This window comes from Akkermansiaceae bacterium (genome assembly GCA_017798145.1).
In the GTDB taxonomy this organism is placed as follows: Bacteria; Verrucomicrobiota; Verrucomicrobiia; order Verrucomicrobiales; family Akkermansiaceae; genus Luteolibacter.
Map to the genome: position 1 here is coordinate 1,094,558 of CP059069.1, position 57,286 is coordinate 1,151,843.

The following is a 57,286-nucleotide window of genomic DNA, read 5'->3' on the forward strand; positions in this document are numbered from 1 at the left end:
GGAAACGCCTTGAGGGTGAGATCGCATAAAAATTCTCGTGGATTTCGGAGAATCGGTGCAGTTCGACGAGCTGGCCCCGCTTCAGCTCTCCGGTGACGACCACAGGCGGAACCAGCGCGACCCCGCCGCCCTCCCGCGCAAGGAGACGCAACATCGCCATGTCATCCACCTCCGCAGCGATGACAGGGCGTATGCCATGCCTTTCCATAACCAGATCGAAGGCCGCACGCAGGTGGCTGTCCAGGGACGGCAGGAGCAGCGGGGTTTTCCCAAGATCGTCGGGAAACTTGAAGCGCTTTCCCCGCCCGGGCTTCTTCCCGACAAGAGAGACGGGCTGCTGCTCCAACAGATGGCTGTGCCAATCGTTCTCCGCGTCGCGGCGCACCGGCAGGTTGGACAGCACGATGTCGAGGGTATGGGATTTCAGCTGCGACAAAAGCTCTGCGAGACTACCGGACCGAAGCACCAGCTCCACATTCGCACGGGCGATGAAAGGCTGAAGGCAGGCAAGCTGGAAGTTTCGCGAAAGCGTCGAGACGCTGCCGACACGCAGCACCTGCCGTTTCTCGGTGGGCCTTCCGCCGAGGACGCTCACCATCTCCTCGCCGTTTCGGAAAATGGTCTCCGCATACTCCAGGGCGATGCGCCCCGCCTCGGTCAGAACAAGGGATTTCTTCTCCCGCAGGAACAAATCCTGACCCAGGCTGTCCTCCAGCTGCCGCAGCTGCACGCTCACGGCGGATTGGGAAACGCCGAGACCCTGCGCCGCACCGGTGAGCGTGCCGTCGTGCGCAATGGCCCGGAAATACCGGAGGTGGTGATAGTTCAGGAAATTCATACTACGTTCGCTTTTTAAGAACGATACGGATTGAAACATCTATTGGAAAGAATTTTCGCGCATCCCTAGCCTGACCGCGTTTCCAGGAAGAAACGCAACAACCAACACAACACAAGACACCATGGACATACTCACCGCCATCCTGAACCCCGGGGTTCTCTTTTTCATCCTCGGCTTCATCGCCGTCATGCTGAAAAGCAACCTCCACATCCCCGATCCCATCGTGAAATTCGTCAGCCTCTACCTGATGCTCTCCATCGGGTTCAAGGGCGGGGTGAGCCTCTACCACTCCAGCATGTTCGGGGACGGGGTCATCATCATCGCCATCATCCTGGGGATGAGCGCGTTGGTTCCGGTGTATTCGTATTACCTGCTGAAGAAAAAACTCGGCATCGCGGATGCCGCCGCGATCGGCGCGACCTACGGCTCCAACAGCACGCTGACCTACATCACGGCGGCCGGTTTCCTCACCTCCCTCGGGGTGGGCTACGAAGGCTACATGACCGTGGCGCTCGTCGTCATGGAAACCCCCGCGATCATCCTCTCGGTAGTCATGGCGCAGATCGCCATGAAAGGGAAAGCCACGAAATCGACCAGGATCGTGCTCAGGGATGCGCTGACCGACGGCACCCTTCTGGTGCTTGTCGGCAGCATGGTGATCGGCTACACGCTGACGGTTCTCGGCACCGAGAAATCGCCGCTCTCCAGCTTCATCGGCGGCGACATGTTCACCGGGATGCTGGTGTTTTTCCTCCTCTACATGGGCACCCTGGTCGGGAAAAAATTCAGGGAAATGGAATCCTTCCCGCCCGTCCTGGCCGCCTTCGCGATCATCGCCCCCATCGTCAACGGCGGCATCGCCCTGCTGCTCTGCAAGATCTTCGGCCTCGGGCATGGCGACTCGCTCCTGCTGGTGATCCTCTGCGCCTCCTCCTCCTACATCGTCGCCCCAGCCATCCTGAAAGACATACTCCCGGAGGCGAACCCCGCGAAATACCTGACCATGAGCATGGGCATCACCTTCCCGCTCAACATCGTACTGGGCATCCCGGTTTACTGGTGGATCATCCAGAACTGGGTCTGAGAACCCCGTGAAAATAGCCCCCGGAAGCACACGCCGCTTCCGGGGGCTTCGCGTTTCTTCCTTGGCGGTCGTGGCCTCTTGGCGGTTCAATGCCCCCCATGCTCACCCTCGCGCTCACCGGCGGCATCGCCACGGGAAAATCCACCGCCATCCGGATTTTCCGGGAGTGCATGCCGGACATCGTGGTTTTCGATTGCGATGAATCTGTCCAAGCGCTGCTCGACTCCCCGGAAGTGGTCTCAGAAATCACCGGGCACTTCGGTGAAGGCGTCCTCGATCCGAAGACCGGGAAAGTCCTCCGGGGAAAACTCCGCGAGGCGGTCTTCACGGATGTAGCGAAACGCAAGCTGCTTGAGGGCATCCTGCACCCCCGCGTGCGGCAGGAATGTCTTGCCCTGAAGGAAAAAGCGGCTACACAGGGGGCGCGGTGCTTCCTTGCGGACGTGCCGCTGCTCTTCGAAAACGGCTTCGATTTCGGCCAGTCGCAGGCGATCAGCGTCTCCACCACCCGCGCCACGCAGGTCGCAAGGCTCAAGGCCCGCAACGGCTGGGACGACGAGCTGATCGAATCCGTCATCGCCGCCCAGCTCCCCATCGAAGAAAAATCCGTCCGCGCGGACATCGTATTCTGGAACGACGGCGAGCCCGCCGTCCTCGAAGCCCAGATCCAGCGCTTCTGCAAAATTTTCCCACCACTCTCCATGTCAGAACAAACCGAACAAGAACCCGAATCCGCCGCTGAGGTGGTCGCCGTTGCCGAAGCTCCCGCAAAAGAGGAGCCCGCGCCGTTTCCCGTGCCCGAGGCAGTCGATCTCAACGAATTCCGCCTGAAAACGCTTTCCGAGCTGCAGAAGATCGCCGCCGAGATCCCGGCAAAGATCCAGGGTGGCATCCCGAAAGCGCAGCTCGTTTACGAAATCATCTGCTTTTACACCGCCAACGGCACCAACGTGACCTGCGAGGGCGTGATCGAATTCGGCAAGGAGCACTTCGCCATGATCCGCGATCCGCACCGCTCTTTCCGCCCCTCGCAGGACGACATCCACATCGGCGGCCCCGTCCTCAACGACGCGAAGCTGCGCAACGGCCAGCTGCTGAAAGTGAAAGTCCGCCAACCCGTCCAGCGCGACAAATACCTCACCACCGCGGAGATCCTCGAAATCGAGGGGAACCCGGCCGCCGATTGGGTGGAGCCGCAGGATTTCGACAAGCTCACCCCGATGTTCCCGGACAGCCGCATCCACCTCGAGGGAGAGGGGACGGAATACCTCGGCGTTCGCGTCATCGACCTCATCGCGCCGCTCGGGAAAGGCCAGCGCGGCCTCATCGTCGCCCCCCCGCGCGGCGGGAAAACCATTTTGCTCAAGCAGATCGCGAAATCCATCAAGGCAAACAACCCGAACATCGAGCTCGTCATCCTGCTGCTCGACGAGCGCCCGGAGGAAGTCACCGATTTCGAGGAAACCGTCGAGCTACCCGTGTTCGCATCCACCTTCGATGAAACCCCCAAGCGCCACGCACAGGTTGCGGATCTTGTCATCGCCCGCGCCCAGCGGATGGTGGAGCTCGGGAAACATGTGGTGCTCCTTCTCGACTCGCTCACCCGCCTCGCCCGCGGCCACAACTCCGCCATGCAGGGCGGCCCCATCGGCTCCGGCGGTGTCTCCCCGGCGGCTCTCCAGAAATCCCGCAAGTTTTTCGGAACCGCCCGCAACATAGAGAACGGCGGCTCCCTCACCATTTTGGCCACCGCCCTCATCGAAACCGAATCCCGCCTCGACGACGTGGTGTTCGAGGAATTCAAGGGCACCGGAAACATGGAGGTCCGCCTCGACCGCGAGCTCGCCGAGCGCCGCGTCTATCCCGCGATCCACATCCCCCAGTCCGGCACACGGAACGACGACCGCCTCTACCACCCGGACGAGTTCCGGAAAGTCATCGACGTCCGCAAACAGCTCGCCGGCCTTCCCATTGGAGACGCCCTGGTAACGCTCCTCGACAACCTGAAGCCGACCAAGACCAACGCGGAGTTCCTCCTGCGCGGCCTGCGCTGAGACAGCTTTCGTTTCGGAACAAGCCCAGGCCATCGGATTCGGGAAATCCCAGCACATCAGGGAACCATTCCGGCCAGCAATCACTCACCGTGGGGCTAGGTTCCGCGGATCACTCCCGGTTCAAATGAAAACCGCTCCAACTCGGCAGCGGCTGTCGGTTGGGGGATCCTTTGATATCAAAAGCCCAGGCGGCCGGCGACGGAACAGAAGACCCGCCGAGGCCAAGCCCAGCAGACCGTACAACGATTGCTCCGGAACCGGACTCACGTCGGCGTAGGACGCGCCAAAGCGGATTTCGTCGGCAACAAACGAATCCGCCGAAGGAGGCGGGCTGGCTTTGGAAAACCAGGTATCGCGGGTATCCGCGCCTATTTCCCGGGAAATTCCATTCAGGAGGGGAAATCCAGAATGGGCGACTCGTTCCCCGCGTGGTCTTGCCGCAGGGCTGGGGCGCCCGCTCATGGATTGAGGAAAATGGGATTGTCATGCGATCCCGGAATCTGTATCTTGCGGCCTTTCACGGAAAACCACCATGCATTTGCGAAACGAAGGCTACCTTGGCACACCGATCATCGGCGTCCTCTGTTTCCTTGTCGCCCTCTCCGCACCACTCAGGCTGACATCTGCGGAGACGACCAACAACGGCTGGAAGATGGTCAAGGTTGGCGGACGCGACTACGTTTCCGTGGAAAGCCTCAAAAGCTTCTACAATTTCAGCAAGCTGACCCGCACCGGCAACAACATCACCCTTGAGAACGAAAAGGTGGAGATGAAGCTCAAGGTTGGCGGCAACGAGTGCCTGATGAACAACGTGAAGTTCGTCTTCTCGAACTCGGTCATCACCTCGGGCAACGGCGTTTATGTTTCACGCATGGATCTCGCCAAACTCATCGATCCCGTCCTGCGCCCCAACTTCATCAAAAACGCCGGCGATTTCCGCACGGTCATCCTCGACGCAGGCCACGGCGGCAAGGATCCCGGCACCACCAACCCCATAGGCACGGAGGCGAACTACAACATCAGGATGGCCCTGCGCCTCAAACCCCTCCTCGAGGCCAAGGGCTTCAAGGTGAAGCTGATCCGCGAAACCGACCGATTCTATTCCCTGCAGGAGCGCGTGAACATCGCCAACACCGTAAAGGAAAACGCGATTTTCATCAGCATCCACCACAATTCCGGCAGCCCCGGCAGCCGCACGGCTCGCGGGATCGAGACGTTCACGCTTTCGCCTCCCGGCGTCTCCCACTACGGCTCCGCACTCAAGGCCAGCGATGCCGTGGAGCGCACCGGCAACGAGCACGACTCGGCAAACATCGCGCTCGCCACCGCCCTGCATGGCTCAGTCCTGCGCCGTCTCGGCAACAACACCCTCGATCGCGGCATCAAGCGCGCCCGCTTCAGCGTCCTTTCCGGCGTGAAGCACCCTGCCGTACTTTTCGAGGGCGGCTTCATGAGCCACCCCTTCGAAGCCCGGCTCATCGCCAACGAATCCTACCAGGCGGCCGTCGCAGCGGGCATCGTGGATGCCATCGTCCGCTACCGCTATGCGGTCGGGCGCAGCTCCGCCCCCGCGCCGAAGCAATGACCGGCACCCGTCGCTTTGCGTTGAAATCCCCAGCGGCCCCTGCGCACAATGCGCAGCGAACACCGCCCCATGCTCACCCTACTCAAGATCCGAAACCTCGCCCTCGTTGACGAACTCGCATGGGAACTCGGCTCCGGCCTGATTTCCGTCACCGGGGAAACAGGTGCAGGGAAATCCGTCATCGTCGGCGCCCTGAAAATGATACTCGGCGAACGCGCCGACAAAGGCCTCATTCGCACCGGCGAAGACACCTGCACCATTGAATCGGTCTTCGATATGAAAGACCCCTCCGAGATCAACGCGATCCTCGAAGAGGGCGGCCTGGAACCCTGCGAGGACACCCAGATCATCATCCGCCGCTCCATCGGAGCCACCGCGAACCGCCAGTTCATCAACGACTCCCCCGTCACCCTCACCCTCCTGAAAAAGATCGGCGAACGGCTCGTCGATCTCCACGGCCCGCACGACCACCAATCGCTGCTCTCCCAGGAACGCCAGCTCGCCATGCTGGATGCCTTCACAGGCAACGACCCCCTCCTGACCGATTACCGCAACGCCTACCGCTCGTGGCGGGAGAAATCCCAGGAGCTTGAGGAAATCCAGAACGCTTCCGACGCATCCGAACAAGAACTCGAACTCCTCCGCTATCAGCTCGGGGAAATTTCCTCCGCCAAACTAACGGAAGCCGATGGCGACGAGCTTCAGGATCGCTACCACCGCTCGTCCAACAGCACCCGCCTCGTCGAACTCGCCGCCCAGGCGGTCTCCGCCCTGTCGGATGACGATGGCATCCTCTCCCGCGTTTCCGATCTCCAGCGCCTCGTCCGCGACCTCGAACGTTACGATCCCTCCGTTTCCGAGAAATTCGCAGCCCTGGAAACGGCATCCATCGAGCTCCAGGATCTCGAGGCCACCCTGACCGAATACGCGGAGGAACTCGATATCGACCCCTCGGAAGCCGCCTCCATCGAGGAACGCGTCAACCTCGTCGAGTCCCTGAAACGCAAATACGGCCCAGGCATCGCGGACGTGATTTCCCGCGAAGCCAGCATCGCCGAACGCCTCGACAACATCGACAACCGCTCCGAGAAAATCGAAGCACTGACCGCCGCGCTGGTAGAGTCCCGCAAGGAACTCGAAGCGATTGCCAAAAAACTCACCGCCGCCCGCAAGAAGGCCGCGCCGAAACTCGCCAAGGACATCGCCTCCCAGCTCAAGGAACTCGGGTTCAAGCAATCCTCCTTCGAGGTCGAGCTGACCGCACTCAAGGAGCCCACCCTACACGGCCTGGAGTCCTGCAACTTCCTCTTCGGCCCCAATCCCGGTGAGCCGCTCCACCCGCTACGCCAGATCGCCTCCTCGGGGGAAATCTCCCGTGTCATGCTCGCGGTGAAATCCTCCCTCGCCGAGCAGGACGCCACCCCGCTCATGGTCTTCGACGAGATCGACGCCAACGTCGGCGGTGAGATCGCCCGCGCCGTCGGAAAGAAAATGGCGCTTCTCGGCCAGCTCCACCAGGTCATCGCCATCACCCACTTCCCGCAGGTCGCAGCCATCGCCGCCCACCACTTCGTCGTCGAGAAGGAAGTCGCCTCCGGCCGGACCCGCTCCAAGCTCTACCCGGTCGATGGCGAGAAACGCATCGACGAACTCGTCCGCATGCTGGGCGGCGGAGGAAAGCAGGCACGCGACATGGCGGCCTCGCTCCTGGAATATGGGGAAGAGGTTTGAAACCCCTTTCACAAGCAAGACCCCATCCCGCGCAAAGGGCTTACGAACCCCTTCTCCATATCATGAAAATCGCCTTCATCGCCACCGGAGACATCGCGCTCCCGACCTTTCGCCACCTCATCGAAAGCGGGCGCAAGCCCTGCGTCCTCATCACCCAGCCGGACAAGCCGGTCGGGCGCAGCCAGAGCAGCACGGTGCCGCCGGCGGTCAAGACGCTTGCCCTGGAACACGGCATCCCCGTCTGGCAGCCGGAAAAGATCGGGGAGATCGCCGCTGAACTCGCAGAGCTTTCGCCTGACATCGCGGTTGTCATGGCATACGGGCAAATCATCGGGAAAGCTGTCCGCCAGGCCCCTGCGAAGGCGATCATCAACCTCCACGCCTCCATCCTTCCGAAATATCGCGGAGCCTCCTGCATCCAGTCCGCAATCGCGAACGGCGATGCGGAAACCGGCATCACCATCATGCACGTCATCCGCGGGCTGGATGCGGGCGATATCATCACCGCAAAAAGAATCCCCATCGGGGAAAACGAAACCGGCGGCGAACTCCACGACCGCCTCGCCGCCCTCGGCCCCGCCGCCCTCTCGGAAGCATTGGGGATCCTTGGCGAAAACCCAAAGGCAGGCATTCCCCAGAATCCCGATCAAGTCAGCCACGCGCCAAAGCTCCTCCGCGAGGACGGACGCCTGGATTTCTCCCGGGAGGCGGAAGCCATCGAGCGGACAATACGCGCCTACGACCCCTGGCCGGGAACCTATGCGGAAGTTTCCCTGAAAGGAAAAAACAAGCGGCTGAAAATCTTCCCGCCTGTTCGAATCCGCGATCACCGCCTGGCTGCCGGAGAGCTGCTCAGGCACGAGGGCGAGCTGCTCATCGGCTGCGGGGGGAAATCCCTGGCCCTTTCCGATGTCCAGCCGGAGGGATCCAGGCGGATGCCCGCAGCCGCTTTCGCTAACAGCCTCTGACCGGAAACCAACAGCCATGTGCCGCTTGCCCATCCTGCTCCTGACCGCTTCCAGCCTCTGGGCGGAGCCATCTTTCAGGCTCCAGCCGGGCGTTGCGAAGCTGTCCTGCCCCGCCATCACGGAGGCCAGCGGGCTTGCCGTTTCCCCCACCGACCCGCGCTTCCTCTGGATCATCAATGACAGCGGCGGCGGCACCGAGATCCACCTTACGGAAACCGATGGCACAGCCCGGGGCTCCGTCACCATGAGGGATGCGGAAAACAGGGATTGGGAGGATCTCGCCAGCTTCACTCTGGGTGGGAAACCATATCTCCTCATCGCGGATACCGGGGATAACGAATCCAAACGGGAATCCTGCATGCTCTACATCATCCCGGAGCCGCAGCTCCCGCCCGATGGCGGAAACATTTCCGGAAAAACCGGCCCTGCGCGCGAAATCCGCTTCACGTATGAGGACGGCCCGCGGGATTGCGAGGCGGTGGCCGTCGATCCGGAGGGCGGGAAAATCATCCTCGTCAGCAAGCGCACCGACCCGCCGGGTGTCTATGAACTACCGCTGGCGCCGGCGAAACATCCCATCGCCCGGAAAGTCGGGACGACCGGACCCAAGGCCGGAGGCCTCGTGCTACCCATCGCATTCCGCAACCAGCCGACCGGGATGGACATCTCTGCGGACGGCGGCATGGCCGCCATCGTCACCTATCACGGGGTCTTCGTTTTCCGCCGCGCAAAGGGAGCGACATGGGCCGATGCCATTTCGGTAGAACCGCTTCAGCCCGGAGCCCACGGCCTGGCGCAGGCGGAGGCCGTCGCCATCTCACGCGATGGGAAAACGATCTTCGCGGTCTCCGAGAAAGCGAACTCGCCCATCGTCCGTTACTGCTTGGCAGAGTGATCACTCCGGCATTTCCACCTTCTCGCCGAGATGGGTGGGCTTGGTATCGAGGAAATGGATGTCCAGCCACATCTTCACTCGCGCACCGACCTCGCGGACTTTCGTTCTGAAACCCGCCCTGAAGCCCAGGTCGCGCGCATTGAATCCATAAGCCTCCATCCCATAGGCCTGCGCCAGGTAGATCGCCCGCTCGTTCTGGAATCCCTGGCTGATGACCAGTATCGTGTCCGCACCGAAAATCTCCTTCGCCCGCACCACCGAATCGAAGGTGCGCAGCCCCGCGTAATCGCAGACGATGCGATCCCCCGGCACGCCCTCCGCAATCAGCGCGGCCTTCATTTTCTCGGGCTCGTTGTAGTACTTGCTGCGGTTGTCCCCGGAGACGATGAGCGTACCCACCTTGCCCGCGTTCCAGACTTTCACGGCGGCATCGATGCGGTAGCGGAAATACAGGTTCTCCCGGCCGTTGATGCTATCGGTCGTCCCGAAAACCAGCCCCACCTTCGCCGCCGGGAGCGTGGCGGCATCCTCGAAAAGCCTGCCCCGCGATGCCCAGGCCGGGAGCAGGTTGGTGTAGGCGATCAGCGCCACCCCAAGCAAAAACAACACACCGCCGAGCAGGATGATGCGCCTGAACCATGTGAACAGCCTTGATCTCCGCCTCGCCATCAAGGTGTCTGGGGCAAGGGTTTCTCCAAGGGCTTTGACGGCCATTGCAAAATGGATCTCATGGTGTCCATGAACGGCGTTCCGCAGGCTACTTCCGGAGCCAGCACCCGCAGACGCGAGTCGGTTTCCCGGAACTCCACCTGCCTGTATCGGCCCAGCCATTCGCCGTCGATCTCCACGGGCACCTCGCGATCCGATGTCACCGTGATTCCGGATGACTGGAAATACGCGGTCGAATCCGCGAGATCGATCCCGCCGCGGGCAATGCCCGCCAGGGAATCCAGGACGAACCGGTAACCGGCCTCCTTGAAAACGATTACATCGAGCATTGAGTCGGTGTTGTCCGCTTTGCGGAACAGCCGGAACTGACCGCCATAGAGCGAGCCGTTCCCGCACAGCACAGCCACCCCGGTCTCCCGCCTGCCCTCCGCCGTGGTGACCTCCACCTTCGGCGGCTTTTCCCCGAGCACTTTCACGGCTGCCAGCAGATAGGCCAGCGGTCCGAGCATTTTCTTGCTCTCCCAGGTGGTCTCCTCGATCACCTTCGCATCGAAGCCGACCCCGGCCATCTGCACGAAAGGCGCTCCGTTCGCGGAGAAAAGGTCCACTTCCCGGATGAGGCCTTTCTCGATGACCTCAAAGGCTTTCGGAAGACTGTTGGAAGGGATGCCAAGCTCGCGGGCGAAGACGTTCATCGTCCCGGCGGGCATCACGCCCAGCGCCGTGCGGCTCCCGGCCAACCCCGAGACGACCGCGTTGAGCGTGCCGTCGCCACCTGCGGCGATCACCACCGGCTCGCCGTCATCCGCAAATTTCCTCGCCAGATCCACCGCCTCCTGCCCGGTGTTCGTCGCGTAGAGGGCGAAGCGGTTCGCGTGTTCCATGAGGAATTGCCGTGCCTTCCCGCCCTTCTGGCTGCGGGCGCGGGGATTGAAGATCAGCGGATATCGCCGTGGCAGGGACATGTCCGATTCTTCGCCTATCCCGGAGGGATGGGCAACCCCATTTCCCGAAGCGCATGGATCACCTCCTCCACCGGCAGCCCCATCACATTGTCATAGGGGCCGGCGATCCGCTTCACGATCATATCCCCGTGATCCTGGATCCCATAGGCTCCCGCCTTGTCCAGGGGGCTGGTCTTCGAGAGGTATCCGCGGATCGTTTCCTCATCCAAGACCCGGAAATGGACTTCCGTCACAGCATGCAGCCGTCTCACCTCGCCACCCGGCCCGCAGATGCACACGCCGGTGCAGACATGATGGGCTCGGCCCGAAAGCCTGCGGAGCATGTCAGCGGCCTCCGTGGTGTGCTTGGGTTTTCCGAGCGGTTCGCCTTCGAGGAATACCAGCGTGTCCGCACCGATCACGATCGCCTCCGGATGATGGACTGCCACCGCTGCCGCCTTGAGCCGGGCATTTTCCTCGCATAGCCCGGCCATTCCGAGCGAGGCGTCATGGATTTCCTCGGCTGGCGAGGGGATCACCTCGAAATGCAGGCCGGCCTTTTCCAGCAGCTCCCGCCTCCTCGGCGAGCCGGATGCAAGGATCAGCCTCATCCCTTGAAAGCGTTTGCGGACAGGCCTTGCACACCCAGCCCGCGGATGCGGAACAATCGACCCGCATGCTCCTCCACCCGGATCTTGTGGATCCCGGTCGTCACGTAGAGATCGCCGAGATCCGGGCCACCGAAGGCGCAAGACGTCGTCTCAAGGCATGGCAGGCTGACCCTGCGCAACTCCTCCCCGCTCTCCGGGCTGAAACAGCAGACACAGGCACCATGGCAGAACGCGATCCAGAGGTTCCCGTCCGCATCGATCGCCATCCCGTCCGGCGAGGCCTCGTGATGCTCCGTGGAAACCACGGCCCGGGGGTTTTTCAGGTTTCCATCCGCATACTCGAAGGCCAGCACCTCCTTGCGAGGGGTGTCGATGTAGTAGCAGGTCTTCCCGTCGGCAGACCACACGATCCCGTTCGAGTTCGTCACCGGGCCATAGGCTTCGTGGAGGCTCAAATCGGGATCGAGGCGGTAGAGCTTCGCATCGCCCTCCTTTTTTACGAGGCTGATCGTCCCGGCGAAAAACCGACCGTCCGGAGAACATTTCCCGTCGTTGAAACGGTTGTCCGCCTTGTCCGGCTCCGGATCGCCAATCGGGGCGATGTCTCCCGTTTTCTCATCGAGGAAAAACAGCCCTTCGTCCCCCGCGAAGACGAATCCCCCACCCTCGCGCGGCACCACCGTTCCGACCCGCTGTCCGGTTTCCCAGGATTGCTCCAGCCCGGTATCCGGGGTGAAGCGATGTATCATTTTCCCCTCGATGTCCACATACAGCAGCGCGTTGCCCCACCAAACCGCACCCTCGCCCCACTGGCATTTCCTTGTCCCAACCACTTCGATATCCGTCATGCCCCGATTCTTTCCCTGCGAACCAAGCTGACAATTGAAAAAAACCGGGAGTGGCAGGCGCTCATTCACGATTGCCCATTCCCTAAGCTGTGCTAAGCATCACGACCACATGTTCGAAGTCAGGCAGAAACCGGAAATGGTCGAGCGCGCCCTCCTGGTGCGCTTCTATTTCAACGACCACGAGGCGGACGAATCCGCCTCCCTCCTCATCGAACTCGGCGAACTCGTCTCCACCCTCGGCATCGAGGTGGTGGATTCAGTCCTATCAAAACCCCGTGAGATGAAGAAAAAATTCCTCTGCGGCACCGGCAAGGCGGCGGAGATCGTAGCGCTCGCAAAGGCGCACGAATGCGATGTCATCGTCTTCGACAACAGCTTCGCCCCTTCCCAGCAGCGCGAGTGGGAAAAGCTCGCAGATCTCTGTGTGATCGACCGCGAGGAGGTCATCCTCGACATTTTCGCGAAGCGCGCCCAGACCCGCGAAGCCCGCCTTCAGGTGGAGCTCGCGCGAATGCAATACGCCCTCCCACGCCTTGCCAGGATGTGGGGTCACCTTGACCGCGAGGGCGGCGGTGGCGGCTCCGGCGGCGGTGGCGGTGCGGAGCGCGGCATGGGTGAGAAACAGATCGAGATCGACCGCCGCCTCGCACACCTCAGCATCGACCGCTGCAAGCGCGAGCTGGAAATCGTCCGCAAGCAGCGCAAGACCCAGCGCAAGGAGCGCGAAAAAACGGACACCCCCCACGGCTCCATCGTCGGCTATACGAACGCTGGGAAATCCACCCTGCTCAACATACTGTCCGGCTCCGATGTGATGGCCAAGGACATGCTCTTCGCCACCCTCGACACCACCACCCGCCGTATCGAGCTACCCGACGGCCAGCCGCTGCTCATCACCGATACGGTCGGATTCGTCCGCAACCTCCCCCATCGCCTCGTCGAGGCTTTTAAAGCCACCCTGGAGGAATCCGTCCTCTCCGACTTCCTCATCCACGTCCTCGATGCCACCGCCCCCGAAATCGAAACATTCCAAACGACAACAATGAAAGTCCTCGAGGAGCTCGGAGCGGTTGACAAACCCACCATCACCGTCCTCAACAAGATCGACGCAGTCAGCGATCCCGAAAGGATCGCCTTCCTCGACCGCACCTTTCCGGATGCGATCCGCGCCTCCTCGCTCAACGGAGAGGGGCTTCCTGCACTGCTCAAGGCCTGTTCCCACATCCTCGCAGACCGCGTCTCCCGCTGCCACTACCGCATCCCCCAGGTGCGCGGAGATCTTCTCAACCTCCTCCACAGGGACGCGAAAGTCCTCTCGACCGACTACGAGCAGAACGACATCCTCATCAGCGCCGTCGTCCCCGCTGACATCGCCGGACGCCTGGAAAGTTTCCTCGTGCCAGCCTGAATCACAACCACAGCCGAACCGTCCCAAGCATGACCATGCGTTTCCTGACCACCGTTCTCCTCGTCCTCCCGTTCGCTGCCTTTTCCCAGACGGAAAACACCGACCGCCCCGTGCTCAAGGCGCTGCCCTTGGATTTCGAGGATCAGCCACCGCAACCCGCCATCACAGTTCGACCAGCGCTTCCCCCACAAGCGCCTGAAGCCGCTGCGCTGCCAATCCCCACACCGGCTCCCATGCCGATCCCAGCCACCGCGGCTGATCCCACCGCCAGCATCGATGAAAAACCGACAGGCGACGATGCCGTCCGGCTCCAGATCTTTCTCGACCAATCAAACTTCGGCCCGGGAGTGATCGATGGGAAAATCGGGCGTTTCTCCGAGCTCGCCGTCCGGTCGTGGAACGAAAACCAGGGTCATCCCATCGAAAGCTGGCGCGCCGCAAACATCGCGGCACGGGCCGCCGTTCCAAATCCCTATGCGGTCGCGATCGTGCCGGAGGCCGCGGAGAAATGGGTGAACCCCGGCCTCTCCCACAAAAGGCCGGAGCAGGCCAAGGCCAAGCAGATGTCCTACCGCAGCATCGGCGAATTCATGTCCGAGCGCTACCACACCGATGTCCCATACCTCATCTCGCTCAACTCCGCCTCCAAGATCAACAATCTCAAACCCCGCGACACAATCATCGTTCCAAACGTCAAAGCCTTTGAGGTGGAGCTCCTCACCGACCGCTCCTATTCCGAACTCGAAGACCTCGGCGAGCGCTATGCGGTGGTGGATACGAAAAACAACCAGGTGCGGATCTTTGCCGCCGCCCCACGCCCCAACATCATCTCCGATCCCGGCCTGTCATCCGCCCCGCTTCCGAACAAAGCCCTCCTCGCATCCTTCCCGATCACCCCCGGCAAGCCCCAGTTCGTCGAACTCGGCAGTTGGAAGCTCAAGAACATGGTCGAACTGCCCTGGTGGCGCTACGACCAGCAACTGCTCGACACCGGCAAGCGCTCTGAAAACGCCCTGATGATCCCCCCCGGCCCCAACTCACCCGTTGGCATCATCTGGAACGGCACCACCCGCCCGGGCATAGGCCTCCACGGCACCTCGGATCCCGAAACCATAGGCCGCTCCCAATCCGCCGGCTGCATCCGCCTCGCCAACTGGGATGCAATCCGCCTCCCCACCCTCATCCGGCCCGGCGCAACCATCGAGATACGGTAGGGAATAAAATCTGAAATCCTCTGAAGCTGAAATGAAGAAGGGAAAATTTTCAGTCTTCCAGCGTTTCAGTTTTCAGCTTTCACCATGAACTCCTTCACCAAATTCTCCCTCCGCTTCGGCGCCTACCTGCTTGTGCTCGGCTACCTTGCCGGGGATCTCTATATCTTCAACGGCCCGCTGAACAGGCGCATCCAGGCTTCCAATCCCAATAGCCCGGAATCCATCGCAATGGCCAAGGCGAACGGGGTGGTGGCACGGGTTTTCAACCACCAGATCACCCGCACCCAGCTCGATTACGCAATCCATGAACGTCTCTGGCTTGAGGGCAAGGAACTTGCCGACCTATCCCCCGATGCGAAAAAACTCATCACCTACGCCGCCCTCGGCGAACTCATCGACCACGAACTGATCCGCGTTAAGGCCAAGGTCAACACCAAGGAACTCCCCGTCTCCGATCAGGAAACCGATGAGCGGATCAAACGCTTCGCCTCAAGGTTCGAGACCAAAGGCCACCTCGAGGCCGCCATGAAGTCCATGGGCATCGCCGATGAGACCGCCCTCCGCAACCGCATCGCCGCGCGGATCCAGCAGGAGAAATACGTCGCCATGCGCGTCGATCCGCTGGTGAAAGTTTCCGAAGGGGAGATCGCGGAATTCCACCAAACCCACAAACAGGATCTCACCGTTCCGGAGCGTATCCGCGCCAGCCACATCTTCATCGCAACCCTCAACAAACCATCCGAAGAGGCCAAGGCCACCCTGGAATCGGCCCTTGCCGATCTCAAGGCGGAGAAAAAGGACTTCGCAACCCTCGCCAAGGAACTCTCCGAAGACACCTCAACCAAGCAAAAAGCCGGCGACCTCGGCTGGATGAGCCGCAAGCGCCTGCCTGTCGATTTCGCAGAATCTGTTTTCCACCTTCCCAAGGACTCACCCACCCTCATCCGCACCAAGCTCGGCTGGCACATCGTCACCGTCACGGATCGGAAAGCCGCCAAACTGCGTAGTATCGACGAATGCCGCGAGGAAATCATCGCCGCCCTCTCCGCAACCAAGCGCCACCAGGCAGTCAACGATTTCCGCTCCGCCTTGCGCCGCTTCGAGACGGAAAAGATCGACATCTTCCACGACCAGCTCACCCCCTAGTCCATGCTGATGAAACCGCTTCTCCACCTCATCCCCGCACTGGCCATCGCAGCCTGCGCCCCGCTGGGCAGCGAGCCGCCCAACCTCTCCGACCTCAAGACCCGGATTACCACCTACGCGGAAGATGGCACCTATCTCCGCGATCTCGAATCCGCGGTCGCCGGCGCAAAACCCTACCTCGGGCACCGCGCCGCCTCCGGCGAAAAGAACCTCACCGTCATCTTCGACATCGATGAAACCGTCCTCTCCAACCTTCCCCACATGAAAACCGCCGACTGGGGATACCAGCCGCCGCAGTGGGACATGTGGGTCGGCGAAGCCGATGCCCCCGCCCTAACCCCGATCCGCGAGATTTACCATACCGCCAGCGCGCTCGGCTACAAGGTCGTCTTCCTGACCGGCCGCACCGAACTTTCCCGCGCAGCCACCCACCGCAACCTCCGCAACGAGGGCATGGGAAGATACGACCGACTCATCCTCCGCCCCGCGCCCCGGAAAAACACCCCGTCCGAATCCGCCGTCGATTTCAAATCCCGCGCCCGCAAACAGCTCACGGAGGAGGGCTACACCATCGTCGCAAACTTCGGCGACCAACAAAGCGACCTCCAGGGCGGCTATTCCGAGCGCACCTACAAGCTCCCCAACCCGTTCTACAAAATCCCCTGACCGCGCAAGAAGGCGCTGCGTATTGCTGCCCGGCAGCCATGCTCTCCTTCCATCTTGATGCCAGGGCCTCTTCGGCAGACCCTCGTGCCATGAACATCACAGTCCTCGACGGGCACACCCTCAACCCCGGCGACAACCCGTGGACCGCCATCGGAGCCCTCGGCAAACTCACCGTCCACGACCGCACCCCGACCGATGAAATCGTCGCACGCGCGAAAGGCGCGGACATCATCCTCACGAACAAGTGCCCGCTCTCCGCGGAGACGCTGGCGCAGCTCCCCAATCTCAAATTCATCTCCGTCCTCGCGACCGGTTACAACATCGTGGACACCGCATACTGCGCGGAAAAGGGCATCCCGGTCTCCAATGTCCCGATCTACTCCACCGATGCCGTAGCGGAGTTCGTCTTCTCCCTCATGCTCGATTTCTACAAACGCCCCGCCTTCCACAGCACCCTCTCCCACGAAGGCGCATGGGAAACCTCGAAGGACTTCTGCTTCTGGGAAAACCCGAATTTCCGCGAGCTCTCAGGGAAAACCCTCGGCATCATAGGCTTCGGACGCATCGGCCAGCGCACCGCCGAGCTGGGAGCCGCGTTCAAGATGAACATCCTCGGCCATTCCCGCTCCCGCTCCGCCGAAACCACCTTCCCCTTCGAGTGGGCATCCATCGAGGAGATCCTGGAAAAATCCGACGTCATTTCCCTCCACTGCCCCCTGACCACCGAGACCCACGGGATGATCAACGAGGCCGCCATCGCGAAAATGAAACCCACCGCCTTCCTCGTGAACACCGCCCGCGGCCCGCTCATCGACGAGCAGGCGCTGGCCGACGCGCTGAACTCCGGCCGAATCGCCGGTGCCGCCTGCGATGTCGTTTCCGCCGAGCCCATCCTCGGCACCAACCCACTCCTCCGCGCAAAAAACCTCACCCTCACGCCCCACATCGCCTGGGCCGCAGCGGAAGCCCGCGCACGACTCATGCAAATCACTGCGGAAAACATCATGGCTTTCCAGTCCGGGAATCCCATACATCTCATTGGGTAAACCGGCATCGCGACGCCCTTAGATTTACAGAATTGACTTCACCAATTTTTCATAACCGTTTGATTTTACTTGCCTTACGAAACCGAACCCACATTCCCATCGGCGATACGAAATCAACCTCTTTTTTTGATTGCCAATGATATCGAATCGAATTAAGGAATGCCCGCCCACGGGCACCAAAACCATGAAGAAACACACACGGAAATTCAGATCCGCGATGATCGCCTTCGTAGGCCTCGCCCTCATCCCAAGCTGCGCCGACACCGGAAACGCGAACTCTGTCGCATTGTCCAAGGTAAATAAGGACGAATACCGCGTCAAATCCGTCCAGCACGGCAAGGCCTCATGGTATTCCATCAAGACCAACTACGGCACCAAGACCGCCAGCGGCCAAACCCTCTGCAACAACGCCCCGACCGCCGCCCACAAGACCCTTCCCATGGGCACCAAGGTACGGGTTGTCAACATGGCCAACAACAAGTCCGAGGTTGTCACCATCAACGACCGCGGCCCGTTCATCAAGGGTCGCATCATCGATGTCACCATCGGCACCGCCGAAAAGCTCGGCTTCGTCAACCGCGGTGTCGTGCCCGTGAAGGTCGAGGTGCTCGACAAGGCGGAAAACGCCGACAGCTGATCCCTGCCTCCTTGCCGCCCCTTCCTGAAAAAGGAAGTACCCCGGCTTGGATTCGAACCAAGGACCAAAAGATTAAGAGTCTTCTGCTCTACCAACTGAGCTACCGAGGCTTTGGAGTGGGGAAACCTAGCCTCTGCCTCGGCAGATTGGCAACCAAAAACCTGCGACACCATAGTTCAACGGTGTCTTTTTCCGGGTATCCGCCGCTCCGGACATGCTGGGCTTACCGCAGGCTCTCACACGCGCGCCTGCCGTTCTCCACGATCACTCTCTTGGAGCGTTGCCCACAGGATCCCCGTCCGCTCTTGTGCCAGCCGTTGAACATTGGGTGAAACGCTGCAGCAACCCCTTCATGAACTACCCCAGATCATGCATCCTGTTGGTGATACGCTCCTTGGTTTGCAAAACCCGCTCCGGACTCCGACCTTCCGATCCGCCTCCAACCGACAGGCCACATCCGCCCCAAAATTCTCCATCATCCGCATCAAGGTCGGAACCGCTCCTTCTCCCCGACCCCAAAAGCAAACCGTCGGTCGCCCAGCCTGCCAAAAGATCCACCCCCTCGTATCCACTTGCGACTGCCTTACTCCCCTTTTCCCTAAAAAACTGAACCCCACCAACCTCTTCCCACTGATCACTTGGCACTTCTTCCACATCTCGCGACCCACCGCTTAGACCTTTTGCCAAAAGGAATTGCCGAGAAGGCAGGAACTGTGAAATCATTTCCGAACAGCGGCACAAATCCAGAACGTGATCCAATCCCGTTTCGGCAAGGACTTTTGGCAAACGGCCTTTCCTCCGGCGAGGGGGAAATTTGAAATAGCGGGAACCAAGCACATTCAGGCAGATCACTTGCCCAATTTTCCCCACCGCCTGGAGAACTCCCGTCCGGTGAAATCGCTTGCTTTGCCGCCCTTCGCCATCGCCTCGGCACGGTCGGCGCGGAGCAAGAGTTCCATCCTCACCTCTTCCGCCTGGGTCCAGGAACGGCCGTTGACCGTGGTCTTTGATCCATGACGCTTGGGAAGCACGAGGAACGGATTCGTTGGCAGATACCATGCTCCGAATCTGATCTGGGTCGCGGCCTGGGCATGCTCGGCAAGTTTCCGCATGGCGCTGGCGAGGGACTGGGGATCGAACGTGGTACGCACCGCAACGATATCGGCACATAGATCGCGTGCGTGTTCCGTCTTGCGGGGCATGAACGCCCAGACAAATAAAAAGCAGAACGCAACGACCATCGCGACCTGGCGGTCAAGCGCCAGGCCGCACAAACCGATCGGGAAAAACCACGGAATCGCCCACCACATGATCTCGGCACGTGTCGCCATGCGGCACCATCGGTTCCGCATTCCCGCGAACTGCGCCGCAACCAGTGCCTGAAGCTCGTAGCGGGACAGTTCCTCCAGCGCCCCTGTGGTCGCCACCACGATCTCGCGGTCCGAACATGGCAACATCGCGATATTGGGCACCTCACACCGGTAGGTCTGGATGCTCTCGACCGGCTCCACCAAGGCGATGGCGATCTCGGTGACGACGTTGTCAAACTGTTGAGACGGCGGCTCGGGTTTCAAATGCCTGGCCAAGCGATCGGCAATTTTCCCCAACGGCAGCGTGAGCAGGACCACAAAAGGAACCACCAGCGAAATGGCAACGGTCACCCCCCATGAAAAGGCCGGGATACCCTCCTCACTCACAAACCAGGATCCGACAAGAACCGCCCATGAGATCACACTCCAGATACTGGCGATCATTGCCTGCCTGCGGGCGGCGGCTTCAAGTCCGATCAGCATAAATGTGATTCGGACATAATCCGGATCACACCATCATGGCAAGGCGAAGCTGTCTCATTCCGCGATCGGCCCACATCAAATGTGGTCTTACGGAAAGTGTCCGTGGCTCGCCTCAAGCCAGGACAAGACAATGGGATCAGCGCATCGCTTCGCGGAAATGCTTCCGGCACATGGAGACGTAGCGCTCGTTGCCGCCGATCTCGACTTGGGCACCCTCCTTGATCGCATTTCCATTGTCATCGGTTCGGAGATTCATCGTGGCTTTGCGGCCGCAGTGGCAGATCGTCTTCAGCTCGATCAGATTGTCCGCCCAACCCAACAGCGCCGCACTGCCAGGGAAGAGCTTGCCTTGGAAATCGGTGCGCAGGCCGTAGCAAAGCACCGGGATGCCGGTGTCGTCCGTAAGTTGGCACAGTTGCTCCACCTGCGGCGGAGTCAGAAACTGCGCTTCGTCGATCAACACGCAGGCGATGGGCGGCGTGGCATCGGTCGACCTGACAAGGGCGTGCAGGTCGTCGTCTTGGCTGAAAGTCCTTGCGTTTGCTTCCAAGCCGATGCGCGAAGCGATTTTCCCAATCCCGGCACGTTGGTCGATCTCAGGCGCTAGTAGCAGTGTGTTCATCCCACGCTCCTTGTAGTTATGGCTCGATTGCAGGAGGACGGTGCTCTTGCCCGCATTCATCGCAGCGTAGTAGAAGTAGAGTTTAGCCATGGTGAGAGACCTGATGCTCGTCCCGCGGGGTGCGAAACCGAAAGCGGATACCTGCCGCTCACGCTACCTTTTCCGGTCCATCACTCAAGCGCGAAGCACTTCCTGCAAGAAGACAAGCCCCCCTATCGCGGGCAATCCGCGAACCCTGCAAGCATGGGGTCATAATGAAGTCGAACCGGCCTCACCGTCCCTCTGATCCATCTGACGGAAAGTGGATGGAAACGCATGAATGTGGAATGGCGGGGACTACCGCCACTCATGGAAACCCTACGCCTTGGGCCTCGTGGACTTTCCTTTTGGGCGGAGCATGGCCATACCGGTGATGATCAGCATCAGCAGACCTCCGCCAACCAGCAGGATATAGAAAGGACGCAGGGTGGGGCCGAGCCAGCTTCCCTGGTGGATGTTCATCAGCAGCTTCAGCGTGCCCTCTTCCCAACCGAACCAGTGCCCTCCGAAATGGTAGCCGAGCCCGGTCACCGACGTCGCGATCAACGGCGGCAGCAACACCCAGGCAACAAGGCGGTGGCGGCCACGCGCACCGCGGGAAGCACGGGAGGCAAACAGTAGCCGCGCGCCGCTTATCGCCAGCAGGAGCAGGCCAAGCCCGGTGAAGGCAGTGTAGAGCAGTGAGACGGTCTCGCCGAGCACCATCCCGGTATGAAAATCCAGGATTCGCTGCCCGGTGGGTTTTTCCATGCCGAACCAGGAGCGACCCACGCGGTAGAAGATCCCGGTGCTGAGGGAAATGAGCAAGGGCACGACGAGCCATAAGGCAAGGCGACGATGAAGGGGACGGGCGATGCGTTTCGCTGACATGGTGTGGGGGCGGTGCTAGGTGGAGCTGCTGCAGGATGCGACAACCCGGGAAATCGGGCTGGTTCGATCCGGTCGAAAAGTACGCGCGAATGTTCGCCGAGGTCGAGACTATTGCTATCGTGCTCATTACGCCGGGCACTTGCTAAAGGCCTTTCCCTTACGCATTGTGATTTCATGGACATCATGAAAACCCTGCTCCTTGCGCTAGCGCTCGCCATCCCGGCTGGCGCGGCCACCGAACGCATCGCCATCGTCAAAACCGATGACGTCAGGACGGCAAATGGGAAATGGGATCGCTGTTTCAAAATCGCCCATGACAAGGGCATCAAGGTCTCCGCCGGGATCATCGCCGATTCGCTGGAGAAACAGGGCTCCGCATACCACCAGTGGCTGAGAAAATGGGATGCGACCGGCATGGTTGAATTCTGGAACCATGGGTGGGACCACAAGCGCTGGACAGAGGGCGGGAAGAACAAATCCGAATTCGGGGGCTCCGGCTATGCCCACCAGATCAAGCACCTCGAGAAAGCGCAGGCGGCTTACAAGAACGCGCTTGGAAAGGATTTCACGGTCTTCGGAGGCCCGTTCAACGCGATGGACCAGGACACCGCGAAAGCCCTCGGCAAAATCCCCGAACTCAAGCTCGTCTTCTGCAACCCCGGCGCGCCCGCCACCATGGCGATGAGGGACAGGATACTCCTCCCCATGAGCCTGCGTGGTGAACACGACGGCACCGGCAAGCCGGATTTCCAAAAGTTCAAGGAAGACTACGCCAAAAAGGACAGCCCGAACCTCACCTTCGCCGCCATCCAGTTCCACCCCACGGGCTTCAGCGAAAAGGGATTCAAGGACTACGCCGCCATCCTCGATTTCCTGAAATCCGAGGGCTGGACCTTCATGCTTCCCAGCGAATACGCCGAGACCAAAAGGAAACGCAACTAAGCAGTTTCATGCGACGGGGCCATCCCTTTCCAATCTCAGGGAAATATGAAATGCGGCGCCTGCCCCCAAAGATAAGCGGACTTGCATGGGAATGGCCGTGGCTGCAGGATCCGTAGCATGGCTGATATCAAGGGGGCTCTCAGGAATATCCCGGAAAAACAAACAGGTGAAGAACCCGCGGATGAGGGGCAAAAAGGCTATCTCCGGAGCTTCGGGTATTTTTCTGAGAAACTGATCAAGGACCTGGGGGCGCTGCAGGCATCCTATCTGATCGATCAGGCGGAATTGATCAAAGCGGAAGGCTCGGCGAATATCGATCTATCGGGGAAGAAGTCGGGCAAGCTAGGTGGACTCGTGCGTTTGATCGTTCTCTGCGCGGTTCTGATCCTGGCGATTGTGATAGGGAAAAAATTCCTGGGTTCGGGGACCGATGATCAGGCCACCCGTTCGGAATCCCAAACCGACAAGAGCCTGCCGGAAGTTTCGGGAAATGCCGGGGGACAGGAAGGGAGCCAGATGGAGGGTGCGCAGAAAACGGAGGATCCAATCACCGAACCGCAACCGGATTCCGGCTGGAAATCCCTTGATCTTGCAACGATTGAATATCCGGCAACCGTTCTATGCACGAAGGGTTTCAGCCTCCTGAACCACGAGGGAAAAGAAACCCCGATTCCGGTTGGAACCATGATCGAAATCGCGGATCGAACGGATCTGGGCACGCTGAAAATGCAAATCGATGGGGAGCTTTTCGTAGGGAACGAATCCAGGGTCGCAGGGAATGTCGAATTGAAGTGACCGCCTACCCTTGCCTCTTTCCCGCAGCCTAGGGTTCCATGATTTGGCAGGGATGGCTTTCCAAGCCGTCCGGGAAAGGGTGCGGCACGATTCAGGCTGAAAGTGGAATCCTCCCGCCTTCCAAGATGGATGCAAACGAGCCGTGGGGTAGGATGTTGACGGGTGATGAACCGATGCCACAGAGCGGACGGTGCGGAGCAACTATCCCTGCCCGTTTCACGAAATCCGACATAGTCCTGCGCCAATCGGAAATGACCCCATTCAATTCAAAAACGGGACGATCACACTCGAGGATCCATCCGAACCGAATGGCGGATCACCTTCGCACAGTCTCGGAAAAACACGGGCAGGAATCTCATACTCCCCTTTCATCTTCGTGGGACAGTCATTGAGCGGAACCTCCAGATCATCAAGGAATTCGAATTCCCCCCTATCCACCAAATGATCCAAATGGTACATCAGTTGATTTTGAAACGATGTCAGACTGCGCGCGGCACCCGAGAGGGTTCGGATCATCAGCTCGACTCTCGCAGGGCGTGGCACATCGTATCGGTCAAATGACCGCATGATTGCGGAATGAACCGCAACCAGCAGAGCCTTCGGATCCTTCCCGGGAATCCGGATGAGAACCGAATACCTGGATCGTTCATTCGTCACCAAAATCACCTTCTCCTTCGTCCCTTTCATTCCGAAAGCCTCCTCGCAGCGCCAATTTGAAAACCACGGGTGCCCGCTCCCCTCCCATTCCTCCTGATTTGCCATCTTCACCAACTCAGGTGGTTTGATCCCGCAGAACTTCGCCACCTTCGCACTCAGGAGAAGATTCAGCGCAAGCCTCCCGGTTCCGGGAATGATTCTCGGCTCCTTGGGCTTTGAATTCACCCCGCTCATATCGTCCTCCCACTGCCCGGTGCGAGGACAGACCCGAATGGCAAGAAGCCCAGCGCGGCTTTGGCTTCGGCAGCGGTTGGGTAGCGAGGGAGACCATCCACGGTTTCATTCATTGCCGCGAGGGTTTCCGCGTTGGCGCTGCGGTGCTCGGTTTCGTCGAGAATGATGCCGCAGAGTCGGGCGTAGGTATCCGCCTCGCTTTCTCCATGGCAGACGCCGCCTTCATAGAGATCCGGACAATAGCCGATGTAGCATTGATCTTCCTCCGACCAGCGGACGAAGCGATGATAAAGGTCTTCCGGTTTCATGCTGGTGGTTCAATCGAAGAGTTCGCCCGGCAATCCGCTTTGGCGGATCATGGAGCGGAGGGTTCCTATCGGGATGTCTTTGCGCGGATGGGGAATGATGACCGTCTGGCCGAGCGCGTTCCGATATTTCGTGTGGCTGCCCTTTTGTGAGATGAAGCGGAAATCGTGATCCGTGAGGATGCGGATGAACTCGGCGGATGAAAGGCGCTTCGGCATCGGGAGCGCGGTGGGTCATGCGATCGCCAGCTCGCCCACGGTCACACCTGAGATGTTCGGCGTGGGTGTGGATTCCGGAAGATCCTCGAAGTAGAGTTCGAGTGCCTCCTTGAGGTTGGCGAGAGCCTCCGCCTCGCTCGCCCCGAAGCTTGAGACATCGTGATCGAGACATTGCGCCACGTAATCGGAGTCCTCCCGGTAAAGCGTGTAGTGGATGTTTCTCATCGCATCAGGCTAGTTGCGGGAGGCAATTTTGCAAGCTCGGAGCCAACTCGGGGTCACCAAGGTTCTTACAACAGGGAGTGCGAAGATGATTGAACCACGGATTGCACGGAGTTCACGGATGAGGACGCGTAAGAATGACATGGTAAATCAGTTCCCGAGAGGACGATACCCTGACAGGAGAGCAAATTCCCTATCTCGCCTTCTCTTATCCGTGCCCATCCGTGCAATCCGTGGTTAAAACTCTTAAGAACTGTCAGCCTCTCCCTAGTGTAGGAACCCTGTCGGGGTCTCAGTGGATCAGCCGAGCTGTTTTCCCGCTTTCGAGAAGGGCGGACAGGGAACGCCGCCGGCCAGTAGATCCACGCCCTTGAACTCCTTCGCCGAGAAATCACGCACATCCCCTTCCACCACATCGAATGCCCTCTCCTCACTGATCACTTCCCATTGATCACTGCCCACTGCTCACTGATCACTCGGCACTTCTTCCCAATCGCCTGCCCACCGACTCCCGAGCAAATCTCAATGCAGGTGAGTGTGATCAGTGGGCAATGGAGAGACTTTCACCGTAGAACCTTTCGAGGAAGATCTGTCGGCGCTTTGGTTCGGCCAGCTCTTTGGAAATTCCAGACCAGACGAGTTCCCGGGCAGTATCTGTCATCCGGCAACCGATCATAAGACGCTCCGCCCCTGATTTCTCCATCATGCGATCGAAGAGATGTTTGTTCAGGTCGGCCGGGGTATCCGCTATCGAGAAACCCGTGTCAGCATATCTGTCAGGTTCAATTTTTGAGACCATGTCTGTAAGTAGCCGTTATCGGCTCCTGTTGCGAGGAGATTTTCCACATCCGAGAGCTGCCGTTCGCTCCCGGATTCCCTCGCCCAATCGAGCTTCGAGAGAATGAGATCCTCCTTGCTGACAATCCACAGGGACTGCCCCATCACCGCTATCCTCTGGCGCCGGCCGAACTCCACGAGACGGTAGTCCTCGCGTTTCCGGATCATGAAATCGACTTTGATCAGGCTCTCGTTGTGGATGACGTTGAAAGACGATTGCTCGAGCACGGCTCCCCTCGCCGCCTCCTCGCTGAAGTAGAATTCCTCTCCAAAGATACCTGGGAGGATTTCAAGATCCTTCAGCCCAAGCGCGATGACGATATCGATGTCCCGCGTCATCCGGGGCTGGGCGTAGTGGTTCAGAGCCATGGAGCCTGTCAGCATATATTCCAGACCAGCCTCTTCGAGTCGCCGGGTGACATCCAGGAGCAGATCAAGTTCGGAAAGCATGAGGTGTGAGTTTTTCTGAATCTTTCTGGAAAAGCAATCTCAGCCCGAAGCGATGCACTGTCGCGAAAGATTGAAGCGCTGCCTTTGGAAGACGAGAGGAGAGTGGCCGAAAAATCAGAAATGGGAGTCAGCGGAACCAAGCCAATTCACATCCGGTGAGGAACCCGCGGACATTCTCCAGCATGACGGCTTTGGGGCGGCATTCGTCCACCAGGCGGAGGGCTTCGGGGAAAATGTCGCGCTCGTCGTTGGAGCCGAGCTGTTTACCCGCTTTCGAGAACGGCGGGCAGGGAACGCCGCCGGCCAGCAGATCCACGCCCTTGAACCCCTTCGCCGGGAAATCACCCACATCCCCTTCCACCACATCAAATGCCCTCTTCCCACTTCTCACTACCTCTTCCCACTGATCACTGATCACTCAGCACTCAGCACTTCTTCCCAATCGCCTGACCACCGGCTCCCGAGCAAATCTCGATGCAGGTGGGGGCGGTGGTTCAGTCGAAAAGTTCGGTATGGGTGCCGGTGCGGATGAAGGTGACAGTTTCCTCGGTTGCCTGGTAGATGAGCAGCCAGTCGCCACCAAGATGGCATTCCCGATAATCCTTCATGTTTCCAACGAGCTGATGATCCCTGTTGATGGGCGGTAGCGGCTTTGATTCGGCGAGGAGATCGATGGCTTCGGCGAGCCTGTCCATGGGCCGCCCCGTGCGTTTGATCCGTTCAACGTCCTTCTTAAACTGCTTCTTGAATACGATTTCCCTCATCAGATGCCGAGAGATGCTTTCGCTTGGGAGGCGGTCTTGTAGCGCTGGAGTCCTTCCGACGGCTCGTTCATCGCTTCCAAAGTGGTTGCGTTCGGCGTTGGTTCCTCCACAAGCAGGGTCAGGACAGCCTTGCAAGGGCCGGTGACGTGCTCCGCCAACGTGACGGTGCCATCCTCCGAGACCGTGGCTTCGATTGCTCTAAGTGATGCTGACATGGTGGAAGAATAAGCGTTTATCCCGCTTTGGCTAGGCGGAAAGCGGCTCTCCCGCCTCGTCTTCAAAGTGCCTCTTTGACGAGCGGAGGACTTGATCCACATCGATTCCCTCCGAGTGGAGTAGGTGCGTCCCCGCACCTTGAGTTACCGGTGGCGTCCCGCCGTCCGTAATCGACTTATTCCCACACCGGGCGCGACGCCCGCCAGCCCCCAAGGCGCGGGACGTACCTACTCCCACCGGCCAGAAGATCCACGCCCTTGAACTCCTTCGCCGAGAAATCACGCACATCCCCTTCCACCAGATCGAATGCCCTCTTCCCACTGATCACTGATCACTGATCACTGCTAACTCGGCACTTCTTTACCCTGCCCTCTCCAACCCAATCGCCTGACCACCGGCTCCCGAGCAAATCTCTATGCAGGTGAGGCCGGACTGGGAAACCGTGGTTTGGGGAGGATTCTTCATGGGTTCTTTTGAACAGTTTTCGGATCTTGTGTCAATTTCTGAGGCTGGAATGTTGCGATGAAGCACCTTATGCGTCCGGCTTGGATTTTCTGATCGCATCGACATCCTTGAGATCCTGATCGCGTCCCGAGGCGAGTTTGACAGAGATTAGGTCTTCCCGGCTGATGAAATGAATCGGGTCTTTTCCGATGGAAACGGTGTTGCGCCTCTTCCATGCCTCGTTGAAGTCGCCGCCGGGAATTTCCATCATGACATCGACCCGCAAGGGAGGGTTGCCCATCTGGTAGAAATAGCCGGGTTCGGAGAAGTCCGCTGTGGTGAGGCCGGTGAGAGGGGCACCGAATTCCTTGAGCGCATTGAAGACGGCGCGCGCGTTGGTGGGATCAATGGCAATCCAAAGATCGAGGTCTTTTGTCCAGCGGGGTTCCGAGTAAAGCATGACGGCGTAGCCGCCAATCACAAGGTAGCGCACCTCATGCCTTGCCAAAACGCTCAACAGTTCTTTGAAGTCTTGGCTCTGTAGCATCGTTTTTTGTGAGCAGGCGGTGGTCCTTGATCATTCCCCACATGGCATCGAAAATCGCCGCCGGGCCTTGCTTTTGCCAGAAGGAGATGTCCCAGGAGCGGTCGTCTCCGGTGAAGCGGCCGTAGTTTTCGGAGAACATTTCGGATCTCGCTTCCGCAAGGTGCTGGATCACCTGGGCGCGAACTTTCTCCACTGGTAACGGCTTGAGCGGCATCTTCGAAGGCGCTTCGTTTATGGCCGTAGATTCCCGGGATGGCGGCTGGGTTTTCACTGCCTTGAGGGTGCTCCGATTCCCCGTTGCTGTCAATGGAGGAGCTGGAGGCATTGGGAGTGGCTGACACCAGTCTGCCACGCGAAACGATGGTCATGGCAGACTGGTGTCAGCCTCTCCCCCTTGAACTCCTTCGCCGAGAAATCACGCACATCCCCTTCCACCACATCGAATGCCCTCTTCCCACTGATCACTGATCACTGATCACTCGGCACTTCTTCCAGAAACCCTGCCCTCTCCAACCCAATCGCCTGACCACCGGCGCCTGACGGCGGTCATGAGTTCGAATATCATCACCCGCACTTCTTCTCCCTTAGCGTTTCGCGGATATCGTCTTTGGAAACCCATCGCCAGACCATCACGTATGCTCCGCTTGCACCCTGGGAAATGACGGGTTCATCGTCGTGATCAAATTCATCATCGCTGCCACAGACGACGTGCTCGGCATACATTTTGTCGAGACGACTGCGATTCGCTTTCAGGCGGATCTTTTGCGCCAGATCGGTATGGCCGGATGCGAGCAAGGCGTCGTGGACCGCTTCGGCGTCCTCGGCGTAGAGGATGACGGGAGCGAAGGATTTTTTGGAGGTCATGGGCATGGGGTAAGAATTGAACCACGAATTTCACGAATGATCACGAATGGCGCGGATCTTCCCTGCTTCGATTGCGTGAGTTTCCTGGCCGATCGCCTGATAAAGCGCACCGCAGAGGTCAGTGATTTTTTCGCACCGAGCGGAAAAGTCCGGGGAACTGGAAATCACGGGATGAGCTGCGATGTGTTCGGAAAAATGATCCAGCCACACCGACACCCGATCCAGTGCTTCGTGGCGGTGGAAGTCGTCCAGCTCGCCACCTGCCTTTCTTTCATGCGATTTTTTTGGCATAGTGTTTTTCCCGAAGTGTTGGGATGGCTCCCCTTCTGTTCTCGGCAGATCATCCGGTGGCTTCCGCCTCGTAGTGCATCATGGCCATATTCACGGTTTTCTGAGGATCGATTCCCTTTGAGTGCAGGAAATGCAGAATGTCCGTGAGCAGATCGATGGAAAGAGTCTCCTCGTCAGTATCCATGCCCCTTTGTTGCCCGAAATACTCGATAGCCTGCCTTGCGGAGTCTGCCCGATCACCGTTCGTCCACGAGTTGTTTTCCCAGCCATCGGTGGGAACGATCAGGCCGGGATCATGGGGAGGTGTTGTCATCGGGGAGTTGGCTTTTTACTTCGACATTCTCGAGCAAAAACCATGTTCGGATCAAGAACAATGTTCTTCTTTAGAACTCGCGATCATGCATGGATATGTAGCCTCGCGGTGTGAAGCTGCCCAATAGCCGGACGGATCATCCAAAAAACATCGTCGGGCCAAGAATACGGCGCGCTCGTCTGGATTTCGATCCGCCGCTTACCCAAGACCAGCTCTCAGGTCGCCTTGCTGCAAAAGGCCTGTCCCTTGACCGGGTGGCGATCACGAAAATCGAATGTGGAAATCGAGCTGTATTCGATTTCGAACTCCCGACCATTGCGGAGGTTTTGAAGGTTGATCTCCAGTGGCTGATGACCGGCAAGGGTAACCCCAGGAAATGAATCCGATGCCGAAGAAAAAGCCACTCTCCGCGATCCACCTGGAAATCCTCAAATTGCTACGGGAGAATCCGGATGGGCTGGATATCGAACAGATACGGGAGCTCGGTGGAATCGAAGGCCAGCAACACCTGGATAAGCGACTCAGGGAGCTTTACCCCTACTATGAGATCGCGACAAAGCGCGCTGGACGCAGGTTCATCTACCAATTCGTAAAGGAGCGGAATACGGATGACTACGACTACAGCGTCATTTCAAAGACGCTCCGCGCCAAGATCATCCACCGCGATGGCCGTCGTTGCCGGATGTGTGGAAGAACCGTTGACGAGGATAAAATCAAACTGCACATCGACCACAAGATCCCGAGGGAGTGGGGCGGGCCGAGCAACGAGGAAAACCTGTGGGCTCTTTGCAGCGGATGCAACGAGGGCAAGCGGAATTACTTTTCCAGTTTCGATCCCAGCCTGATGGAGACCATCCTAACCCATGATTCCGTCCATCGGCGTCTTGCGGAGATGCTTCACGCGAAGTCGGGTGAATGGGTGGATTGCGACTTGCTGGAATTCGTGGCGAATTTCGAAGACTATCAGACCGATTGGCGCAAGCGGTTGCGGGAACTTCGTTATCTCGGACTGGATATAGAGACGAAGAACACCAAGATCGAGAAGCGGACGGTGAGCAACTACCGTCTCACGAACTGGGTCGATCTTCCAGACGATTTGAGCGAGGCGGCACGCCGTTTTGAGGCCGACCGTGCGAAAAAGAACAAGGCCAGGAAACAATCAGGCGGTTAGTCAACCTGCTGCGCTCGCCGGTTTCGCGACGGCCTTGATGGCATCCCTGATCCGTGATGCGACGGCATACGCCACCGGTGGCGGAAAGGCGTTGCCGATCTGGCGGTAGGCGGCGGTTTTGCCACCTGCGAATTGCCAGTCATCGGGGAAGCCCTGGATGCGGGCGGTCATGCGGAGGGTGAGCCTTGGCACTCCGGTGAAGCCTTTGGGCGGGGCTTCGTTGCCGAGGGATTTCCCTTCGACGCCGAGGGATGCCCATGCCTTGCGGGCGCGGGTCGGGCCGAGATCGGCTCCGCCGTGCTTCTTGGAACCGCCGACGAGGGTCGGGGCGATTTCGTTGGCCTCCGCCGCCCATTTCAAGGCGCCTTCCCAGCCGTTGGCGGCCATGAGATCGACGAGGGTTTCGCCGACGGTCTTGGTGGGGATGCCATCGGTCAGGGGCATGGGCGGGTAGAAGTTGGAAACGAGATCCTTGCGGATGGCGACGACGACGACCCGGGGGCGGAGCTGCGGGACGCCGAAGTCCGAGGCGTTCAGAAGATGCCAACTGGCCTCGTAGCCCATGGCTTTGAGATCCTTCTTGAGGCTCATCCGGTAATCGGTGAACACGGCATCCAGGAAGCCGCGGACATTCTCCAGCATGACGGCTTTGGGGCGGCATTCGTCCACCAGGCGGAGGGCTTCGGGGAAAAGGTCGCGCTCGTCGTTGGAACCGAGCTGCTTTCCCGCTTTCGAGAAGGGCGGACAGGGAACGCCGCCGGCCAGCAGATCCACGCCCTTGAACTCCTTCGCCGAGAAATCACGCACATCCCCTTCCACCACATTCCAGTCCGGACGGTTCAGGCGAAGCGTCTCACAGGCATGGCGGTCAAACTCCACATGCGCTAAGGCCTCAAACCCTGCCCTCTCCAACCCAATCGCCTGCCCACCGGCTCCCGAGCAAATCTCTATGCAGGTGAGGCCGGAATGGGAAGCCGAGGATTGAGGACGATTCTTCATGGGTTCTTATGAACACTATTGGTGCGATGTGGTCAAGATCAGAAATTCTGACGATACGCTAGCAAGAAAGCAGGAAAGACCTAAAGACGGGATGAATCTCCCATAGTGTATTTTGTAACTCGTTCCACCGGTCTTTCTGAACAAAATGAGGATCATCCAGAAAATTAATATGATTATAACCGAGGGGTTTACTTTTATCCTTTACTCGGCAGTTGATGAATTCCGATTCGTGAAGAATACTCAAAAGAATTAAAGCATCCTCTGCCTTTTCCGGCTTTAATGGTGAACCAAAAACATAAAGACCGAACTTTGACGGAAGCTTCGAGAGAAACGAATGTAACTCTTCAAATTTCCAGTCAAAGTCTTTACCCGCAAAACTTCTTACCACCTCTAGAAAGTTGGAGCATATCTCTCCCATTTCAACTGCCAAGTCCTCGGTTTTATCTTTAGAGTATGCTGACATCACTCTATCAACGTCAATATCTCCAATTTTTGAGGAATTTCTTTGAGATGCACTTCCTATGAGTCGTTCGATCAACTGAACCGTATCTCGAGGCCGTTCTCTTGAGTTTTTTATCAAGAAAGCCTCCCAACTCCGCCTTTCGTTGTTACTAGTTGGCAACTTAACATCAGAATTTTCAAAGAACAGTCCAAATGCATCTTGTTCTGATATGTAAGGGTCGATCTCCTGAGCTGCCCTATGTATCCTTCTATGGACAATTTCAATCATGTGACTCTCAGGCGCGCGCATGGGAATAATTAACGGTCGGATATGGTCAATCTGATCTCTCTGGCCTTTCTCGTTTTTGGTAAGTCTCAGCCAAACCTCAGTTCTCAACGTAGCTATACACTTCAGCTCAGGACAATCTTGAGAAATCTTCCTTAACGCTAAAATTAACGCCCATATCCTATTTTTATGCGACGGATCTTCAGGCGAAGCAATCTGGTCAGTATCGTCAATAAACAAATATGCTGTAGTCTTATTCGATTTGAAATAGGAATCCATAGCTGAACTCAGAGCAGAAGAATTCTTCGAAGGAGACAGCTTTTTCACTAAGGATGGCCCATCCAAATCAGCGATTGGCTTACCTATGGTTTGGATCACGTAAAGTATGTTAGCGATAAAGCTAGCATCTCGCTTTCCCGAAGATACCGCCTCATTATATAGAGCTGCCTTATCTCCAGAAAGCATTCCCTTTAGTCCAACACCAATCTTAGATGCGATCGATGATATGATTGAATCATAAATGCATTTCTTTAGAGATGCTATATCTGTCTTATCTCCAATTTGATCTGTGTCGATATCTTCAGGACGTATGAAAAGGACTGGGACTCCCGCCTCTTCATATACCGAGCTTAAGTGTTCTAAAAGCGCAGTTTTCCCTACGCCTTTACGGCCAACCAAGATTCGCGGATTACCTGAAGGAGCCCCCAGGATTGAGGCTAATTGATGGGGAGCAACAAAGACTTCGTTTAAAATCTGCTTCTCCCCTCGGTCGTACCCAGTCGGAAAATACTTCAATAAGTGAGATAGAGACATTCTGAAGTTAAAGCAGTTTAAGTTGCGTGTTAAAAACCGAGTGAAATGGGGGATTACTGGCAGGCCTCGCACTCTCCCCCGTTCATCATCGCATCGATGGAGCCCTTCTTCGCTGAAGCTACGAAGGGCAGGTAGGCGTGGTGATTGGTTTTCATTGGCAAGCCTCGCACTCGCCCCCGTTGAGCATCGCGTCGATGGAGCACACGCGCTTTTCTTCGGCCGTGAACTCCCGTTTCGCGGTTGCGGCGGCGGCGTTGGTTACTGCGGTGGCGGCGGTGGTGCTGGCCATGTGGCCGCGCTGTTCCTTCTGGATGTTGACGGTGGATTTCTCGACGTTGGATGCCTGGAGGGTGCGGAGGTAGTAGGTGGTCTTGAGGCCCTTGTCCCATGCACGGCGGTACATGTGGCTGAGGGTTTTGAGATCCGGGGTGGCGAGGAAGAGGTTGACCGACTGTGACTGGTCGATCCACTTCTGGCGGCGGGCGGCGGCATCGACGATGTATTCGTGGCCGATGCCGAAGACGGTCTTGTGCTTCTGCTTGATGGCCTCGGGGATGTCATCGATGTTGTCGAGCTCGCCATCGAAGTATTTGAGCTGATCGACCATTTCCGGGGACCAGAGGTTGGCCTTCTTGAGATCGCGGACGAGCTCGGTGTTGAGGATGGTGAAGTCGCCGGAGAGGTTGGACTTCACGTAGAGGTTCTTGTAGTTCGGCTCGATGCATGGGGTGGTGCCCATGATGTTGCTGATGGTGGCGGTGGGGGCGATGGCGAGGACGTTGGAGTTCCTCATGCCGTGCTTGGCGATTTTCTCGCGGACGACGGACCAATCCATTTTCCCGCCGCGCGGGACATCGATCTTGCGTCCGCGCTCGTCCTCGAGGAGATCGACGGTGTCCTGCGGGAGGAGTCCCCTGCTCCACTTGGAGCCCTCGTAGCTGGAGTAGGTGCCGACCTCGGCGGCGAGATCGCTGGAGGCGCTGTAGGCGTAGTAGGCGATGGCCTCCATCATCTCGTCATTGAACTCGACGGCGGCATCGGATGCGAAGGCGAGGTTGCGCTTGTAGAGGGCGTTCTGCAGGCCCATGACGCCCATGCCGATGGGGCGGTGGCGGGAGTTCGCGGTCTTGGCGGCCTGGGTGGGGTAGAAGTTGATGTCGATGACGTTGTCGAGGGCGCGGATGGCGACGGTGATGGTCTCCTTGAGCATGTCGTGGTCGATGGCCCCGTCACGGTTGATGTGGGAGTCGAGGACGACGGAGCCGAGGTTGCAGACGGCGGTTTCCTCATCGGAGGTGTTGAGGGTGATCTCGGTGCAGAGGTTGCTGGAGTGGATGACGCCGCAATGATCCTGCGGGGAGCGGACGTTGCACGGGTCCTTGAAGGTGATCCATGGGTGGCCGGTCTCGAAGACCATTTTCAGCATGGATTTCCAGAGCTCGATGGCGGGGATGACGCGGGACCAGATCTTGCCCTCGGCGGCCTGGGCTTCGTATTGCTCGTATTTTTCCTCAAAAGCCTTGCCGTAGAGGTCGTGGAGGTCGGGGGTTTCGTTGGCGCGGAAGAGGGTCCAGTTCTGGCGGTCCTCCATGCGTTTCATGAAGAGGTCGGGGACCCAGTTTGCGGTGTTCATGTCGTGGCAGCGGCGGCGGTCGTCGCCGGTGTTTTTGCGGAGCTCGAGGAAGTCCTCGATGTCGTTGTGCCATGTCTCAAGGTAGGCGCAGCCAGAGCCCTTGCGTTTCCCGCCCTGGTTGACGGCGAGGAGCTGGTCGTTGTGGAGCTTGAGGAAAGGGATGATGCCCTGGGACTCGCCGTTGGTGCCCTGGATGTAGCCGCCGGTGCCGCGGACGGCGGTCCACGATCCGCCGAGGCCGCCGGCCCATTTGCTCAGGAAGGCGTTTTCCGCGATGCCGCGGATCATGATGGACTCGATGGAGTCGTCGACCTTGTAGAGGTAGCAGGAGGAGAGCTGGGAGTGGAGGGTGCCGGAGTTGAAGAGGGTCGGCGTGGAGGAGCAGAAGCGGCGGCCCTTGTAGAGGTTGTAAAGGCGGATGGCCCAGTCCTCGGCCTTGGTTTCCTCCTTTTTGAAGAGGCCCATGGCGACGCGCATCCAGAAGAACTGTGGGGTCTCGATGCGGCGGTGCTTCTCGGAGGTCTTGTCGACGATGAGGTAACGGTCGTAGAGGGTCTGTATGCCGAGGTAGTCGAAATCGAGGTCGGCGGTGGGATCGAAGGCTTCGGCGAGCTTTTCGAGGTCGTATTTCTCAAGCAGCTCGGGGTGGAGGCGCTTGATGGCAACGCCGTGCTTGAGGTAGGACTTGAATCCGGCCTTGTGGGCTTGCTTGAGCTTGTCGATGCCATCGGTGGAGATGGACCAATCGAGCACTTCCTCATAGATGTAGGAGAGCAGGATGCGGGCGGCGAACTTGGCGAAGTCCGCGTCCTTCTCGATGAGGGTCTTGGAGTTCAGGATGATGGTGGCCTTGAGATCCTTGGCGGAGATTTCCGAGCCGATGGAGCGGCGGAGCTCGCGCTCGATGTCGGCCTCGGGGAGATTGAGGGAAAGGCCGATGGAGGCGTAGGCGATGCGTTTTTTCAGCTCCATGCCATCCCAGAAGGAGGAGGTGCCGTCATCGGTGGTGACGACGATCATGGAGTCCTGCGCGAGATCCTCGGCGGCCTCGTTTTCCTCCTCGCGGCGGAGGAGATTGCGCTGGGCACGGTAGAGGATGTAATGCTCGGCGGCCTTGAAGTGGCCTTGGCGCATGAGTTCCTCCTGGACCATGTCCTGGACGTCCTCGATGTGGACGAAGGATTGGTCACCGCGGCGGACGCGCTCGGTGACGGCTTTCGCGATGTCGATGGCGGGCTCGGGGTTTTCCTTGATGGTGAGGAAAGCTTTCCTTACGGCGATCTCGATCTTGGTCTCGGACCATGGCACGACGTTGCCGTTGCGGCGGATCAGGCGGACGGGAAGGGCGTGCGGGCCGGCTCCCATATCGACATGGCCGGTTTTCTCAAGCGAGCGGCGGAATGCGAGGGACTTCGCGACGTCGTAGGCTTCGTTTTCGAGCAGGGCTTTCTCGATGAGGAGGTAGAGATCGGCCTCGGAAAGGCGGAGGCGGCCGCCCTGCTCGAGGGATTTCGTGAGGGAGATGGCGACGTTGTGCGCGACCTGGGAGACGAAGTTGCGGTTGACGTCGGAGAAGATGGATTTCTCGTCCTCGTGGCGTGCGATGAGGAGGTCGGCAAGGGAATCGCCGATCGCGTCTGCGACGTCCTCAAGCGAGAACTGGGTCTCCTTGTCGCCGCGGGTGACGATGATGTCGGCGTGCGGGGTGCGCTTGTCTGCGGGGATGGTGCCGCGCCAGTCGAAGGGGCGGTCGGTGGATGCGAGTTCGAAGCGGTCGGAGATGACTTGCTTGAGGATGTTGTCTTCGGCGAGGTTTAGGGAGCGGTACATTGCGATATAAGGGTTGGGAATTTTTTGATTGGTGGGAAGCGGTGGAAGATTTAGTGGCGAGTGAGAAGTGAGAAGTGAGAAGTGAGAAGAAAAGACGGGGCTTGGCTGTCGTGGATTATGGATCGAGGCGGCGTTTTAGGGCGTTGATTAGGCCTTTGATCATGCGGGAGAGTTCGTGGGTTTCTTGGATCATTGTGCGGGATCCTTCCATTGGCGGGGCGCCTAGGCGGGCTCGGACTTTTTCGGCGACGTAGAGCTGGGTGCGGAGTTCGCCGCAGGAGCCTTTGCTGTAGCGGAGGAAATTGATGAACTCCTTGGTGTTATCGCGCTCCGATCCTTCGGCGATGTTTGACGGGATGGAGAGCGAGCATCGTTCCATCTGTCCGCGAAGCGCGAAGTCCTTGGACTCGGCCAAGGCGACGTGGATATCCACTGCTAGCTGACAACCACGTTTCCAAACGTCGAGGTCTTCAAAGGTGTCAATATCACTCATGTTCAGGCAGCAGCAGGGGTCGAACTAGGTCTTCTCACTTCTCACTTGGCACTCGTCACTGATCGCCTGCGGCGATTTACAGATCATCATCATGAACAGCGGTGAGCGCCGCCGCCTTCTGGTATTCGGTGACGCGGCCTTCGAAGAAGTTCTGTTCTTTTTTGATGTCCATCATTTCCGCGAGCCATGGGAAGGGGTTGGAGACGGATTCGTTGAGCGGGGCGAGGCCGCAGGAGGTGAGGCGGCGGTCGGCGATGTAGTCGATGTATTCCTCAAACTCGGCGGAGTTCAGGCCGAGGCCGGCGACGGGAAGGCAATCGCGGATGAAGGCTTTTTCGAGGCGGATGCCTTCGGCCATGGTGTCGCGTAGATCGGCGCGGAAGTCCTCCGTCCAGATGTCGGGGTTTTCGTCGATGAGATCCATGAGGAGGTTGCGGAAGACCTCGATGTGGTTCGACTCATCGCGGAGGGTGTAGCGGAACATCTGGCCGATGCCGGGGAACTTGTTCTGGCGGTAAAGGGAGAGGATCATGCCGAAGAGGCCGTAGAACTGGGTGCCCTCCATGATCTGTCCGAACATGAAGATGTTTTTCGCGAGCGCCTGCTTGTTCTCGGTGACGGTGAGGTCGATGTCGCGGCGGAGTGCACGGGAGTTGGAGACGACGAAGTTGTTTTTCGCGGTGATGGTCGGGACGTCCTCGAACATCGCTTCGCACTCGTGCGGGTTGATGCCGAGGGAGGAGATCATGTAAACCAGGCTGTCGGCGTGGATGTTTTCCTCATGGGCGTGGCGGCCGAGGACGAGCTTCAGTTCCGGGGCGGTGACGACCTCGCGGACGACGTGGAGGACGTTGTCACCGACGATGCCCTCGGCGGCGGAGAAGTAGCCGATGCCCATCTTGATGATCCAGCGCTCGACATCGGAGATCTCGTTGGAGCGCCATTGCTCGACGTCCTTCTGCATCGAGATGTCCTCCGGCTCCCAATGGTTGTTCTTCATCGTCTTGTAGAGGTCGTAGGCCCACTGGTATTTCAGGGGGAGGATGTTGAAGAACATCGTTTCCTTGCCGTTGATGACTTTTTTCGAGTTGAACGCGAGTTCGGCCTTGGCCTTGTCGAGGGTGAAGGTGCGGGCGCCGAGGGTGACTGTGGTGGTGGTGGACATTTGGTGGATTGTGATGAGGTTGAATTTTGGTGGAAAAACAGGTCGTAGGCCTGTTGCACAGCGTTGTGGAGACTGGAGCAAAGCGGGGTGTCCGGTCAATCCGATTTTGGAGATGTGGTATCCACAAATTATTCACAATACCACATGTAGTGGTTTTGATTGGTGTTTACATTGTAATATGCATTGGAAGGATGGGGATTTCAGGGGGCTTTGGATTGATCGCATTCATGACGCTGGGGGCCGAAAAAAAATTCTGCGAAACGGGTTGTGGGGGGCGGTGCCGGGAATTTGAAAAATTTCCTTAAGCTATCCGAAGTATCAGGGGAAGCGAACGGGCTTGATTCCGAAAGTGATTGATATTGAGCGTGATAAAAATTTGCGGGCGGGGTTGTGGGATGAGAAAAGCGGGGTGGCGGCTTCCCATCGGTGCGTGGATCGGGTTTGCTGGGCGGATGAAACGGCTCGCGAACCACTGGCAGATCCTGATCTCACTTGTTTTGGCAACGCTGACGGCGCTCGCGCTGCGGGGGCTATTCCGGGACGCGGCGGAGGGTTCGGCGAACGCGGATTTCGTGAACGGAGCCTTGGAGACATGCCGCTTCATCGGGGATCTTTTCATGCGGGCGCTGAAGATGATCATCGTGCCGCTGATCGTGACGGCGGTGATTTCCGGGATCACGGGGATGAAGGGCGTGGAGGGGTTCGGGCGGCTGGGCGCGAAGACGGTGGGGTTCTACCTGTGCTCCTCGCTGGTAGCGATTACTGTGGGTCTAGTAATTGTCAACGCGGTGCAGCCGGGGATCAGCGACGGGGCGCCGAACGAGACGATCAGGGCGGCGTTCGAGAAGATGGGAGCGGAGGCGGATGAGTCGCTGAAAGCGAAGGTGGCCGAGGCGGGCGGGCGCGAGGGCAAGGATTTCCTGGGGATCTTCAAGGCGATGCTGCCGGAGAACGTGATCAGCGCGGCGAGTGATAACGGGCAGATGCTGGGGGTGATCGTCTTCAGCATCCTGTTTGCGGTCGCGGCGACACAGTTGCCGGGCGATAGCGGGGACAGCGTGCGGTATTTCTTCGGTGCGGCGAACGAGGCGATGATCACAGTGACGAAATGGATCATGGCGACCGCTCCGATCGGGGTGTATGCGCTGATCCTGCCGGTGATCTATGAGACCGGTGTGGAGCTTTTCGTGCAATTGGGGAAATACTTTTTCACGGTGCTCTTCGCGCTGGGGCTGCATCTTTTCGTGGTGCTTCCGCTGGCGCTGAAATTCATCGGAAAGACCAGCCCGCTGGCTCATTTCAAGGCGATGAGGCCGGCGCTGCTGTTGGCATTTTCCACGGCATCCTCCTCGGCGACGCTGCCGGTCACAATGCGGGCGGTGCAGGACAACGCAGGGGTGTCGAAGCGGGTTGCGAGCTTCACCCTGCCGCTGGGTGCGACGGTGAACATGGATGGAACGGCGCTCTATGAATGCGTGGCGGTGATTTTCGTGGCGCAGGTGATGGGGATAGGGCTGGGCCTTGGGGAGCAGTTTTTCATCGTGGTGGCGGCGCTGCTGACGAGCGTGGGTGTGGCTGGCATCCCCTCGGCGAGCCTGGTGGCGATTTTGCTGATCCTGAAGAACTCCGGGATCCCGAATGCGGAGACGGCGGTGGTCGCGCTGCTATCGGTGGACCGGCTGCTGGATATGAGCCGTACGGCGGTGAATGTTTTCTCCGACTCTTGTGCCGCGGTGATCATCGGCGAGAGCGAGGGGGAGGTCTTCGCAGCAGCGAACGGTGCCGAGTGATCGTGCTCCGTGGAAGACTGCGGCAGGTGTGGACTCACCGGCTGGAGTTGGCGTTCCGTTCACTCGTCCTGGAGGTAACTTTTCGGGCGGTAGATGATGGCGAAGGGAATGAAGAGCAGGGCGGTGGCACCCATGAGAGCGCTGAAGAACCAGAAGTAGGATGCGCCCTGGAGACGCACCTGGCCGCCGGAGAAGGTGGTCTTCGTGAAGGTATCCCCTGCCCCGCTATCATCGCCGGAGCTGATGCCCAATTCCTTTTTCCTGACCGAAAGCCAAGTCTCGTCCGGACGGATCGAGTCCATCCATGAGGGTTTCCTTTCGGGTTCGGGCTGCGATTTCGAAATGATGATTCCGATGTCCCATTTGGTGTTCCATTTCCCATCGGGACCGGCGCTCCATATGCGGGCAGCGGTGGAGTTGAGGATGAGGTAGCGCAGCGGGCGCCCCCAGTGATCCTTGGAATCCGCGAGGATCTTGGCTCCTGTTTCCTTATCGGGAAAGGTCTCGGCATTGCGTGATGCGGCTGAGATGATGGTCTCGGCGGCGCGGTTGAGGGACTGCTGGCCGGGGACTTCGAGGGGGATGCCCGCATCCTTGCCGATGCGTCGGATGAAGGGGCTGCCAGGGTCGGATTTGTCGTATCCGGGCAGGACAACGGTGCGGGGGCTGTCCTGCCAATCGGCTGGCAGCTGGGCGATGGCCTCGGCGAGCTGTTCCTCGGCGGCGCTGGGGATGCGGATGTAGTGGTTCACTCCGGCGACGAGGAAATTCCCGACCGCGACGGCGGCGAGGTAGAAGCACATGATGAAGGATTTCATGGTCTTTGGCGACTGGGTGTAGGCGAATTCCAAGGCAACGATGGAGACCATGATCTCCGCGGCCGTAAGCAGGGCGAAGGCGGCGATCTGCCATGAGATGTTCGGCCTTTCCCCGGCATCGATGCGCACCTGGATGATGCTGACGAGGACGAAGGCGGCGGTCATCAGCAGGAGGCCTATGCCGATTTTACGCAGGGAGCTGAGCGGCCAGAATTTTTCAACCCAAGGATAGATGAAGTAGGAGAAGATGGGGATGAAGGTGAGGACGAAGACGGAGTTGAGCGACTGGATCTGGGAGGGCAGCCAGTTGATGCCGAGGAAATTCCGGTCCATGTCCTGGGACTGGAAGATCCATGTCGAGCCGGTCTGGTCGAAGAGCGCCCAGAAAACGGCGACGAAAAGATAGACGGGGGTGAGCTTGAGGATTGCGAAAAGGCCTTCCCTGCTGAAAACCTCTTTCAGGAACCCGGTGCCACCCGCCGGCACGTGCGCGAAGCGTTTCCTGCCCATCCAGAAAACGAGGGTGGCGATGGCCATGAGCACCCCGGGCACACCGAAGGCCCAGTGGGGGCCATACCATTCCAGGAGCCATGGGGTGAGCAGCATGGAGGCGAAGGCACCGAGGTTGATGGAGAAGTAGAACCAGTTGAAAATGCGCGGCAGGAGGTGGTGGTTTCGGGAGCCGAACTGGTCGCCGACATGGGCGGAGACGCAGGGCTTGATGCCGCCCGCACCGAGGGCGATGAGAACCAGCCCGGCGAACATCCATTTCTCGGACTGGCCGAAATTCCCCATCAGCGCGAGCGCCGCGTGGCCCGCGCAATAGATCAGGGAGAGCCAGATGATCACGCGGTATTTCCCGAAGAAAACATCGGCCAGCAGGGCGCCGATGAAAGGGGTGAGGTAGAACGCGCCGCCGAAGAGGTGGACAAGCTCGGCGGAGCGCGCCTCATCCATCGGCTTCCCCGGGGAGCCATCCATCAGATAGAGGTATTGGGTGAGGAAGACGGCAAGGATCGCCTTCATCCCGTAGAACGAGAAGCGCTCGGCGGCCTCGTTGCCGATGATGTGGGGGATGCCCTTGGGCATGCCAGCAGTTTCCTCCGGTTTGGTGCGGTATCCCATGCGCCCGAAGCTCCCTGCATTGGGCGGAAACTGCAAGCCGTTACGTCGAAGCCTGAAACACCGGCCGCATTCCGGCGTATCCGTCCCCCAGTGCCATGAAAAAATCCACCGTCATCCTCAGCCATGCCTGCATTTTCGCCCTCGGGATCGCCGTGGCTTTCGTCTCGAAAAAGGAAACTGGTGCTGCTGATGCGGGCGGATCCGCCTTGCCGCAGCAAAGGGAAAGGGGATCAAGGATCATCTCCGGTGCGGACACCGCAGGCCGCCCCGCCGCGGAAATGCAGCGCCGGAGCCTACCGGGTGCCGCAGCGGAATCGAAGGCCGGTGCCCGCGCGGCCTTGGGGCGGATCAATGCGATCGCCGACACCTATGACAGGCAGCGCAACCTGATGAATTTCCTCGACGGACTTTCGCCGGAACATTTCGAGGAGGTGGCGGATGAGTTTCGGAAGCTCGATCACTATGGGAACACCAGCACCGAGATGGAGCTGCTTTTCCAGGCTTGGGCGAAGGCCGACCCCTTGGCCGCGCTGGATTACATCGGGGAAAACCCCGGAATGTCGCGCAACCGCGGCGAGGTGCTGGAGGTCTGGGCCGTAGCGGATCCGGCGGCGGCGGAAAAATGGGCCATGGACCAGCACAAGGGCGAGGGGGCGAACCCATATCTCGCATCCGTGATCAAGGGGATCGCGTCCTACGACATCGGCAAGGCGGCGCTGTTGACGCAAGGCATGCCCATGGGCGCCGAGCGGGGGCCGGCGATCGATGCCATCGCAAAAGCGCTGCTGATGAAAGGCACGGAGGCGGCCTTCGCATTTCCGGACACCATCGGGGACGAGCATCTCAAGGGCAGCTTCGTGATGATGATTTCCCAGAACCTCGCGAGGCGCGATCCGCAGGCGGCGGCCGACTGGGTGGCATCGATGGGCAGCGGGGACTTGCAGAACCGCGCCTCCGGGGATGTGGCGGGACGGCTGGCGAGGTTGGATGTGGACAAGGCGGTGGAGTTCGTTTCCTCGTTGCAGCCTGCTGCGAGGGCGAACGCGGCCGCCGCGACCGTGCCCTCCATGTCGGCGAACAACATCGAGGGCACGGCCCGCTGGGTCTCATCGCTGGCCGGCACGCCGGGCTATGACAGGGTGGTGGAGTCGTTCGTGTGGAGCTGCGACCACCGGGCGCCCGAGCAATCGGCGGCATGGATCAGCGGCGTCTCGGATCCGGGCCAACAGCTCAGGCTCTACCACAGGATGTTGGGCGAGTGGCAGAAAAGGGATGATGCCGCCGTCCGCACATGGGTTGCGGAAAACGAGGTGCCGGAGACCGTGAGGAGACGTTTTGCACCGATCCGCTAGTCCGGCAATCCGGGCGATATCGCTTTCCATATCTCGCCGAATTTCTCGTTTTTGCGGGAAAGGAGTTCGGCGCTCTGCACAGCTCTTTTCCTATTCCCGGCAAGCCAGTCGAATGCGACGGCGGAAGCCTGGTTGCGCAGGGCCTCTTCATCCCCTGAGGCTCTTTTTGCGAGCTCGGCCTGCAGCGCGAGGAGCTGGTCTGGGGGGAAATCCTCCCATGGGATTTCGCGGATCTCACCGTTGGCCAGCTTCGCTGTCAGCTTTTTCCCATCCGGGATCACCAGGGAGGTGATGGCAGTGCCGTCGTTGAGCTTGAGGGGTAGGGAAACCGGCTTGCCTTGGAGCGCCTTTTCCATGTCCGCCATGAAAACAAGGGCGGATTGGGCCATCAGCAGCAAGGAGTTCCGCTTTCCGCGCTGTGGGTCTCCCTGGAGATTTGAGATCAGATCCACCATATCCTGGAAGGCATAGCCTGCGGCCAGCGAGCCGATCTCATCCATGACATCAATGCCGCCCTCCTCGGGCGGGGACGGGTTGCGGAGGGTTCTTTCTAGCTTGGCGAGATCCAGCTGTCTGGCGCGGACGTTGAACCGGGCCCGGCCTTTCGTCTGTAGCAGGCTGAGTGTCTCGTTGAGGTTTTCAATGGCAACTTGGCAGGCATCCGGCGTCGCGGGATCCTTTCCAAAACCCGCGGAAGAGAGCTCATCGTAATCCTTGAGATAAGCCCTCGCCGCTACCTGATAGAGATCGAGTACCGCGTCGCCACCGAGAGAAGGCTCGGAAGCGATCCTGCGGAAAAAAGGGACGGCCTGATCCAGCCCGCCCTGCTCCCAGTTTTTCAGTCCGGCGATGAGATAGCCCATGAAACGCTCATTCCCGACCGAGCCGAGATCGAGCGACTGCGCATCAAAAAAGCCGGGGCGTCGCAAATCAAGGAGCACGGGACGGACTCCGGTTCGGAACCCAGCCATGCTTCCGGCGGAATCCATGGACAGGTGTTGCTCGGCAAGATCCGCCACTTTCCTCGCATCATTCATGCGCCCATCCATCATCGCCGCGACAAGCGCCTGGATCCCGGACCAGGTGCGGGTCGGCTCCTGAACGGAAGAATCCTGGAGCAGGGATGTGAAAATTTCCTCCGCCCTTCGGTAACCCTGGTTTTCCATCGCCTTCCTCGCGGATGCGTAGCGAGATGCGACCTCGACGGGATTGTCACCGGCATCTTCCGGAGCGTTCTCAACGATGGGTGGCTTGGGCATCGTCCCGGTATCTGCGGAAGACCGGGAGCGCACCACCAGCAAGGTCAGCAGCCCTGTTACGGCGACGACAACCACACTGCCCAAGATGAAATTGACCCTTTTTTTCGTCCGCCTCAGCTCCGCCCGGCGCTCGGCCTTCGTTATGCCCTGAACATCCTTCACAGCCTCGCCATGGGCTGCCTTCAGGGCGGTTTTCAAACCGGCGATCATGTCATCATAACTGCCGAAGCGCTGGATCGATTGGTATGCCATCGCCCTGTCAACCACCGCGCAGGTCTCGTCCAGCAGGTGGGGGGCGGCGCGCTTCAACGGGATGATGCGCTGCTTCGCCTCGCGCAGCTTGTCGGTGGCCATCGTCTCCTCGTCGCAGGGCGGCTTGCCGGCGAGCGCGTGGTAGAGCGTCGCACCAAAGGCGTAGATGTCGGAGCGGAAATCCTCCGGCTGCCCCTCGATCGCCTCCGGCGGCACGTAATATGGGGTCGCCCAGATCTCGGTCGCCGTCGCCTTCCCGCCCTTTGTGACGAGAGCCAGCCCGAAATCGACGAGTTTGGCGTTGCCCTCGGAATCGAGTAGGATGTTACCCGGCTTCACGTCGCGGTGTATCAGCCCTGCGGACTGCGCACCTTTCAAACCCTCGGCCACCTGAATGGCAAGGGGCAGCAGCTCCGCCTCGGAAATCACCCCCTTCTCCCGGATCTGGTGCTCGAAGTGCCCGCCGGGCACGAATTCCATGGCGATGTAGAAACGACCGAAAGCACGCCCCGTCGTGAGCACCCTCACCACATTCGGGTGGCTGAAGGATGCGGTGAGACGGGCTTCCTGCTCGAAGGCTGCGATCCTTTTCTCGTCGTTCGAATACTCCTCGCTGAGGATTTTCAACGCAACCTCGCGGCCCAGTGTCTCGTCGTTTGCGATGAAAACGGAGCTCATGCCACCGATCGCGTGGCGGCGCGTGAGGGTGTAGGGACCGAACTGTTTCTTGACCCTGTTCTCCGCATTGCATGCCGGGCAAACGACACGCGAGTAGGGCGCGACGGAAGCGATGTTCATCGGCGCCCCGCAAGAATAACAGACTATGATTTCCTCTTCGCCGTCGGCCATGCCCAAACCTAGATAGCGGAAAGCTGTCTGGAAACCTGGAATTTCCGGAAATATCCGCCCGCAGAAGGTGGATGCCTGAAGCTTCCCTCTTGCATCATGGCCCCTTTCCCCCGAATCCTCTCCCCGTGATCGCAAGACTCCGAGGGAAAATCATCGAGGCCTACCCGAACCGGCTGGTCGTTGACTGCCACGGGGTCGGGTACGAGGCGGTCATCCCCATCTCCACCTACGACAAGCTGCATCCAACGGAAGGAGCCGCCGTGGATCTCCGCACCCACCTGCACATCCGGGAAAACGCCCACACGCTCTACGGCTTCGCCACCGAGGAGGAGCGCGATGTTTTCCTGCTTCTCATCGACCGCGTCTCCGGGATCGGCCCGGCCATCGCCATCGCCATCCTCAGCGGGATGCCCGTGGCGATGTTCAAGTCCGCCGTCGTGGCCGGCGATGTGGCGCTGCTTTCCAAATCCAAGGGGGTCGGGAAAAAGACCGCCGAGCGCATCATCCTGGAGCTGAAGGACAAGGTCGGCGTCACCGACACCTGGCAGGACGCCGCCTCCGGCCAGGTTTCCACCGAAGCCGCCGATGCCGAGCTGGCCCTCATCGCCCTCGGCTACAAGCAGGTCGAAGCACGCAAGGCCGTCCGCGCCATCCTCGACAAAGACCCCGCCTCCACCGCCGAAGCCCTCATCCGCGGCGCGCTCCGCAGCCTGCAAGGCTAGCCTTCGTGAAAGTTGAAATTTATGACCGTCCGCACCCGCTTCGCCCCCTCCCCCACCGGCTACCTCCACGTCGGCGGCGCCCGCACCGCCCTGTTCAACTGGCTCTACGCCCGGAAGCACAACGGCACCTTCATCCTGCGCGTCGAGGACACCGATGCCGCCCGCAACACCGAGGAAGCCCGCCAGGCGATCTTCGACGGCATGAACTGGCTCGGACTCGATTGGGATGAAGGCCCGGAGAAGGGCGGCCCGCACGGCCCTTATTACCAATCCCAGCGCAACGGCATCTACGACGCCTATTTCGAGAAACTCCTCGCCGCCGACCGACTCTACAAGGACGGTGACGCCTACCGTTTCCGCTTCGACCGCAAGCCGATCACGATGCACGACCTCGTCTGCGGCGAGGTCACCATCGACTACCGCGACGAATCAAACACCCCCGATATGGTCGTGAAGCGCAGCGACGGCTCCTACGTGTTCCATTTCGTGAACGTCGTCGATGACCTGGAGATGGAAATGACCCACGTGATCCGCGGCGAGGATCACCTGATGAACACGCCGAAGCATCTCCAGCTCTTCGAGGCGCTCGGCGCCCAGCCGCCGCAATACGCCCACATCCCGCTCATCCTCAACCCGGACGGCACCAAGATGTCGAAGCGCGACGTCGGTGCCGCCGTCGGCGACTATCCGCGCCAAGGCTTCCTTTCCGGAGCGGTCGTGAATTTCATCGCCCTTCTCGGCTGGTCGTCGAAGTCCGATGACGAGATTTTCACCCTCGCCGAACTCATCGACCGCTTCTCGCTGGAGGCCATCAACCGCGCCCCCGCCCGTTTCGATTTCGAGAAGTGCAAGTGGGTGAACCAGCAGCATATCGGGAAAATCAGCACGGAGGATTTCGCGGAACTCGCGAAGCCCTTCGTCGAGGCCGCGAAACTTCCGGTCAACGACGCCTACCCTACGGTGATCGCCGCCGTGAAAGAGAAAGTCCGGCTCCTCGATGAAATCCCCGCCGCCATCGACTTCCTACTGACAGACGACGCCCCCCAGGATGCGGAAGCCGTCGCCAAGGCTAAAGCGAACCCCAACTCCGCCCATCTCGCGGCGCTCGCGGATCAGCTTGATAGACTGTCCGAATGGTCGGCGGAAAAAGCGAAAGAAGCCATCGGCGAAGTCGCCGCCGCGAACGGCGCGAAAGCCGGACAACTGATGTTTCCCGTCCGCGTCGCCCTCTCCGGCCGCGCCCATGGCCCGGATCTCGGGGATATTTTCGCGATCCTTGGGAAAGGGAAAACGGTGGATAGGCTGAGGAGATTCTGAACGTGGGGGCGATCTCCGGTCGCCGCTGCAGATCAGAGAAGAGAGGGAGGCGACCGAAGATCGCCCCCACTCACGCATACCCCAGCCAGGGGCCGAGCCATTTCTCGACCTCTTGGACAGACATTCCCTTGCGCTTCGCGTAGTCTTCCACCTGGTCTTTCTGCAGTTCCGAAAGCGCGAAATAATGGCTCTCCGGATGGGAGAAATAAATGCCGCTGACCGCCGCGCCGGGATGCATCGCGCAGCTTTCCGTGAGGAAAACGCCGGTGGCCTCGGTGGCGCCCAACAGATCGAAAAGGATCGGCTTCTCGGTATGATCCGGCTGCGCGGGATAGCCCGGCGCGGGGCGGATACCCTGGTAGTTTTCATGGATCAGCGCGTCCTTGGTCAACTCGCCTTCCGCCTCGTATCCCCACTCGATCCGCGCCTGGTGATGGAGCATTTCGGCAAAGGCCTCGGCGAGCCGGTCCGCGATCGCCTTCACCATGATCGAGCCGTAAGGGTCGTTCGCCGCGTCCAGCTCCTTGGCATACTCGTCCGCGCCGTGGATGCCCACGACGAAACCTCCGATGTAGTCTGTGGCGAACGTGGGGGCGATCTTCGGTCGCCCCCCGCCGCCGCCCTCACCCACAAACTCCCAACCCGCCAAACCAGCCATCTCGGGATTCCTCAAAACATACTCCTTCTGGTTCGCATAATCCTGCCCGTCCCGGATGATATGGTCATAAGATTCCTTCTGCCAAAACGCCCCCTCCCTACCGAGAAGCGCATTCGCCTCCTTCGCGGAAAACGACTTCATCCCTTGGAGGATTTCGGACAATGAATGGCTCCCCAACGGCTTGATCAAAAGATGCACATGGTTCGGCATCACGCACCACGCGCCGAGCTCGAACCTATCGCCTTCGAAGCGCAAAATGGCATCCCGCACGATCGCCGCGATCTCCGGCCTGCGCATGTGGCACTCGCCGTGTCCGGCTTCGAGAGCCGCCTCCATCCTCTCGGAATACAGCGCTTCGATTTTGGCGCGCGCATCCCTGACGGTGGTTTCCTCTCCCTCCTTCTCGGCTTTCTGTTCGATTTCCTCCAGCATCCGCTTTTCACTGCTGTATTCTTCCAATGCGGATTGCGGGATCGAATCGGCAAGCCGGAATGTAACCGCATAGGTGGCTCCCTCTTTGAACCAGTGGGGGAGGCTGCCGCTTGTGTTTCTTGTGATGCGGGGATCGGAGGGCGACCGAAGATCGCCCCCACGATCCCCTGCTCCCGGCTTCACCCAATCTGACAACGCGACATTCGGTTTCCCTGAAGTCTTCTTCAACTGCTGGCGGAGCGTGTGGAACCTCGTCCGTTCGCTGCCGTCCTCGTTGAAAACGGCGATGTCGTCACCCACCGAGTTCGCGGGGAAAAACCCGTAGATGCCGCGCGCCTGGAGACGATTTTCGGCGACCAGTTTTTCGAGATACTCACACGCCTCGCCATAAAGTTTTTTCGCCTCGGCGGCGCCGCCTTCGTTCTTGGTCTTGAGCTCCTTTTTCTCGCGATCCCACACGCCGCGCAGCTCCCACGCATGGAAAAACGGGGTCCAGTCGATGTATTCCACGAGTTCTCCGATCTCCGGCTCCACGGTTTTCGTCCCGGTGAAGGAGGGCACAGGCGGAGAATAGGAATCCCAATCATACTTCGACCCGGAGGCGCGCGCCTCTTCGAGGGAAACCGTCTCCTTTTTCGGCCCGCCGAGGAAATTCTCGCGCGCCTTCCGCTGCTTCTCGCGCAGATCGGCGACAAAGGCGTCGCGCCCGTCCTTGGAAAGCAGCGAGGTCGTGACCGGCACCGAACGCGAGGCGTCGAGCACGTGGACGACGGGGCCGGAGTAATGCTCGGCGATCTTGATGGCGGTGTGGGCGGCGGAGGTCGTCGCGCCGCCGATCAGCAGCGGAACCGTGAAACCCCGGCGTTCCATTTCCTTGGCGACATGCACCATTTCATCGAGCGAGGGCGTGATGAGTCCGGACAGCCCGATCACATCCGCGCCGATCTCGATCGCCTTGTCCAGGATCTTGTCGCACGAGACCATCACGCCCATGTCGGTGACCTCGAAGCCGTTGCAGGATAGCACCACGCCGACGATGTTCTTGCCGATGTCGTGGACGTCGCCCTTCACCGTCGCGATGAGGAAACGACCGGCGGAGTTGCCGCGCTCGGCGACTTTCAGGGCGTCATCGAAGGACATGCCCGGGTTCTTCGCCTGGATCGCCTCGATGTCTCCGGCGAGGTTTTCCGCCTTCTCGGCTTCCATGTAGGGGAAAAGCCAGGCCACCGCTTTCTTCATCACGCGGGCGGATTTGACGACTTGCGGGAGGAACATTTTCCCCGCACCGAAAAGATCGCCGACCACGCCCATGCCGTCCATCAACGGCCCTTCGATCACTTTCAGCGGCCTGCCATACTTCACGCGGGCCTCCTCGGTGTCCTCGTCGATGAAGCGGTCGATTCCTTTCAAAAGCGCGTGTTCGAGTCGCTTCTCCACCGGCTCCTCGCGCCATGAAAGATCCTCCTCCACCTTCTTCCCGCCAACGCCCTTGTAACTCTCGGCGAGATCCAACAGCCGCTCGGTGGAGTCGTCGCGGCGGTTCAGCAGCACGTCCTCGACGCACTCTAACAGATCCTTCGGAATCTCGTCATACACCTCCAGCATCCCGGCGTTGACGATGCCCATGTCCATCCCCGCCTGGGTCGCGTGGTAAAGGAACGCGGAATGCATCGCCTCGCGCACCTTGTTGTTGCCCCGGAACGAGAAGGAGATGTTGGAAACGCCGCCCGAGATCTTCGCGCCCGGCAGGTTCTCCTTGATCCAGCGGGTCGCGTTGATGAAATCGAGCGCGTAGTTGTTGTGCTCCTCGATGCCGGTCGCGACCGTCAGGATGTTGGGATCGAAAATGATGTCGTTGGGATTGAATCCGACCTCATCGACGAGGATGCGGTAAGCCCTTTCGCAGATGCGGATCTTCTCGTCGTAGGTCGCCGCCTGTCCCTTTTCATCGAAGGCCATGACCACCACGGCGGCGCCGTATTTCATGATGTGGCGGGCGTGTTTTTTGAAAACCTCCTCACCCTCCTTGAGCGAGATCGAATTCACGATCCCCTTGCCTTGCAGATGCTTCAAGCCCTCCTCAAGGATCTCCCATTTCGAGGAATCCACCATGATCGGCACCCGCGCCACATCCGGCTCGCCCTGGAGGAGATCCAGGTATTTCGCCATCATCGCCTTGCCGTCGATCAGGCCGTCGTCGAAACAGATGTCGATCACGTTCGCGCCGTTCGCGACCTGCTGGCGCGCCACTTCGATCGCCGCCTCCAGATCGCCCGCGCGGACGAGCTTGGCGAACTGCGGGGAGCCCGCCACGTTCGTGCGTTCGCCGATCATCAGGAAACCTTTTCCCTCATCGTGGTTGTAGGCCTCGGTGCCGGAGAGTCTTAGGGCTGGCTTGATATCGTTCATGGTGGGATGTGAATTTTTCACCGCGGAGACGCAAAGGTTCGCGGAGGGTCGCAGAGATTCTTATTCGGGGAAATTCAGGACTTGGCGCTTGATTCCATCGACCAAACGGATTGTGTGAAAATTAATGAGAAGTCCGAGATGCTTTTCGGACATGCGCAGGTAGGTCAAGAGTTGGGCGGAGTGGATCGGCAAAAGGCTCTCTACTGTCTTCACCTCGATGATGAGCGAATCCTCGACGAGCAAGTCAATACGATAGGCATCATCGATCTCCAGATCCTTGTATCTGATCGGAAGCGACAATTGCCTCTTCACTTTGAACCCCTGCAACTCCAACTCATGCATCAAAGATGCCTCATAGGTGAACTCCAAAAGCCCCGGACCAAGATCCCGATGCACCTCGATCGCAGCACCAATCACCCGCTCACTCAGTTCATTCAATCGTGCTTTTTCAGTTTTCATAAACTCCATCTTCTCTCTGCGCCCCTTCGCGACCTCTGCGCCTCTGCGGTGAAAATCATCTCGACACTTGCCTCGGAGCCACGCCCCTGACCCCTTCGGCGATGGCGCGGACGTGTTCCGGGGTGTTTCCGCAGCAACCGCCCGCGAAGTTGATCAGGCCGCTTTCCGCGAAGCCTTTCATGAACTCCTTCATGTGCGGAGGCTCCAGATCGAAGCCGGTCGGAGCCAGCGGATTGGGCAAGCCCGCGTTCGGATAGGCGGAAACATAGGTCTGCGCCACCTCGGAGAGTTCCTCCAGAAACGGCCGCATGAGATCCGGGCCGAGCGAGCAGTTCAGTCCGATGGCGAGCGGCTTCACGTGCATGAAAGCATTCCAGAGCGCTTCCACCTTCTGCGCGGAAATCATCGTTTCACCTCCCAGCCCAACGGCTGCTGAAATGATCACCGGAAGTTTCACCCCGTCCTCATCGAAAACCTCCCGCACCGCCACCGCCGCGGCCTTGGCGTTGAGGGAATCGAAGATCGTCTCGATCATCAGGATGTCACAGCCGCCCTCGATCAGCCCCCTCACCTGCATCCGGTAGGCTTCTAGCACCTGGTCGAAAGTCACCACCCGGAATGCCGCGTCCTCGGCGTCCGGCGAGTTGCTCAGGGAAACGGTCAGCGGCCCGATCGCGCCGGCGACGTAGCGTTTCACACCGGTGTCCGTGCCGACATCGTCCGCCATCTTGCGTGCGAGTTGGGAGCCTTTCACGTTCATGTCCCACGCGAGCTCGTTGAGGAAATCGTCCTCCAGGATTTTCTGGAAAAACTCCGGATCTTTCCGCCCGCCCTTTTCGCGGGGATCCTCCACGAAAAACTCGCTCTGCGCGATGCCAGTCGCCGAAAAGGTGTTGGTCTCGCAGATATCCGAGCCCGCCTCGTAGAAACGCCGGTGGATGTCTGCGATCACATCCGGGCGGGTGATCGAAAGGATGTCCCCGTTGTTCAGCAGATCCTTGTCGTTTTTCGCAAACCTCTCCCCGCGCGCCGCCGTCTCGTCCAGCCCGTAGGTCCGGATCGTCGTCCCCATCGCCCCGTCGAGCACCAAGATCCGCTCCCCAAGGCTTTTTTCCAATTCCGCTGTGAAATCCTCCTGCGCCATGCAGGGAAACTATCCGCCTGAAACGACCATTCAAGAATCAAATCATCAAATCACGATATGACGATGGGTAGGATGAGCTTTCTTGACCCACCACCAAGAAAAGGATGTGGATATCCCCGCATGGAAAGCGCGGTGTTCATTTCGTCCGTCACCCACCATGTGCCAATGTCATGGGGCGCTCCATTCCGCAAATCCATCCCGGCACTTGGGTCTCTTTGGGTTTTTGACCAATGCGGCCACCATCCTTTCGCTCTCGAAAAACTCCTCCATTTCCACCCCCAGGATTCGACAGGATATCGCCTCCAAAGCCACCCTCATCGCCTCGCCCGACACGCTCATCGCCGGCCACGCCATCGGGCACGGACTCTCCCCGGTCACCGGAAACACCCGCGTGTTTTCCCACACCGAGGGACTGAAGCTGGAAAACTGGGTCGAATCCTGATTATCTCCGTGTATCCTGTGGAAAAATCCGCATCAATTCCCTCGGAAACTCTCCAAAAATGTCCGCCATCCAAATCCTCCACCCAGAACGCATCCCCTCCACCGGCTTCCTGGCCATCCCGGGACGGCTCGAATTCAACCAGCTCCTGCATCTCGAAAAGCAGTTCTCCGGCAGGAAAATCACCTACCTCATTGAGGAAGACGACCAGCACGATCCCGCCCTGCGCTCCCACATGGAGAAATCCGGCTCCGGGGCGATCTTTTCCCGCAAGGACAAGAACCCAGCCGTCGCCGGCAAGGAATTCGCCGAATTCCTAAGGGACAACGGAATCCTGCTCTTCGTCCCCGGCCGTGCTGCCACCCGGCCTGCGACAGCCATCCACATCCCCTCCAGCCATCTCATCACCCTGACTTCCTTCGGCCTGCCTATCCTGCCCATCGCGCTCGATTGCCCGCGCGAGTCCTGCCTGGCCATCGAGAAAATCTCCTCCCTGCCCCTTGCTGTCATCGCCTTTGCCGAGGCGATCCCGCCCAAGGACTCCTCCGTCCCCACCCTCCAGGCCGCATTGTTCGGAGCCTTCTCGGATGCCTATTCCAAGCGCGCCATCCTCTCCACCTCGCTCGCCACCGCACTCCTCCATGGCCTGAAAAACAATCCCGGCGATCGCCTCATCGACGGGGCGGACGACATGGTGCTTCCCTTTTCCAAGATACTTCCGGTCGCCATCGCCCTCGCCCAACACATCCGCGAGGAGACCGACAAGCCACGCGTCGCCATCGTCCTGCCACCCGGCAAGGGCGGACTGATCGCCAACCTCGCCGTCCTCTTCGCCGGAAAAATCCCGGTGAACCTCAATTTCACCGCCTCCCACAACGCGATCCGCTCCTCGATCCGCCAGGCGGACGTCGACCGCTTCATCACCGCGGATCCTTTCGTCCGCAAAGTCTCCACCTTCCCCTGGCCGCCGAACCGCGACCTCATTTTCATCGAGCGCACCATCCCTGAGCTGAAGAAATCCATCGTGAAATGGGCTTTCCTCACCAAACTCCTCCCCACCTCCGCCATCGCCGCAATCCTCGGCCTCAACAAACGCCGCAACAACGACGAGGCCGTCCTGCTTTTCACCTCCGGCTCCTCCGGCGAACCCAAGGGCGTCCCGCTCTCCCACCGCAACGTACTCGCCAACGTCGCCCAGTTCGCGTCCCGCCTCAACATCGGCAGCGAAGCCTCCCTCCTCGGCTGCCTGCCACTCTTCCACTCCTTCGGCTGCACCGTCACCCTCTGGTATCCCGTCATCGAGGGCATCAACATCGTCACCTACCCCTCTCCGCTGGAGACAAAACGCCTCGCCGAGCTCATCTCCCTCCACCAGGTCAACGTCCTTCTCGCCACCCCCACATTCCTGCGCGGATACATGAAGCGCATCGACCCCGCCCAGCTCGAGTCCCTCAAGCTCGTCGTCACCGGAGCGGAAAAACTCCCGCAAAACCTCGCCGATGCGTTCGAGGAAAAGTTCGGAGTCCGCCCCATGGAAGGCTACGGCCTAACCGAGACCTCACCCGCCACCAACGTCAACCTCCCCGAGCCGGCCACGGAAAGCGGTGCCCACACCATGCCCGCCCTCCGCAACGGTTCGGTCGGCCAGCTCCTCCCCGGCATCGCGATCCGCCTGACAGACGCAGCCACCGAGCAGCCCGTCCCCCTCGACCAACCCGGCATCATCATCCTCAAGGGGCCTAACATTTTCCCCGGATACCTCCGCGACGAAAAACGCAGCAAGGAAGTCCTCTCCGAGGACGGCTGGTTCAAGACCGGCGATGTCGGTTTCCTCGATGCCGATGGATTCCTCCACATCCAGGGACGGATCTCGCGCTTCTCCAAGATCGCCGGGGAAATGGTCCCCCACGAAACCATCGAGTCCGCCATCAACCAGGTGTTGAACCTCGACTCGGAAACCGAACGCAAGATCGCCATCGTCGGAGTCCCTGACGAGCAGAAGGGCGAGGCCATCGTCCTGCTCTCCACGATCGCCGGCGTCGCCCTCGAGCAGGAGTGCATCGACCTCCGCTACAAGCTCCTCGACCACGGCCTCACCTCCCTCTGGTGCCCCCGCCTCATCGTCCCCGTCGATGAAATCCCCCTCCTCGCCTCCGGCAAGCTCGATATAAAAACCTGCCAGGAACTCGCGGGCCGGTAGCCGTGGCGGCGGATTGCATATTCCGGGAATCGGCCGGCAGCGGCAAGCTGCGGCCGCCTTCCACTGTTCCTTGAAAGTTACGCCACCGCAGCCACGTTTACGCTCACGGAAAATCCGAACCACCATCATGAGAACCAGAAATCCATTCCAAGCCCTGCTCCTCGGCGCGGCCATCGCCCTCGCGCCGGGCATCGCCTCCGCAAAGCCCAGGCAGCAAGCCGATGCCCCCTTGACCGAATCCGGTGAAACGCTGCTTCAGGGCTACGAAAAAGCGCTGGGGACACTCACTGCGGAAATCACTGCAAACCTCCCCAAGGTTGACGCCCGAAAGGAAGCCGCCTTCAAGGCCGCGATCGAGGCCACCGGCAAGGCCGAGGCCGCAGCCTCCGCCACCCAGCAGGCACTCGCCAAGGTGAATTCCGGCAAAGCCCTGGTCGATCATGCCAAGAACAAGTGGATCGGCGGAGCCGAAAAAGGCATCGCCCAAGCCCAGGCCGCGCTGAAAAAAGCCACCACCGACGCCGAGCGCGAGGCTGCGAAAAAGGATCTGGCCAACTGGGAGAAGAACAAGCAGGAGGGCCTTGCAGCCCTCAGGGAGCGCCAGGCCGCATGGGACAAGGCCAAGGCCGATGAACCCAAGCTTGCAAAGGCGAACGAAGCCGCACAAGCCGCCCTCACCAAAGCCCGCGCCGACGAGTTGGCCGCCGCCACATCCCTCCTCGCGGATCTCGCCCCCGTACTATCCACCGGCAACCACGATCCCAAGCTCGCCAAATGTGTGGCGATGATCCACGCCACCCCACGTGGCCTCGCCGCCTTCGCCCAGCAGGGAGCCGCTCACGCGGCGCTCATCGACGAGCTCTTTGCCAACGACTCCCTCATCGTCGAGATGCTCGTCGCCGGCGGCGCAAAATTCGGCGAATACGGCCGGGCCATGGAAATTTTTTCCCAAATCAACAAGGCCAGCAGCAAGGCCGCCGATGGCAACCTGCGCCGCCTCGCACTGGCGACCGCCCTCGAGCACGCCCGCCCCATCAACGCAAACAATCCCAAGGAGGCAACCGACGCGCCGGCCACCATCGATCCGGTCAACCGCTACCTCCACTACGAGAAAGCCTTCCTCGCCGGCGAGCTCGATCCCGCATTCAAGGAATTCACCACTTGGGAATACCGCCACGCCATCAATTGCGATTCCCCCGACGAGATCCTCGCATGGGGTCGCGAAATGCTCCGCAACTACCGCCCCGATCACATCTACAACAACGACTACGGCTGGCGCTACGTTGCCGCCGTAAAAAGCGAAGTCCCCTACGGTTCACAGAACGTCCAGTACGACGAGCCCTCCCTCCAGCAGCACCAGAACATCATACGCAACGGCGGTGTCTGCGGTCGCCGCGCATTCTTCGGACGCTTCATGCTCCGCTGCTTCGGCATCCCCACATGGGGCGTCACCCAGAAAGCC

At 59.6% G+C, this 57,286-nt stretch carries 56 protein-coding genes and 1 tRNA gene (2 of these 57 cut by a window edge); 23 read left to right on the forward strand and 34 right to left on the reverse strand.

Features of this window, described 5'->3' with window-relative positions; genetic code table 11:
• Positions 1-838, reverse strand: the 5' portion of a protein-coding gene (locus HZ994_04615; GenBank protein ID QTN31634.1) for a LysR family transcriptional regulator. Its footprint begins 62 nt before the window's first position; the window shows 838 of its 900 coding nt (coding positions 1-838); its start codon is at positions 836-838; its stop codon lies off the left edge, out of view.
• A gap of 121 nt (positions 839-959) precedes the next feature.
• Here HZ994_04615 and HZ994_04620 point away from each other — a divergent pair, with 121 nt between their 5' ends.
• The 6 genes from HZ994_04620 to HZ994_04645 all read left to right on the forward strand — a co-directional run bounded on the left by HZ994_04620 (position 960) and on the right by HZ994_04645 (position 9,155).
• Positions 960-1,922, forward strand: coding sequence for a sodium-dependent bicarbonate transport family permease (locus HZ994_04620; protein ID QTN31635.1), 963 nt, complete (start codon positions 960-962; stop codon positions 1,920-1,922).
• Between the two features lie 98 nt (positions 1,923-2,020).
• The gene (gene rho / locus HZ994_04625) at positions 2,021-3,976 is read left to right on the forward strand and encodes a transcription termination factor Rho (GenBank protein ID QTN31636.1); all 1,956 of its coding nucleotides are present in this window, start codon (positions 2,021-2,023) and stop codon (positions 3,974-3,976) included.
• Between the two features lie 532 nt (positions 3,977-4,508).
• Entirely contained in the window at positions 4,509-5,561 is a 1,053-nt protein-coding gene (locus HZ994_04630; GenBank protein ID QTN31637.1) for an N-acetylmuramoyl-L-alanine amidase, read from the forward strand.
• A 69-nt stretch (positions 5,562-5,630) separates the two neighbouring features.
• Positions 5,631-7,292 carry a DNA repair protein RecN gene (gene recN / locus HZ994_04635; GenBank protein QTN31638.1) on the forward strand — a complete coding sequence of 554 codons (1,662 nt, stop codon included), beginning with the start codon at positions 5,631-5,633 and terminating at the stop codon, positions 7,290-7,292.
• Between the two features lie 62 nt (positions 7,293-7,354).
• Positions 7,355-8,260, forward strand: a complete 906-nt coding sequence (locus HZ994_04640) for a methionyl-tRNA formyltransferase (protein QTN31639.1) — start codon at positions 7,355-7,357, stop codon at positions 8,258-8,260.
• A 16-nt stretch (positions 8,261-8,276) separates the two neighbouring features.
• Positions 8,277-9,155, forward strand: coding sequence for a hypothetical protein (locus HZ994_04645; GenBank protein ID QTN31640.1), 879 nt, complete (start codon positions 8,277-8,279; stop codon positions 9,153-9,155).
• Here the strand turns inward: HZ994_04645 and HZ994_04650 are convergent, their stop codons facing one another.
• Genes HZ994_04650 through HZ994_04665 form a run of 4 tightly spaced genes read right to left on the reverse strand, consistent with a single transcriptional unit; the run spans position 9,156 to position 12,227 of the window.
• Positions 9,156-9,869, reverse strand: a complete 714-nt coding sequence (locus HZ994_04650; GenBank protein ID QTN31641.1) for a YdcF family protein — start codon at positions 9,867-9,869, stop codon at positions 9,156-9,158.
• Complete coding sequence (locus HZ994_04655) at positions 9,824-10,789, reverse strand: diacylglycerol kinase family lipid kinase (protein ID QTN31642.1); 966 nt, start codon at positions 10,787-10,789, stop codon at positions 9,824-9,826. The genes HZ994_04650 and HZ994_04655 overlap by 46 nt, the downstream gene beginning before the upstream one ends.
• Positions 10,790-10,803: 14 nt before the next feature.
• Positions 10,804-11,379 carry a septum formation protein Maf gene (maf, locus tag HZ994_04660; GenBank protein QTN31643.1) on the reverse strand — a complete coding sequence of 192 codons (576 nt, stop codon included), beginning with the start codon at positions 11,377-11,379 and terminating at the stop codon, positions 10,804-10,806.
• Positions 11,376-12,227, reverse strand: coding sequence for an SMP-30/gluconolactonase/LRE family protein (locus tag HZ994_04665; protein ID QTN31644.1), 852 nt, complete (start codon positions 12,225-12,227; stop codon positions 11,376-11,378). Before HZ994_04665 ends, maf begins: the two co-directional genes overlap by 4 nt.
• Positions 12,228-12,336: 109 nt before the next feature.
• Here HZ994_04665 and hflX point away from each other — a divergent pair, with 109 nt between their 5' ends.
• From hflX to HZ994_04695, 6 genes are all read left to right on the forward strand, one after another.
• A complete protein-coding gene (hflX, locus tag HZ994_04670; protein QTN31645.1) occupies positions 12,337-13,635 on the forward strand; it encodes a GTPase HflX in 1,299 nt (432 codons plus the stop codon).
• Positions 13,636-13,664: 29 nt separating this feature from the next.
• A complete protein-coding gene (locus tag HZ994_04675) occupies positions 13,665-14,849 on the forward strand; it encodes a L,D-transpeptidase family protein (protein ID QTN31646.1) in 1,185 nt (394 codons plus the stop codon).
• A gap of 84 nt (positions 14,850-14,933) precedes the next feature.
• Positions 14,934-15,995: a peptidylprolyl isomerase gene (locus tag HZ994_04680; protein ID QTN31647.1), complete on the forward strand. Its 1,062-nt coding sequence runs from the start codon at positions 14,934-14,936 to the stop codon at positions 15,993-15,995.
• Positions 15,996-16,004: 9 nt separating this feature from the next.
• The gene (locus tag HZ994_04685) at positions 16,005-16,661 is read left to right on the forward strand and encodes an acid phosphatase (protein QTN31648.1); all 657 of its coding nucleotides are present in this window, start codon (positions 16,005-16,007) and stop codon (positions 16,659-16,661) included.
• A gap of 89 nt (positions 16,662-16,750) precedes the next feature.
• A complete protein-coding gene (locus tag HZ994_04690; GenBank protein QTN31649.1) occupies positions 16,751-17,707 on the forward strand; it encodes a D-2-hydroxyacid dehydrogenase in 957 nt (318 codons plus the stop codon).
• A gap of 217 nt (positions 17,708-17,924) precedes the next feature.
• Positions 17,925-18,344, forward strand: coding sequence for a septal ring lytic transglycosylase RlpA family protein (locus HZ994_04695; protein QTN34320.1), 420 nt, complete (start codon positions 17,925-17,927; stop codon positions 18,342-18,344).
• A 37-nt stretch (positions 18,345-18,381) separates the two neighbouring features.
• Here the strand turns inward: HZ994_04695 and HZ994_04700 are convergent.
• The 4 genes from HZ994_04700 to HZ994_04715 form a co-directional block, all read right to left on the reverse strand.
• Positions 18,382-18,454: transfer RNA gene (locus HZ994_04700), tRNA-Lys, on the reverse strand.
• A gap of 738 nt (positions 18,455-19,192) precedes the next feature.
• The gene (locus tag HZ994_04705; protein ID QTN31650.1) at positions 19,193-20,005 is read right to left on the reverse strand and encodes a hypothetical protein; all 813 of its coding nucleotides are present in this window, start codon (positions 20,003-20,005) and stop codon (positions 19,193-19,195) included.
• A gap of 268 nt (positions 20,006-20,273) precedes the next feature.
• Positions 20,274-20,849: a thymidine kinase gene (locus tag HZ994_04710; protein ID QTN31651.1), complete on the reverse strand. Its 576-nt coding sequence runs from the start codon at positions 20,847-20,849 to the stop codon at positions 20,274-20,276.
• 267 nt (positions 20,850-21,116) lie between these two features.
• Positions 21,117-21,668 carry a PepSY domain-containing protein gene (locus tag HZ994_04715; protein ID QTN31652.1) on the reverse strand — a complete coding sequence of 184 codons (552 nt, stop codon included), beginning with the start codon at positions 21,666-21,668 and terminating at the stop codon, positions 21,117-21,119.
• A gap of 183 nt (positions 21,669-21,851) precedes the next feature.
• On the opposite strand from HZ994_04715, the gene HZ994_04720 reads away from it, so the two are divergent.
• The gene (locus tag HZ994_04720) at positions 21,852-22,610 is read left to right on the forward strand and encodes a polysaccharide deacetylase family protein (GenBank protein QTN31653.1); all 759 of its coding nucleotides are present in this window, start codon (positions 21,852-21,854) and stop codon (positions 22,608-22,610) included.
• Positions 22,611-22,727: 117 nt separating this feature from the next.
• The gene (locus tag HZ994_04725; protein QTN31654.1) at positions 22,728-23,405 is read left to right on the forward strand and encodes a hypothetical protein; all 678 of its coding nucleotides are present in this window, start codon (positions 22,728-22,730) and stop codon (positions 23,403-23,405) included.
• 261 nt (positions 23,406-23,666) lie between these two features.
• Here HZ994_04725 and HZ994_04730 read toward each other — a convergent pair whose 3' ends face one another.
• The 15 genes from HZ994_04730 to HZ994_04800 all read right to left on the reverse strand — a co-directional run bounded on the left by HZ994_04730 (position 23,667) and on the right by HZ994_04800 (position 29,768).
• Positions 23,667-24,296 carry a hypothetical protein gene (locus tag HZ994_04730; protein QTN31655.1) on the reverse strand — a complete coding sequence of 210 codons (630 nt, stop codon included), beginning with the start codon at positions 24,294-24,296 and terminating at the stop codon, positions 23,667-23,669.
• Entirely contained in the window at positions 24,293-24,604 is a 312-nt protein-coding gene (locus HZ994_04735) for a hypothetical protein (GenBank protein QTN31656.1), read from the reverse strand. Before HZ994_04735 ends, HZ994_04730 begins: the two co-directional genes overlap by 4 nt.
• A 9-nt stretch (positions 24,605-24,613) precedes the next feature.
• Positions 24,614-24,820, reverse strand: a complete 207-nt coding sequence (locus HZ994_04740; GenBank protein QTN31657.1) for a type II toxin-antitoxin system HicA family toxin — start codon at positions 24,818-24,820, stop codon at positions 24,614-24,616.
• 15 nt (positions 24,821-24,835) lie between these two features.
• A complete protein-coding gene (locus HZ994_04745; protein QTN31658.1) occupies positions 24,836-25,045 on the reverse strand; it encodes a type II toxin-antitoxin system HicB family antitoxin in 210 nt (69 codons plus the stop codon).
• Between the two features lie 297 nt (positions 25,046-25,342).
• A complete protein-coding gene (locus HZ994_04750; GenBank protein ID QTN31659.1) occupies positions 25,343-25,504 on the reverse strand; it encodes a DNA cytosine methyltransferase in 162 nt (53 codons plus the stop codon).
• 79 nt (positions 25,505-25,583) lie between these two features.
• Complete coding sequence (locus tag HZ994_04755) at positions 25,584-25,748, reverse strand: hypothetical protein (protein QTN31660.1); 165 nt, start codon at positions 25,746-25,748, stop codon at positions 25,584-25,586.
• 41 nt (positions 25,749-25,789) lie between these two features.
• Positions 25,790-26,329 carry a hypothetical protein gene (locus HZ994_04760; protein QTN31661.1) on the reverse strand — a complete coding sequence of 180 codons (540 nt, stop codon included), beginning with the start codon at positions 26,327-26,329 and terminating at the stop codon, positions 25,790-25,792.
• Between the two features lie 127 nt (positions 26,330-26,456).
• Positions 26,457-26,747 carry a DNA cytosine methyltransferase gene (locus HZ994_04765; GenBank protein ID QTN31662.1) on the reverse strand — a complete coding sequence of 97 codons (291 nt, stop codon included), beginning with the start codon at positions 26,745-26,747 and terminating at the stop codon, positions 26,457-26,459.
• Between the two features lie 76 nt (positions 26,748-26,823).
• Positions 26,824-27,093 carry a type II toxin-antitoxin system YafQ family toxin gene (locus HZ994_04770; GenBank protein QTN31663.1) on the reverse strand — a complete coding sequence of 90 codons (270 nt, stop codon included), beginning with the start codon at positions 27,091-27,093 and terminating at the stop codon, positions 26,824-26,826.
• A complete protein-coding gene (locus tag HZ994_04775) occupies positions 27,093-27,308 on the reverse strand; it encodes a hypothetical protein (protein ID QTN31664.1) in 216 nt (71 codons plus the stop codon). Before HZ994_04775 ends, HZ994_04770 begins: the two co-directional genes overlap by 1 nt.
• Before the next feature lie 533 nt (positions 27,309-27,841).
• Entirely contained in the window at positions 27,842-28,300 is a 459-nt protein-coding gene (locus HZ994_04780) for a nucleotidyltransferase (protein ID QTN31665.1), read from the reverse strand.
• Positions 28,248-28,571, reverse strand: a complete 324-nt coding sequence (locus HZ994_04785; protein QTN31666.1) for a hypothetical protein — start codon at positions 28,569-28,571, stop codon at positions 28,248-28,250. Before HZ994_04785 ends, HZ994_04780 begins: the two co-directional genes overlap by 53 nt.
• A gap of 293 nt (positions 28,572-28,864) precedes the next feature.
• A complete protein-coding gene (locus tag HZ994_04790) occupies positions 28,865-29,164 on the reverse strand; it encodes a hypothetical protein (protein QTN31667.1) in 300 nt (99 codons plus the stop codon).
• 30 nt (positions 29,165-29,194) lie between these two features.
• A complete protein-coding gene (locus tag HZ994_04795; GenBank protein QTN31668.1) occupies positions 29,195-29,455 on the reverse strand; it encodes a hypothetical protein in 261 nt (86 codons plus the stop codon).
• Positions 29,456-29,504: 49 nt separating this feature from the next.
• Positions 29,505-29,768, reverse strand: coding sequence for a hypothetical protein (locus tag HZ994_04800; GenBank protein ID QTN31669.1), 264 nt, complete (start codon positions 29,766-29,768; stop codon positions 29,505-29,507).
• 116 nt (positions 29,769-29,884) lie between these two features.
• On the opposite strand from HZ994_04800, the gene HZ994_04805 reads away from it, so the two are divergent.
• Both HZ994_04805 and HZ994_04810 read left to right on the forward strand, forming a co-directional pair.
• Positions 29,885-30,148, forward strand: coding sequence for a helix-turn-helix transcriptional regulator (locus HZ994_04805; GenBank protein QTN34321.1), 264 nt, complete (start codon positions 29,885-29,887; stop codon positions 30,146-30,148).
• A gap of 5 nt (positions 30,149-30,153) precedes the next feature.
• Entirely contained in the window at positions 30,154-30,939 is a 786-nt protein-coding gene (locus HZ994_04810; protein ID QTN31670.1) for an HNH endonuclease, read from the forward strand.
• Here the strand turns inward: HZ994_04810 and HZ994_04815 are convergent, their stop codons facing one another.
• The 5 genes from HZ994_04815 to HZ994_04835 form a co-directional block, all read right to left on the reverse strand.
• The gene (locus HZ994_04815) at positions 30,940-31,938 is read right to left on the reverse strand and encodes a DNA cytosine methyltransferase (GenBank protein ID QTN31671.1); all 999 of its coding nucleotides are present in this window, start codon (positions 31,936-31,938) and stop codon (positions 30,940-30,942) included. It lies immediately after the preceding gene.
• Between the two features lie 58 nt (positions 31,939-31,996).
• The gene (locus HZ994_04820) at positions 31,997-33,478 is read right to left on the reverse strand and encodes an ATP-binding protein (GenBank protein ID QTN31672.1); all 1,482 of its coding nucleotides are present in this window, start codon (positions 33,476-33,478) and stop codon (positions 31,997-31,999) included.
• 151 nt (positions 33,479-33,629) lie between these two features.
• Positions 33,630-36,941: a ribonucleoside-diphosphate reductase subunit alpha gene (locus HZ994_04825; GenBank protein ID QTN31673.1), complete on the reverse strand. Its 3,312-nt coding sequence runs from the start codon at positions 36,939-36,941 to the stop codon at positions 33,630-33,632.
• Positions 36,942-37,056: 115 nt separating this feature from the next.
• A complete protein-coding gene (locus HZ994_04830) occupies positions 37,057-37,434 on the reverse strand; it encodes a four helix bundle protein (GenBank protein ID QTN31674.1) in 378 nt (125 codons plus the stop codon).
• A 76-nt stretch (positions 37,435-37,510) separates the two neighbouring features.
• Positions 37,511-38,599, reverse strand: coding sequence for a ribonucleotide-diphosphate reductase subunit beta (locus tag HZ994_04835; GenBank protein ID QTN31675.1), 1,089 nt, complete (start codon positions 38,597-38,599; stop codon positions 37,511-37,513).
• 452 nt (positions 38,600-39,051) lie between these two features.
• Here HZ994_04835 and HZ994_04840 point away from each other — a divergent pair, with 452 nt between their 5' ends.
• Positions 39,052-40,389, forward strand: a complete 1,338-nt coding sequence (locus HZ994_04840) for a dicarboxylate/amino acid:cation symporter (GenBank protein ID QTN31676.1) — start codon at positions 39,052-39,054, stop codon at positions 40,387-40,389.
• 59 nt (positions 40,390-40,448) lie between these two features.
• Here HZ994_04840 and HZ994_04845 read toward each other — a convergent pair whose 3' ends face one another.
• Positions 40,449-42,332 carry a POT family MFS transporter gene (locus HZ994_04845; protein QTN31677.1) on the reverse strand — a complete coding sequence of 628 codons (1,884 nt, stop codon included), beginning with the start codon at positions 42,330-42,332 and terminating at the stop codon, positions 40,449-40,451.
• 95 nt (positions 42,333-42,427) lie between these two features.
• Here HZ994_04845 and HZ994_04850 point away from each other — a divergent pair, with 95 nt between their 5' ends.
• Entirely contained in the window at positions 42,428-43,684 is a 1,257-nt protein-coding gene (locus HZ994_04850) for a hypothetical protein (GenBank protein QTN31678.1), read from the forward strand.
• Here the strand turns inward: HZ994_04850 and HZ994_04855 are convergent.
• Entirely contained in the window at positions 43,681-45,993 is a 2,313-nt protein-coding gene (locus HZ994_04855) for a serine/threonine protein kinase (protein QTN31679.1), read from the reverse strand. The two genes, HZ994_04850 and HZ994_04855, sit on opposite strands and share 4 nt — an antisense overlap.
• A 176-nt stretch (positions 45,994-46,169) precedes the next feature.
• On the opposite strand from HZ994_04855, the gene ruvA reads away from it, so the two are divergent.
• Both ruvA and gltX read left to right on the forward strand, forming a co-directional pair.
• A complete protein-coding gene (gene ruvA, locus HZ994_04860; GenBank protein QTN31680.1) occupies positions 46,170-46,766 on the forward strand; it encodes a Holliday junction branch migration protein RuvA in 597 nt (198 codons plus the stop codon).
• A gap of 21 nt (positions 46,767-46,787) precedes the next feature.
• On the forward strand, positions 46,788-48,083 hold the full coding sequence (gltX, locus tag HZ994_04865; GenBank protein ID QTN31681.1) for a glutamate--tRNA ligase: 1,296 nt from the start codon (positions 46,788-46,790) through the stop codon (positions 48,081-48,083).
• 70 nt (positions 48,084-48,153) lie between these two features.
• Here the strand turns inward: gltX and HZ994_04870 are convergent, their stop codons facing one another.
• From HZ994_04870 to HZ994_04880, 3 genes are read right to left on the reverse strand one after another with little or no spacing between them, the layout of a single operon-like run.
• Positions 48,154-51,582 carry a dihydropteroate synthase gene (locus HZ994_04870; protein ID QTN31682.1) on the reverse strand — a complete coding sequence of 1,143 codons (3,429 nt, stop codon included), beginning with the start codon at positions 51,580-51,582 and terminating at the stop codon, positions 48,154-48,156.
• Positions 51,583-51,642: 60 nt separating this feature from the next.
• A complete protein-coding gene (locus HZ994_04875; GenBank protein QTN31683.1) occupies positions 51,643-52,041 on the reverse strand; it encodes a GxxExxY protein in 399 nt (132 codons plus the stop codon).
• 55 nt (positions 52,042-52,096) lie between these two features.
• On the reverse strand, positions 52,097-53,185 hold the full coding sequence (locus tag HZ994_04880; protein ID QTN31684.1) for a homocysteine S-methyltransferase family protein: 1,089 nt from the start codon (positions 53,183-53,185) through the stop codon (positions 52,097-52,099).
• Between the two features lie 205 nt (positions 53,186-53,390).
• Between HZ994_04880 and HZ994_04885 the strand changes: the two genes are divergently transcribed.
• The 3 genes from HZ994_04885 to HZ994_04895 all read left to right on the forward strand — a co-directional run.
• Positions 53,391-53,627 (forward strand): hypothetical protein, encoded by a 237-nt coding sequence (locus HZ994_04885; protein QTN31685.1) that lies wholly within the window; start codon positions 53,391-53,393, stop codon positions 53,625-53,627.
• A gap of 58 nt (positions 53,628-53,685) precedes the next feature.
• Positions 53,686-55,824: an AMP-binding protein gene (locus HZ994_04890; protein QTN31686.1), complete on the forward strand. Its 2,139-nt coding sequence runs from the start codon at positions 53,686-53,688 to the stop codon at positions 55,822-55,824.
• A 127-nt stretch (positions 55,825-55,951) separates the two neighbouring features.
• A protein-coding gene (locus HZ994_04895; protein QTN31687.1) for a hypothetical protein crosses the window boundary here: on the forward strand, positions 55,952-57,286 show its 5' portion. Its footprint extends 771 nt past the window's final position; the window shows 1,335 of its 2,106 coding nt (coding positions 1-1,335); it begins with the start codon at positions 55,952-55,954; its stop codon lies beyond the right edge, outside the window.

Bases quoted from the DNA above. Each gene is read 5' to 3' on its own strand.
- HZ994_04720 (QTN31653.1), top strand. From the start codon at position 21,852: ATGAAAACCCTGCTCCTTGCGCTAGCGCTCGCCATCCCGGCTGGCGCG.
- HZ994_04775 (QTN31664.1), bottom strand. From the start codon at position 27,308: ATGTCAGCATCACTTAGAGCAATCGAAGCCACGGTCTCGGAGGATGGC.
- HZ994_04665 (QTN31644.1), bottom strand. From the start codon at position 12,227: ATGACGGATATCGAAGTGGTTGGGACAAGGAAATGCCAGTGGGGCGAG.
- HZ994_04875 (QTN31683.1), bottom strand. From the start codon at position 52,041: ATGAAAACTGAAAAAGCACGATTGAATGAACTGAGTGAGCGGGTGATT.
- HZ994_04845 (QTN31677.1), bottom strand. From the start codon at position 42,332: ATGGGATACCGCACCAAACCGGAGGAAACTGCTGGCATGCCCAAGGGC.
- HZ994_04840 (QTN31676.1), top strand. From the start codon at position 39,052: ATGAAACGGCTCGCGAACCACTGGCAGATCCTGATCTCACTTGTTTTG.
- gltX (QTN31681.1), top strand. From the start codon at position 46,788: ATGACCGTCCGCACCCGCTTCGCCCCCTCCCCCACCGGCTACCTCCAC.
- HZ994_04675 (QTN31646.1), top strand. From the start codon at position 13,665: ATGACCATGCGTTTCCTGACCACCGTTCTCCTCGTCCTCCCGTTCGCT.
- HZ994_04685 (QTN31648.1), top strand. From the start codon at position 16,005: ATGAAACCGCTTCTCCACCTCATCCCCGCACTGGCCATCGCAGCCTGC.
- HZ994_04835 (QTN31675.1), bottom strand. From the start codon at position 38,599: ATGTCCACCACCACCACAGTCACCCTCGGCGCCCGCACCTTCACCCTC.
- HZ994_04855 (QTN31679.1), bottom strand. From the start codon at position 45,993: ATGAACATCGCTTCCGTCGCGCCCTACTCGCGTGTCGTTTGCCCGGCA.
- HZ994_04850 (QTN31678.1), top strand. From the start codon at position 42,428: ATGAAAAAATCCACCGTCATCCTCAGCCATGCCTGCATTTTCGCCCTC.
- HZ994_04760 (QTN31661.1), bottom strand. From the start codon at position 26,329: ATGCTTTCCGAACTTGATCTGCTCCTGGATGTCACCCGGCGACTCGAA.
- maf (QTN31643.1), bottom strand. From the start codon at position 11,379: ATGAGGCTGATCCTTGCATCCGGCTCGCCGAGGAGGCGGGAGCTGCTG.
- HZ994_04620 (QTN31635.1), top strand. From the start codon at position 960: ATGGACATACTCACCGCCATCCTGAACCCCGGGGTTCTCTTTTTCATC.
- HZ994_04655 (QTN31642.1), bottom strand. From the start codon at position 10,789: ATGTCCCTGCCACGGCGATATCCGCTGATCTTCAATCCCCGCGCCCGC.
- rho (QTN31636.1), top strand. From the start codon at position 2,021: ATGCTCACCCTCGCGCTCACCGGCGGCATCGCCACGGGAAAATCCACC.
- HZ994_04690 (QTN31649.1), top strand. From the start codon at position 16,751: ATGAACATCACAGTCCTCGACGGGCACACCCTCAACCCCGGCGACAAC.
- recN (QTN31638.1), top strand. From the start codon at position 5,631: ATGCTCACCCTACTCAAGATCCGAAACCTCGCCCTCGTTGACGAACTC.
- HZ994_04770 (QTN31663.1), bottom strand. From the start codon at position 27,093: ATGAGGGAAATCGTATTCAAGAAGCAGTTTAAGAAGGACGTTGAACGG.
- hflX (QTN31645.1), top strand. From the start codon at position 12,337: ATGTTCGAAGTCAGGCAGAAACCGGAAATGGTCGAGCGCGCCCTCCTG.
- HZ994_04815 (QTN31671.1), bottom strand. From the start codon at position 31,938: ATGAAGAATCGTCCTCAATCCTCGGCTTCCCATTCCGGCCTCACCTGC.
- HZ994_04780 (QTN31665.1), bottom strand. From the start codon at position 28,300: ATGCTACAGAGCCAAGACTTCAAAGAACTGTTGAGCGTTTTGGCAAGG.
- HZ994_04735 (QTN31656.1), bottom strand. From the start codon at position 24,604: ATGAAACCGGAAGACCTTTATCATCGCTTCGTCCGCTGGTCGGAGGAA.
- HZ994_04725 (QTN31654.1), top strand. From the start codon at position 22,728: ATGGCTGATATCAAGGGGGCTCTCAGGAATATCCCGGAAAAACAAACA.
- HZ994_04755 (QTN31660.1), bottom strand. From the start codon at position 25,748: ATGATGGAGAAATCAGGGGCGGAGCGTCTTATGATCGGTTGCCGGATG.
- HZ994_04790 (QTN31667.1), bottom strand. From the start codon at position 29,164: ATGACCTCCAAAAAATCCTTCGCTCCCGTCATCCTCTACGCCGAGGAC.
- HZ994_04800 (QTN31669.1), bottom strand. From the start codon at position 29,768: ATGACAACACCTCCCCATGATCCCGGCCTGATCGTTCCCACCGATGGC.
- HZ994_04715 (QTN31652.1), bottom strand. From the start codon at position 21,668: ATGTCAGCGAAACGCATCGCCCGTCCCCTTCATCGTCGCCTTGCCTTA.
- HZ994_04870 (QTN31682.1), bottom strand. From the start codon at position 51,582: ATGAACGATATCAAGCCAGCCCTAAGACTCTCCGGCACCGAGGCCTAC.
- HZ994_04710 (QTN31651.1), bottom strand. From the start codon at position 20,849: ATGGCTAAACTCTACTTCTACTACGCTGCGATGAATGCGGGCAAGAGC.
- HZ994_04630 (QTN31637.1), top strand. From the start codon at position 4,509: ATGCATTTGCGAAACGAAGGCTACCTTGGCACACCGATCATCGGCGTC.
- HZ994_04795 (QTN31668.1), bottom strand. From the start codon at position 29,455: ATGCCAAAAAAATCGCATGAAAGAAAGGCAGGTGGCGAGCTGGACGAC.
- HZ994_04890 (QTN31686.1), top strand. From the start codon at position 53,686: ATGTCCGCCATCCAAATCCTCCACCCAGAACGCATCCCCTCCACCGGC.
- HZ994_04745 (QTN31658.1), bottom strand. From the start codon at position 25,045: ATGAGAAACATCCACTACACGCTTTACCGGGAGGACTCCGATTACGTG.
- HZ994_04680 (QTN31647.1), top strand. From the start codon at position 14,934: ATGAACTCCTTCACCAAATTCTCCCTCCGCTTCGGCGCCTACCTGCTT.
- HZ994_04695 (QTN34320.1), top strand. From the start codon at position 17,925: ATGATCGCCTTCGTAGGCCTCGCCCTCATCCCAAGCTGCGCCGACACC.
- HZ994_04880 (QTN31684.1), bottom strand. From the start codon at position 53,185: ATGGCGCAGGAGGATTTCACAGCGGAATTGGAAAAAAGCCTTGGGGAG.
- HZ994_04810 (QTN31670.1), top strand. From the start codon at position 30,154: ATGCCGAAGAAAAAGCCACTCTCCGCGATCCACCTGGAAATCCTCAAA.
- HZ994_04825 (QTN31673.1), bottom strand. From the start codon at position 36,941: ATGTACCGCTCCCTAAACCTCGCCGAAGACAACATCCTCAAGCAAGTC.
- HZ994_04650 (QTN31641.1), bottom strand. From the start codon at position 9,869: ATGGCCGTCAAAGCCCTTGGAGAAACCCTTGCCCCAGACACCTTGATG.
- HZ994_04730 (QTN31655.1), bottom strand. From the start codon at position 24,296: ATGAGCGGGGTGAATTCAAAGCCCAAGGAGCCGAGAATCATTCCCGGA.
- HZ994_04645 (QTN31640.1), top strand. From the start codon at position 8,277: ATGTGCCGCTTGCCCATCCTGCTCCTGACCGCTTCCAGCCTCTGGGCG.
- HZ994_04640 (QTN31639.1), top strand. From the start codon at position 7,355: ATGAAAATCGCCTTCATCGCCACCGGAGACATCGCGCTCCCGACCTTT.
- HZ994_04830 (QTN31674.1), bottom strand. From the start codon at position 37,434: ATGAGTGATATTGACACCTTTGAAGACCTCGACGTTTGGAAACGTGGT.
- HZ994_04820 (QTN31672.1), bottom strand. From the start codon at position 33,478: ATGTCTCTATCTCACTTATTGAAGTATTTTCCGACTGGGTACGACCGA.
- HZ994_04740 (QTN31657.1), bottom strand. From the start codon at position 24,820: ATGCCGAAGCGCCTTTCATCCGCCGAGTTCATCCGCATCCTCACGGAT.